Origin of the sequence: Mesorhizobium sp. M1396 (assembly GCF_040317725.1) — a bacterium.
Taxonomy (GTDB): domain Bacteria; phylum Pseudomonadota; class Alphaproteobacteria; order Rhizobiales; family Rhizobiaceae; genus Mesorhizobium.
This window is the reverse complement of record NZ_JAMYLA010000011.1, coordinates 1-54,827: the sequence shown is the minus strand read 5'-3', so window position 1 is coordinate 54,827 and position 54,827 is coordinate 1. Positions and strand designations below refer to the sequence as shown.

Sequence of the window (54,827 nt, the reverse complement as noted above, 5' to 3'; positions counted from 1 at the left end):
AGCCTCCGGATCGCCGCGCTCGACGAAGCCGGAGGTCAGCAGGTTGGAAGGGCGGTTCTGATGGATCGGCGCGGCACCCTCGGCCTGGGCCTCGCAAGGCTGCAGGACATGCGGCAGTTCGGTCCAGCGGACAGGGAAATCCGACAAATCGAGATCGAGCATCGCCTCGCGCTCGCCGGCGACCAGCGCCACCGCCTCGCCGCGAAACCGCGCAAACCCTTCGGCGAGCGCCGGCTGGTCGGCGAACGGCCCGATGACGCCGAAACAATTCTTGCCGGGAATGTCGGCGGCGGTGAAAACAGCGACGATGCCGGGATGTGCCTTCGCCCAGCCGTCGAGGTGACCGAAGGCGAAGCCGGCGTGATAATGCGGCGAGCGGACCACCAGCACGGCCAGCGCGTCGGCAGGGAAAGAATCGCCGCCGAATTTTTCACCGCCGGTGACTTTTGGCACGCCGTCGAGCCTGACAGGGGAGGAGCCAATCGCTTGGCCGGATCGAGGCAAGCGGAAATCGAGATTTGCTGGTTGCAGCGACGCATCCATCACCGCCGCGATGATCTTCCGGTAGCCGGTGCAGCGGCACAGAATTCCGCCCAGCGCATCCTGCACCTCGGCTTCGGTCGGGCTGGGCTGCTTGTCAAGCAATGCGGTTGCCGCGACCAGCAGCGCCGGCGTGCAGATGCCGCACTGCGCCGCGCCATGGGCAAGGAACGAGGCTTGCAGCGCCGACAGCCGGCCATTGGCGAGGCCTTCAATGGTTGTAACCGACGTTCCGGCAGCGGAGGCAGCCGACATCAGGCAGGCGCAGACGGGATCGCCGTCGACCAGCACCGTGCAGGCGCCGCAGTCGCCGGCGTCGCAGCCGACCTTGGTGCCGGTCAGCAGCAGTTCGTCGCGCAATACCGAGGACAGCCGGCGCAGCGGCGGTACGTTGACCGAAATGGCGTCGCCATTGACCTCGAAGGCGATATCGGACCGTGCAGCGCCGAAGCCAGGCAGGACGTTGCCCGGAACGGGCAGGGCTTCATTCATTTCAGGTCGAATCTGGCTCATGCCGCCACCTCGTCGCCGGTCGTCCGCCCCACAGCCGCAAGCACGGCGCGGGCAACGATCTCGCGCACCGCATCGAGCCGATACTCGGCACTGCCGCGCACATCGGCTATCGGCGACAGTTCGCCCATCGGCGCGGACAGGACCGCATCGGCGAGCGCTTGGCCGGCGGGCAGCCCGCGCAGAGCAGCCTCGACGCCGGCAAGCCGCTCGGCCACCACCGAGCAGGAGCCGGCGGCGACCGCCGCTTCCGCAACAATGCCATTCTCGACAACCAGACGCGCCGCCACCATGGCAATGGAGATCACAAGGTAGCGCCGCGCGCCGAGCTTGACGAAAGCCGATGTGCCAGTGGCGGATCGTTTCGGCACGCGGATGGCCGTCACCATCTCGCCGGGCAGCAGAGCCGTGCGGCGGTTGCCGAGGATGAAGTCCTGTAGTGGCAGATGACGTGTCGCCGCCACGGACCGCAGCTCGACCTCGGCATCGAGGACGAGCAAGGCAGGCACGCCGTCAGCGGCAGGCGAGGCGTTGCAGAGGTTGCCGGCGACCGAGGCGACGTTCTGGATCTGCGCCGAGCCGACCTCGCGCGCCGCCTGCTTCAGCGCGTCGAAGGATGGCGGCAAGGAATGGCGGACGATGTCGGTCCAGGTCGTGCGCGCGCCGATGACGAAGTGGCCGCCCGTCTCGGCAATGCCGCGCAGCGCCGCCAGGCCATTGATGTCGAGAACATTGTCGCGGAAGGGTTTGCTGCCCTGTGCCGGATAGAAATCGGTGCCGCCGGCAAGGATGCGCCAGGCGCCCTCGCCAAGCAAAGCGAGCGCTTCGTCGACCGAGGTGGGTTTCGCGTAACGGATCACGCTTTGCCTTCCAGAAAAGAGGTCTTCCAGAAACCGGTATTTCGAAAGACCCCGCCGGCATCGGCGGCCGGGTAAATTCATTCGTATGCAAATGATATCAAGCCGGCAGGATTTGTCAAAGCCGGAGTTTGCGGCGGCTCGGCCGGCACGCATTTGTTATGCGGCCAGAGGTTGACGCGGCCGGCCATCTGGTCAAGTTTCTGCCTCGGGTCGCGACAGCGGCATCGAGGCAGAGAGAAGGAAGCCGCATGGCCGACGAAGCGCTTGTCGTCATCGACCTGCAGAACGACTTTTGCCCGGGCGGCGCGCTGGCGGTCGCTGGTGGCGACGAGATCGTGCCGCTGGTCAACGACCTGATTCGGCACGCCGATCACGTCGTGCTGACGCAGGACTGGCACCCCGCCGGCCATTCCAGCTTTGCTTCCAGCCATCCCGGCGCGCAGCCTTTCACAATGATCGAAATGCCCTATGGCCAGCAGACGCTGTGGCCGGACCATTGCATCCAGGGCAGCCTGGGCTCTGACTTCCATTCCGGCCTTGCCTGGACCAAGGCCGAACTCGTCATCCGCAAGGGATTTCGGCCCGATATCGACAGCTATTCGGCCTTTTTCGAGAATGATCGCAAGACGCAGACCGGCCTTGCCGGCTATCTCCGGGAACGCGGCATCGACACGCTGACCCTGGTCGGGCTGGCGACCGATTTCTGCGTTGCCTTCTCGGCGCTGGACGCCGTCAGCCAGGGCTTCAAGACGACCGTCAGGCTTGATGCCTGCCGTGGCATCGATCTCAACGGTTCGCTCGATACAATGCTGCACCGCATGCGCGACGCCGGAGTGACACTCGAAGATCCCTTGTCGGATTGATCGGACCGTGGGGCGCAGGAGGGGCTTTTTACCGACCGCGGCGGGTGTGATGGCGGGTGCCGCAATCGCTGCCGCGATGCTCTTCCCGGCGCAGGCCTTGGCGGCGGAGGAACACGGTCTGCCCGGCGCCGTGATGTCGCTGTGGTGGGCGCTGCCCTTTGCCGGGCTGCTGTTGTCGATCGCCACTGGTCCTCTGCTCTTCCACCATGTCTGGGAGCATCACTACGGCAAGATCGCAGCCCTGTGGGCCGCTCTGGTGATCGTGCCGCTGGCGCTTGCCTTCGGCGTCCCCTCGGCGACCGAGGCGGTGTTGCATGCGGTGCTCACCGAATACATGTCGTTCATCATCCTGCTGTTTGCGCTGTTCACCATTTCGGGCGGCATTCTCGTCGCCGGCAACATTCACGGCACGCCGCTGGTCAATGCCGGGCTGTTGCTGGTCGGCGCACTACTCGCCTCAGTCATCGGCACGACCGGCGCCTCGATGATCCTGATCCGGCCGATCCTGCGCGCCAACGACAACCGCCCGTTCAACGCCCATGTCGTGATCTTCTTCATCTTCCTGGTCTCCAACATCGGCGGCTCGCTGACCCCTTTGGGCGATCCGCCACTGTTCGTCGGTTTTCTCAGAGGCATCGACTTCTTCTGGACGACCGCCAACCTCTATCGCGAGACGCTGTTCGTCGGCGGTGTCGTGCTGGCCGTCTTCCTAGGCATCGACATCGTCCTGCACCGGCGCGAGGCTGGCGCGCCGAAGATCAAGGATCCGACACCGGATACGAAGGTGCGCCTGCGCGGCCTAGCCAACGTTCCACTGCTGGCCGGCGTGATCGGTGCCATCCTGCTGTCGGCGGCCTGGAAGCCGGGCGTGAGCTTTTCCATTCTCGGCGTGAATTTCGAGCTGCAGAACCTGGCGCGTGACGCCATCATCCTGGCGCTGGCCTTGCTGTCGCTTCCCCTCTCGTACAAGAGCCACCGCGAGGCGAACGGCTTCAATTGGGGACCGATCGCGGAAGTCGCAAAGCTGTTCGCCAGCATCTTCATCTGCATCGTGCCGGTCGTCGCCATCTTGAGAGCCGGACATGACGGCGCGCTGGCGACCTTGGTCGCCCTCGTCACCTCGCCCTCGGGCGCGCCCAGCGACATCGCCTATTTCTGGCTGACCGGGGCGCTGTCGTCCTTCCTCGACAATGCGCCGACCTATCTGGTGTTCTTCGAGCTTGCCGGCGGCGACCCACGGCACCTGATGACGGAATTCGCCTCGACCTTGGCGGCGATCTCGGCCGGCGCGGTGTTCATGGGCGCCAACACCTATATCGGCAATGCGCCGAACTTCATGGTCTACGCCATAGCCCGCCATCGCGGCGTCAGGATGCCGGGCTTTTTCGGCTATATGGCATGGTCCGGCCTTGTGCTGATCCCGACATTCCTGATCGCGGGTTTTCTGTTTTTCGGCTGATCAACCGACACCAACGTAGCGGCGCACCGCCGACGGATCGGCGCGCAGCTCCTCGACATCGACGGTTTCGCGGTTGCGGCCGTTTTCGATGAACGCAACGCGGTCGGCGACGGACAGCACGGCATCGACCCGTTGCTCGACCAAAATGGTCGAAACGTCCATGTCACGCAGCTTCGACACCGTCTCGCGGATCTTGGCGATCATCGACGGCATCAGGCCCTCGGTCGGCTCGTCGAGCAGCAGCACCCGCGGCTCCAGGCAAAGCGCGCGCGCCATTGCCAGCATCTGCTGTTCACCGCCGGACAGCGTGCCGGAGCGTTGCCGCAGCCGCTGGCGCAGCAGCGGGAACAGGTCGAGCACGTTTTCGCGCGTCGCCTTGCCCTTGCCGCGCGCCATCAGCCCGATCTCGATGTTTTCGGCCACCGTCATCTCGGCGAACAGCCGCCTTCCCTGCGGTACATAGGCGACCCCGGCCTTGGGCACCTCATGCGCCGGCAGTCCTGTCAATTCCTGGCCGTCGAGCCTTATCGAGCCGGCGCTTGAGGGGACCAGCCCCATGATGGCCTTGAGCGTCGTCGTCTTGCCGGCGCCATTGCGGCCGAACAGGCACAGCACCTCGCCTTTGTTCAGCGTGAGGTCGAGGCCATAGAGCACCTGCACTTCGCCATAGAAGCAGTCGAGCCCCGAGATGCTGAGTGCTTTAGACTTAGGTTCAGCCTTGTTTGTTTCGGTCATGGGGCGGTCCCCAGATAGGCTTCCTGCACCGCGGCATTCTCGCGGATCGCCTCGGGCGTGCCTTCGGCCAGGATCTTGCCGGCATTGAAGACGGTGATGCGGTCGGCCAGTTGCATGACGACAGGCATGTTGTGCTCGATCAGAAGCACGGTGGCGTTTTTAGCGATCTCGCGCACCAGAGTGATGAAATTGTCGATCTCGCTGTCAGCAAGGCCTTGCGTTGGCTCATCGAGAATCAGCAGGCGCGGCTTCAGCGCCAGGCCCATCGCCACTTCCAGCAGGCGCTGATGGCCGTAGGACAATTGCCCGGCCGGCATGTGGGCGCGATCGGCCAGCCCCGTGCGTTCGAGCGCCGCCATGACGCCGACCCTGACCGCACCCTTCGAGCGGCCGTCGCTCAAAGTCCGCTGCACCGGCAGCGCGACATTGTCGTAGGCGGAAAGGTTGGCAAAGACGCTGGTGATCTGGAACGTGTAGGCGATGCCCTTGCGGACCCTGATATAGGCCGGCTGGCTGGTGATGTCGGTGCCATCGAAGACGATCATGCCGGAAGACGGCTGGATGCGGCCGCTGACCAGGCTCACAAAGGTGGTCTTCCCAGCCCCGTTGGGGCCGATGACGGCGCGGATTTCGCCCGGCATCAGCTCGAAATCGACGCCGTCGACGGCACGCAGGCCGCCGAAGTTGCGCGACAGACCCTTGGTGGTCAGAAGCGGCATCATGGCAGCCATCCGAGCCAACGCTGGCGGATGCTGCCCAGAATGCCTTTCGGGAAAAACAGCACCAGCAGGATCAGCGCGATGCCGACGATCAGCAGATAGGCCGAGGTGTAGCCGCTGGTGATGTCGATGACATAATACATGAACAGCGTGCCGACCAGCGGCCCGAGCGTCGTGGCCGCACCCCCGAGCAGCACCCACAGCAGCGGCAGGATCGAATACTGCACAGAGGCGAAGCTCGATCCGACATAGCCGAACAGCAGCGCATAGGCGGCGCCCGAGGCAGCGCAGATGGTGCCGGAGATGACGACGGCGGCAAGCTTGTTCGAAAACGTATCGTAGCCGAGCATCTTCGTCCGCTCCTCGTTTTCGCGGATGGCGACCAGCACGCGCCCATATCGGGAGCGGACGATGGCGAGAGTGACGAGCAGCACGAGCGAGAACAGCGCCAGCGCCGTCATGTAGCGCACGGTCGGATTGGTGAGATCGAGCGACGTCGCGCCGAAGCTGAGCACCCGCGCCGGCTGCGGCACGACCATGCCCTGGTCGCCGCCGGTCCATGCCGCGAAATAGAGGATGAGGAGATAAAAGACCTGGGCGAACATCATGGTGACGATCATGAAGGCGACACCCGTGGTGCGCAGTGCCAGCAGGCCGATCGCCAGTGCCAGGATAGCACCGCTGGCAATTCCGCCTAGGAAAGCCAATGGTACGCTCCAGCCGAGCTGGATGACGGCAAGGCCGGCGCCATAGAGCCCGGCGGCAAAGAACATGGCGTGGCCGAGGCTGAGCAGGCCGACATAGCCGAACAGCATGTTGTAGCCCATGGTGAAGACCGCCAGCACCATGATGCGGGCGAGCAGGCCGTGATAATAGTCCGGTAAAAGGAAGCTCAGCACGAAGAGCAGCGCGATGACGCCGAGATGCAGTGCGTAGGCTTTTGCCGGCGAGGCTTCGCTCATCGCGATGCCGTCCCGAACAGGCCTTGCGGCCGGAACACCAGCACCATGGCCACCAGCAGCGTGGCGATGATCTTGGCCAGCGTCGGCGAGAAGAACATCGAGATGATGCCGTCGGACAGGCCGATCAGCACGGCGGCGACGACGGTGCCGCGCAGCGAACCGAGGCCACCGATGATGACGACGATGAAGGACAGCAGCAGCGGGTCCTGCCCCATCAGATAATGCGCCTGGCTGATCGGCACGATCAGCACCGCGGCGATAGCCGCTAGCATGGCTCCAAGCGCGAAGACGCCGCCATAGACGCGGCCGACGGGAATGCCGAAGGCCTGCGCCGTCTCGCTGTCATACTGCGTGGCGCGCATGACGAGGCCGATCTTGGTGCGCGTCAGCACCAGCCATGTCGCGAGCAGCAGCAGCGCCGAAGCGGCGATGATCGATAGCTTGTAGCCGGAGTAGCCGAACCAGGGCAAAAGGATGCGGTAGCTGAACGGCGGCTCCACCGGCCGCGCCTCCGGCCCGTAGAAGGTCAGCGCCAGCTGCTGGATGATATAGAGCATGCCGATGGTGGCGACGATGGTGGCTTCCGGATTGTAGTTGAGCCGGCGCAGCACCAGCCGTTCGGCGACCAGCGCTATGGCGCCGACGATCAGCGGCGCAATCACCAGTGCCGCCAGGAAGCCGAGCGCCGGATGGCCCCCGATCGCCGTGGTGATCGCCCAGGCGAGCACGGCGCCGAGCATGAAAAACTCGCCATGCGCGACATTGACCACCCGCATGACGCCGAACACCAGCGACAGCCCAAGCGCGGTCAGCGCCAGCACCGCCGACGTGACGAGGCCTTCGAGGGCGGCGAGGAGGAGATGAGGACCAAAGTGCATCGGCTATGCACCGGCGGATGCGCCAGGCACCCCCCTCTGTCCTGCCGGACATCTCCCCCGCAGGGGGGGAGATTGGATTTCATCATGGATTTCGCCAACTACTGACGTTGGCCAGTAGCTGCCGCCGTGCGAACTGCCGATCTCCCCCCTTGCGGGGGAGATGTCCGGCAGGACAGAGGGGGGTGACTTGGCTCCCACGCTTACAGACGAAGCTCTGTCTAAAGCGCCTGCGTCGTATAATCCCCCTCGGCCTCGTAGAGCCCGTCCTCGATCTTGGTCTTGTGCACGACCTTCAGCTTGCCGCCTTCGACCTTGGAGATGTTTTGGATGCCAAAGCACTGGTGGATCTTGCCGTTGAAGGTCTTTGGCCCCTGCGGATGCTCGGGGCCTTCGGCGAATTCGGTCAGGGCCTCGGTGGCCTCGACCAGCTTGGCGCGGTCTTCCGGTCCCTTGTAGCCGGCATCTTCCATCGCCTTCTTGACGGCGTAGAGCGTTTCCCAGCAGCCGAACATGTGCGCGGCAGTCGAGACGTCCTTTGGGTCGTCGACGGCGGCACCATTGTCGTCGATGCCGACGGCGGCGCGATAGGCTTTCTGCGCCTCGGAATCGTCTGGCTGCGCATAGCGCGGCGAGCCTTCCCAGAAATGGCTGCCGTCGAGGAATTCGAGGCCGGGGCTGTTGATGTCGGTGGCTTCGAGCGAATCGATGAAGCCGAACAGTTGCGGCCGGTTGGAGCCGTAGAACTCGCCGAGCTCCTTGACGAAGGTGAGCACGGCCGGGCCGACCATGACGTGGTAGATCACCTCGGTCTCGGCCGGGATCTGCGGAAAGTACTTGGTGAAGGACGATTCCGTCGGCGGAATGGCGATCTGCGCGATGACCTCGGCGCCTTGCGCCTTCAGCGCCGGCGGCAGGTAGTCGCGATGGTCGTAGCCGAAGGCGAAATCGGGGAAGATCTGCGTCACCTTCTTGCCGGCATTGGCCGCGATCCACGGCGCCATTGACTGGATCTGGCTCTTCACATCGGTGATGCCGGGCTGGAAGACGTAACGGTTCAGCTTGGTCGAGGCGACGTGGTGGCCTTCGCTGACGACGAAATAGGGCATCTTGTTTTCGCCGGCGGCGGGCGCCGAGCCGATGACGACATGCGAGAACAGCGTGCCGAAGACGATGTCGGTCTTGTGCTGGGTGGCGAACTTGCCGACCACCTCGGCGCCACGGCCGGGATCGGTGCCGTCATCCTCGATAATCACCTCGACCTGACGGCCATTGATGCCGCCGGCGGCGTTGATCGCCTTGACCGCGGCGGCGGTGGTCTTCTCGTACCAGCGGCCATAGGCGGCGCCGATGCCGGTGCGGTGCGACTGGAAGCCGATCTTGATCGGCGCCGAACTCTGCGCCTGGGAATAGCGGACGAAGCCCGGTGCGACGGCGAGGCCGGCGCCCGCGGCCAGACCCTTCAGCGCCGTGCGGCGGTTGAGGGCAGTCTTGGAGAGGTCGAAAAATCCATTCTTGTCAGCCATGTTCGTTCCCCTGTTTTTTCAGTGTTGACCAACGATTAAGGCGCTTCGGCATCCTCGCTCAGAGGACGTAAAAAATTGCATGTGTACAAACTAAATCACCAAAGCCTTGATGTGGCAAGCGAGCTTCCCCAGCGATATTCGAGGCCGCCTTTTTCTCATCCGACGGTCGGCGTGGCAAGCAACCAGAGGCCGAAGACGGTATAGGCGATCATCAGCAGGGTAATCGGGAACTGGCTGAGTGCCGCAAGGGAGGGCTGCGGGTGCAGGCGCCAGGCGAAGCCGTGGGCGACGAGGACGGCGAGCACATGGCCTGATATGATGGTGCCGGCCTGGACATTCCACAGCCACCATGCCGAGTCCGCCCCGGCAACGATGCCGGCCTCGATCCGCATGTCGGCGGTGCCGAACAGGTTCCAGCCCTGCGCGAACGGGTCGGAAAGTGCCGCAAGCGCATATTGGCTGTCGACGAGCAGCGCCGTCAGATAGTGCGCGACATGATAGGCAAGCGCGATCGGCACGATCGACCACACCAGCAGGCCAGCCGCCTGTCCAAGAGTTTGATCGCTGCCGGCGAGACGCTGGCCGAGCCAGACGGCAAGCAGGAACACCGCCGCCAGCAGCACGAATGTCAGGACGAGCCCGAGAGTGCCGCTGCCGATAACCGCTGTGCGGCCAGGAAATTCGAGCGGATTGATGCCGAACAGGCCGAGCCAAAAGAAGGTTTTCGACAGGCCGTCGAAGGAAACGGATGACAGGGCCAGCAGCAGGAAGGCGATGCCGCTGGTCGGCAACGGCTCGGCGGCGAGCAGTTTGGCGCCCGGCCAGCATAGTGCAAGCCGGCCGGCTTCGTTGCGCTCGACGATAGCGAAGCGTGCCACTAGCGAAAAGAAGACCGTCAGGAATTCGCCGCCGCGGCTCCAGGCGCGATAGCCGAATGCCAGCATCGCAAGGAAAGAGAACAGCCAGTAAAGGCCCACGATCCAAGCCAGCCGCGCCGGATCGTCAGGCGCCGGATCGATGAGTTCGAACCAGGCAAAGGCGACAAACAGTATCACTGCCGGCCAGTAGCCAAGCCATCGCGGGAGTCGCCACCTTCCCACGTCGTCCCCGCCCAACAGGCGCGAGACGAGGCGCCACGGACCGTACCACGGGTTAAGCCATGACCAGAGATCGCCGAAGACGCCCTGCAGCAGCGCGACGCCAGCCCATAGAAGGGTCCAGATCACCAGTGGCAGCGGGTTGGAGAGCGGGTCGCGGCTGCCGAACAAGCCGGCGGTGATGAGGATTGCAAAGCCGGCAAAGGATATCAGGCTGGTGACGGTTCGGGGGGTGTCGCCAAAGGTGAATAGCGGCAGGCGCCGACACCAGAAACGTTCAAGCGAATCCGCCGACAGCAGTGCCAGGACGAGGAAGCTGACGGCAACGGCAAAGGCGCCGCCGGCCAGGTAGTAGCCGGTTGGCAGGAGCAGGACGTGGCCGCGATCGGAGGCGTGGGCGAAGGCCGGGGTGGGTGAGATGAACCACAGGGCCGCAAGCAACAAGGCAAACGACCGACGATGGCGTTCGGTGGCGAAGGAACTCATCCTATCCAAGACTGCCATCTTGGCTGCCGCGGCCACCCCTCACACCTTGACCAGTTGCTCCACGCGGTCCTTTTCACCGAAGATGCGCAAATACCGCTCGATCTCGTCCTCGTCGCCGGTTGCCTTGGCCGGATTGTCGGAAAGCTTGACCGCCGGCCTTCCATTGGCCTCGGTGACCTTGCAGACCAGCGAGATGGCGTCGAGCCTGTTGGTTTCGGTCGGCGCGCAGCCTTCGAAATCATTGGTCAAATTGGTGCCCCAGCCGAAGGACATGCGCACCTTGCCCTTGAAGTGGCGGTAGGTCTCTTCGATTGTCTCGACCTCAAGCCCGTCGGAGAAGATCAGCAGCTTCTGGCGGGGATCCTTGCCCTTGTCGCGCCACCACGACAGGATCTTCTCGCCGCCCTCGATAGGCGGCGCGCTGTCGGGGCGGAAGCCGGTCCAGTCGGCCACCCAGTCCGGCGCGTCGCGCAGGAACGACGCGGTGCCGAAGGCATCGGGCAGCACGATCAGCAGATTGCCGCCATAATAACGCTGCCAGTCCTGCAGCACCTTGTAGGGCGACTGTTTCAGCTCTTTTTCCGAATTGGCCAGCGCCGCGAACACCATCGGCAGTTCATGCGCGTTGGTGCCGAGCGCTTCGAGGTCGTTGTCCATCGCCAGAAGCACGTTGGAGGTGCCGGTGAACGCCTCGCCGATGCCTTCCTTCAGCGCTTCGACGCACCAGCGCTGCCACAGGAAGGAATGGCGCCGGCGCGTGCCGAAGTCTGAGATGCGGATGCCGGGCAGCGCTTTCAGCCGCTCGGTCTTGGCCCACATCTTGGCCTTGGCACGGGCATAGAGCACATCGAGCGCGAACGGCCCGAACGCCCGCATGGCCGCGCGAGATCGGAGTTCGTTGATGATCGCCAGCGCCGGGATCTCCCACAGCGTGGTGTACATCCACGGCCCGCTGAAGGTCAGTTCATATTGCCTGTCCCGCTTCGACAGCTCGTATTCGGGCAGCCGGAAGCCTTCCAGCCAGGCGAGAAACTCCGGCTCGAAGATTTGCTTGCGGCCGTAGAAATTGTTGCCGGCGAGCCAGATCATCTCCTTCTTGGAGAAGCGCAAGGTGCGGGCATGATCGAGCTGTTCGCGCAATTCGCCCTCATCGATTTCCTCGGCGAGGCGAACCGAAGTGGTGCGGTTGATCAGCGAGAAGGTGGTCTCGACCTTGGGGTACATGCCCCAGATCATCTGCAGCATCAAAAGCTTGTAGAAATCCGTGTCGAGCAGGCTGCGCACGATCGGATCGAGCTTCCAGGTGTGGTTGTAGACCCGCCGCGCAATATCGGTCTTAGCCATGTTTCAACACCGCCTTTGCTGCCTGCAATCCACAACCGCGACAGGCCTCATAGCATCGAATTGGCAAAAACGCTGCCCGGTTTCAGGCTGGCCCGACAAAAAGAGAACCCTGCGGAGACGGAACATCACCGACGGCCACCGCAAGCCGTTGTCAGGTCCCGGTTTTGGCACCGATGACCCTGAGCGCCGGACGCTTGCGGCGGCTGACGATGCGGCCCGCCACCGGTGCGTCGGCGCGGCCGTCATCTTGCGCCTTCTCGGCGAACAGCCAATCGATGAACAGCTGAACGATCGGCGTCGCCCTCATCTCGTTGCGGCAGACGACATAGAAATCGTCGACCGCCGGCACCGACAGACTGAACGGCGCAACCAGCATACCCCTGGCCAGCAACGCACTTGCCGTCACCGAATCGCCCAACGCCACGCCATGGCCATGCACCGCCGCCTCGGTCGCCACGCGTGCATCGCCAAGATGATGGCGGCGGCCCCGCTCCAGGTCGAGCGCATCGGCGGCCGCCAGCCATGTGTGCCATTCGCGGCCATCGTCGCCATGCAGGAAGACATGGTCGGCGAGATCCCTGACGCCGCGGATCGGACGGTTGTTGATCAAGGTCGGGCTGACCACGGGAAACAGTTCGAGGCCCGACCATTTACGCATCCAGCAGTCGGCCCAGCTGCCGTCGCCATAATGCACGCAGACGTCGATATTCGGCGCCCGCAGATCCTTAGGGTCGTTGGAGGGGATAAGCGTCAGCCTTATGTCGGGATATTGCGCCATGAAACCACCGAGCCGCGGTGTCATCCACAGCAACAGCAGCGCCGGCACGCAGGAGACTGAAAGTGTGCCGCTGCTCGCCGGCCTTGTCATGCGCTGGGTGGCGGCCGCGATGCTGTCGAAGGCCGTCGAGACCGCAGGCAAGAGTTCGGCGCCGTGTGGAGTCAGTTTGACCCGCTGACCGACACGCTCGAACAGCTTGACGCCGAGCGACTGCTCGAGTGCCTTGATCTGGTGGCTGATGGCGCCATGCGTGACGTTCAGTTCACTCGCCGCCTTGGTCAGCGAGCCATGGCGAGCCGTTGCCTCGAAGGCACGCAGTGGATTGAGAGGCGGCAGCCGGTTGGCCATGAGCATCCATTGCAGCACGGTCCCGAAAATGGAGGCCGGTTTTCGGGTGAGATCGTGCTCAGAGTTGATTGTGAGATTTTCTCACAGAGAGCACCCTAACATTATCATTTGATTTTTCAATGCGGCTGCCAGACACTTGAGCTCAGAACAGCTTCAAGACGTGAAATCTGCAGGCAGCCAGCGCGACAGCGACCCGGCCGGATGATGGTCGGCTCGCCAGGCATCGCCAACGGTCGCACTGCATCAGCCCGGCAGGAGGAGCGGATATGGGATACGATCGCGGCAAGCTCGACGCGTTGCGTCGCAAATATGGCGAAAGCCATGGCGGCGAAATGTTCGACCCGAAATTCCGCAAGGTCGCCGACAAGATCTTTTCCAAGAGCGGTACACGGCTGGCGCCCTATTCCGGCATCCCGACCTTCCTCGCCGCGCCCTACCGCGAAATAGCGGCCGACAATCCGGATTTCGGCGATTTGCAGGTGGCCATGATCGGCGTGCCGATGGATCTCGGCGTCACCAACCGGCCGGGCTCGCGCTTCGGGCCAAGGGCGCTGCGCGCCATCGAGCGCATCGGCCCCTACAATCACGTGCTGGAATGCGCGCCTACGCATGAGCTCAGGGTCGCCGACATCGGCGATACGCCGTTCCGCAGCCGCTATCGGCTGGAGGTCAGCCATGAGGATATCGAGCGCCGCACCAACCAGATCGTCGATGCCGGCGTCATTCCATTGTCTGTGGGCGGCGACCATTCGATCAGCCATCCGATCCTGAAGGCCGTCGGCAAGAAGGCTCCGGTCGGGCTGATCCACATCGATGCCCATTGTGACACCAGTGGCCTGTTCGACATGACCAAATTCCACCATGGCGGGCCGTTCCGCAACGCCGTGCTCGACGGCGTGCTCGATCCGACGCGCACGATCCAGATCGGCATTCGCGGCTCGGCCGAATATCTGTGGGAGTTCACCTACGAGTCCGGCATGACCGTCGTCCATGCCGAGGAGGTGACCGGTCTCGGCATTCCCGGCATCATCGAGAAGGCGCGCAAGATCGTCGGCGACGGGCCGACCTACGTTTCCTTCGATATAGATAGCGTCGATCCTGCCTTCGCGCCCGGCACCGGCACGCCGGAAGTCGGCGGGCTGACGACACGCGAAGTGCTCGAACTGCTGCGCGGCCTGAAAGGTCTCAACATCGTCGGCGGCGACGTCGTCGAGGTGGCGCCGCAATACGACGCCACCACCAACACGGCGCATGCCGCCGCACAGGTGCTGTTCGAGATCCTGAGCCTGATGGTGTTCAGCCCAGCGATAACAGGCAAGGCAGCCTGACGTTCAGAAAAAGCAAAGGCGGCCGCCGTGCTGGAGCCGGCGGCCGTATCAAACAAACAAAGCGTCCAGACAGGGGAATGACAATGACGATCCGAAAGACATTTACCTCAATCGCCGCCGTGCTGATGCTTGGCACGACCGGTTTCGGCCTTGCAATTCAGGCGGCCAACGCCGATGCGCTGGCGGATATCACCAAGGCCGGCAGCATCAATGTCGGCGTCTTCGCCGATTTCCCGCCCTTCTCCTCGGCCAGCGCCGATATGAGTCTCAAGGGCTATGACATGGACGTCGCGCAATACATCGCCGACACGCTCAAGGTGAAGCTCAACCCCGTCGCCGTCACCGGCCAGAACCGCATTCCTTATTTGAACGACCATCGCGTCGACCTCTTGATGAGCGTCGGCTATTCGAAGGAACGCGAGCAGGTCATCGACTTCGCAGTCGCCTACGCGCCCTACTATATCGCCGTGATCGGTCCGGCGGCACTTTCGGTCAAGGGCAAGGAAGACCTCGCCGACAAGTCGATCGCCGTCAACCGAGGTACGCTGGAAGACACCTCGCTCACCGAGGCGGCGCCGGCGTCCGCCGACATCAAGCGCTTCGACAACTATAATTCGGTGATCCAGGCCTTCATCTCCGGCCAGACCCAGCTGATGGTCGTCGGCAACGATGTCGGCGCGCAGGTGCTGGCCAAGCAGGACGCGCTGAAGCCGGAGCAGAAGTTCCAGCTCCTGACCTCGCCCTCGCATATCGGCCTCAACAAGAATGAGGACAGCCTGAAAAAGGCGGTCAACGACGCCGTCGTCAAGATGCTGGCGGACGGCAAGCTGGACGAAAGCTCGAAAGCCTGGCTGAAGACGTCGCTCAATCCCGACAATCTCAAGGATTGAGTTTCCGTGGCCTTCGCCTGGCTTCCAGGTGCTGTCGGCGATATCGCGCGCGGCGCAGCCACGACGATCCTGTTGATCGCCGTAACCACGCTGGCGGGAACGTTCCTCAGCATCCTGGGTGCCGCGGGACGCCGCAACGGCCCGGTGCTGCTCAAGCGGGCTATCGCCTGGTATGTCGAGATCATCCGCAACACGCCGTTCCTGGTGCAGCTGTTCTTCATCTTCTTCGGCTTGCCCAGCCTCGGCATCAGGCTCGATCCGGTGCTTGCCGCCATGTTGGCGATGACGCTCAACATGGCGGCCTACACCATCGAGATCGTCGGCGCCGGGCTTGACGCCGTGCCCGGCGGACAGACGGAAGCAGCGCTCGCGCTGGGCTTGAGGCCACGCCAGGTCTTCATCAAGATCGTGCTGCCGCAGGCGCTCAAGGTGATCTTCCCGGCGCTGACCAGCCAGATCGTCATCATGATGCTGGAGTCCGCCGTGGTGTCGCAGATCGCGGTGCGTGAACTGACCTACGAAGCCGACATGCTGCAGGCGCGCACCTTCCGCTCCTTCGAGACCTATCTTGTCGTGACGATGGTCTATCTCTTGATGTCGATGGCCCTGCGCCGGCTGCTGGTCACGGGCGGACGCCGCGTCCTGGGGGCCGGCGTGTCATGATCGAATTTACCTTCTGGGACATCGTGCGCAACCTGCTGCTCGCCGCCCGCTGGACGGTGCTGCTGTCGCTGGGTGCCTTCATCGGCGGCGGCATCGTCGGTCTGATCGTGCTGTTCTTCAGGATCGCCAAGAACCAGTGGAGCCGGCGTCTCGCCTCCGGCTACATCGCCCTGTTCCAGGGAACGCCGCTTTTGATGCAATTGTTCCTGATGTTCTTCGGCCTGCCGATGCTCGGCCTGCGCATCGAGCCATGGACGGCGGCGGTGCTCGGCCTCACCTTCTTCGCCAGCGCCTATCTCGCCGAAATCTGGCGCTCCGGCGTCGCCGCGCTGCCACTAGGCCAGTGGGACGCCGGCGCCAGCCTCGGCCTGCACTACCTCCAGGAGCTCAGGCTGATCATCCTGCCGCAGGCGTTTTCGATCACCCGCGCGCCGACTGTGGGCTTCCTGGTGCAGCTGATCAAATCGACCGCGCTTACCTCGATCATCGGCTTCGAGGAGCTGGTGCGAACCTCCAACGCCATCAACAACGCCACCTTCGAACCGTTCAAGGTCTACGGGCTGGTGGCGCTGATCTTTTTCGTCATGTGCTTTCCGCTGACACAATACGCGCGCAAGCTCGAGAAGCGGGCGGCATTGCACTGAGCGGAAGGCATGTTGTGTTGACCACCACCTAGGGGACGACAGGATTCGTCAGCTTTTGACCAAAGTGGTCTCTCACAAGTGAAGGCGCACACGATATGGACGAGGCGACCTTCGCGAACGGCGACATCTACAAAGTGCCGCGTAGCCAATGGTGACCTTGGCCTCAAATCCCAGCTTGACTAGAGTTGGCAGTATGCTGAACGCCATTCACCACGTCGCGTTGATCTGCACCGACTACGACCGGTCGCGACGGTTCTACGTCGAACTCCTCGGCCTCGATCTGATCCGGGAGGTCTATCGGGAGGAGCGGCGGTCATGGAAGGCGGATCTGCGGATCGGGTCGGTCCAACTGGAATTGTTCTCCTTCCCCGCACCAGCGATGCGGCCGTCCCATCCAGAGGCGACAGGCCTGAGACATCTGGCATTTGCCGTGGCGAGCCTTGATCCCGTAATTATGCGCCTGGAAGCCGCGGGCGTTGCCGTTGAGCCAATCCGGATCGACCCATATACAGACCAACGGTTTACCTTTTTCAGGGACCCGGATGGATTGCCGCTGGAACTCTACGAAGCCCCATAAGGAACGGTTCGCCTTCGCGACGGGCGCCGTGTACTGACGGTCTCATCGGTATCGGCGGAGCCGCGAATCTGTGCTAAGCCGCCGCCCAAACCAACCAAAGGACGACACCAGTGAGCGAACCAACCGTGGCCGAGGCGACCGAGAGCATCTATGCCTCGCTCCGGGCGGACAATGCCAACATCGACGCACATATCGCGACGCTCAAGGCGGCGCTGGCACGAGAGGGGATAAAACAGGCGGTGTTCGATCCGACCAAGTTGGCGCAGAACAACCGTTCGGGCCGCAAGCTGATGCAGGCCTATTTTCGGCAGCGCGGCGTGAGCGTGAGGTTTTCGGACCAGTAGAACCGCGCGCATGTCGGACGTTCGAGGCGGCGATAGATATTCTCGGAAGCCGACGTTCGTTTCGTTCAGCTTCGCCAGGAGTATCCGTTACGAATCGTACACTGAAGGTCGGTATCGCGCGTGGATGACCGAGGCTGGATTCCGGGATATCTCCGACGCTTCGGGCCTTCACATTTGACCGGCTCAATAACAGCTTTCTGCCGCCGCAAGTGCTTCGGCACGGTGAGCTTCGTCCAGTGCGCCAATCCGTCGGACCGACGCATAGAACCTGATATAGTCGCCCGAACACAAGTCGAACAGGCGGAGAAACGCCGGAACCTGTTCCCCGTACACGGCAGTCGCGGCGAGCTTCGCGTTGTTGATTGGGGAAGCGAACCAGGCATCGTATCCCCGGTATCGGCCCCAGCGCCTGTCGCGCATGTATCGGTAGCGCATCCGCAGCCGTTCAATCGCGGCCGTCTTTGCGGCCAGCTTTTGCTCCGAGGTGCCGGAGTTGGAATAGACTTGCGTTAACTCGTCCCGGGTCTGCGAGACAAGCGCAAGAAATCCGGTCTTGCGCCTCCGGGCAGCTTCGTAACGGCGCAATGCGGCGGTATCACCAGTTGCGCGCAGCCATTTTTTCACGCCGGTTGTCTCGACGGCGACAGCGAACGCCTCGTTGAATGCGGAATCGTCGTGCACGTAGACGCGCTGGTGGGCCAGTTCATGGAAAACCAGCCCTGCAAGATAGGTTTCATCCTCGCTGAACATCGTGCTTAGCAGCGGGTCACTTGACCAGCCAAGCGTGGAATATGCAGTGATGCCCGTCACATAGACGTCCATGCCCTGTCCTCGAAGTTCGACTGCGGTTTCAGTTGCGGACTTCTTGGAAAAATATCCTCGGTAGGGCACGCAGCCGAAAACGGGAAAACACCATGTTCGCGGCGTCAGCGAGAATTCCGGCGCGGCGAAGACAGCCCATGTCACCGAGTCCCGACCGATATCAACATAGCTGCGGTAGCTATTGTTGTCGGGCAGCGCCAGTTGATCTGTTGCAAACTGTCGTATCGCGCTCGCCGATGCCATTCGGACGCGCAATGCCTTCGGCGTCGAAGGGTCCTCGATCAATCTCCCGACATCCTTGCGTGCCGTCATGATCCGCAGATGACCCTTCACGGATTGCGCATAGTAGGAAATGCCGGTGCAGCCGGTTACGACGGACACCAGGATCATCGAAGCAACCAATCGAAAAAATGCGCGCTTCACGGCTTGCCCCTAGCACTGGTCACACGTTCCTAGAGCAGATGTCGCGCTTGCCGCCTGTTTCACGCAGTCACACCAGTCCATCCATGTCCGAGATGACGGGTGTAGGTTAGACCTTCGTCCTCGGCAAGATTGGCATGATGCGTCATTGGCCACTGAAGGAGGGAACCGCCCATATCCCCGGGGGTAGCAGAACGCCAGCTTTCTGCTCCCCGATGTTAGGACGGACCAAAGGCGAGCGGCGGTGCCAGGCGATCCCGGCGCAGCCAGCGCGCCAGAAGCAGCGCCGCCACCACGGCCAGCCCCGACGACAGGCCGATCCAGATGCCGACGCCGTGGAAGCCGAAATGGAAGGCGAGCAGCACGCCGAGCGGCAGCCCGACGCCCCAATACCCGATCGCGGCGTAGATCATCGGCACCTTGGTGTCGTGCAGGCCGCGCAGCATGCCGGCGGCCACCGCCTGCGCGCCGTCGAAGACCTGGAACAGTGCTGCGAAGGCGAGAAACGACACGGCGAGCCCGATCACCCTGGCATTCGCCGGGTTGCTCAGGTCGATGAAGGCGCTGATCAGCGGATGCGGCCACAGGATCATCACCAGCCCCATCAGCGCCATGAACGAGACGCCGATGACGAAGGCGGTCCAGCCGGCGCGCGAAACGCCCTCCGGATTGCCGGCGCCGTGCGCCAGCCCGACGCGCACCGTTACCGCCTGGTTGAGGCCAAGCGGCACCATGAAGCTGATCGAGGCGATCTGGATGGCGATGGCGTGCGCGGCTAGCGAATCCGCATCGATCAGGCCCATCAGCAGCGCTGCCGCATTGAAGATCGTCACCTCGAAGGCGAGGAGGCCGGCAATCGGCAGGCCGAGCCGCAGAAGGCCCCTGAAGCGCGGCCAGTCGGCGCGCCAGAAGCGCCCGAACAGACGGTAGCGCCGGAACTTCTTCTCCAGCATCACGACGACAGCCATGCCGACGAACATCAGCGTGCTGGACAGCGAGGTGGCAAGGCCCGAGCCGGCAATGCCCATCGAAAGCACACCGAGATTGCCGAACATGAACACCCAGTTGAAGAAGACGTTGCAGGCGACGGCGACGAAGACGATGACCAGCGCCCAGCCCGGCCGTTCCAGCGCCGAGATGAACGAGCGCAGCACGATATAGCCATAGAAGGGCAGCACCGCCCATTCGAGCCAGCGCAGATAGACACCCGCCTCATGGGCGAGCGCCGGATCCTGGCCCATCGCCAGCAGAATGGCCTCACCGTGCCAAAGCACGAGCCAGATCGGGATCGAGATCAAAATCGCCAGCCACAGGCCCTGGCGCACCGTGCGGCGCAGGTCGCGCACCGAATGGCCACGGCGGCCGAGCTCGGTCGCGATCATCGGTGAGGTCGCCAGCATCAGGCCAAGCCCGAAGATCAGCGGCATGAAATAAAGGTTGGCGCCAAGCGCGCCGCTGGCCAGCGTATCCGACCCCAGGCGACCCATCATCATGACGTCGGTGGCCGTCATCGCGGTCTGGCCGAGATTGGTCAGCACCATCGGCCAGGCCAGTGCCAGCGTCGCCTTGATTTCCTGACGCCAAAGATTTTCCGGCGCGCGAGCACCGGCTTCGATCGCAGACATTTCCTGCTCTTTCCAGTCGCGGCACGTCGGCAAAGAACCGGAAGCCGCATTTCAAACGGCAAAACCTTCGGTTTCGCGGCGTTTGCGCCAGCTTCTGGACGAAACGCGACATGAAGGCAAGAGAGGAGGGGTGGGAACAGATTGAGCCAGCCGGACCACCAACCTTGCCGCTGAGGTGCATTTCACATGCGGGCAATCGGCTGCTACGGATTGCATGGACGGTGCGACGACAGATTCCCGGATTTTTCAGGAGGCAGGATGCAGTTCAGGCGCAGGAAGAACACGGCCGCGATCCCGCGGACGGCGCCGTCCTTCGAGCACATCGTCACCGAGGCGAGCGAAAGTTTCCTGTGGCGGCTCGACGACTATCCCTGGGAGCGCAATGTCTGGAACTTCCATCCGGAATACGAGATCCATCTGCTGCGAAAATCCTCCGGCGTGGTTCTGGTCGGCGATCATATCGGCGAATTCGGGCCGGGCTACCTGACCATCGTCGGTGGCGGGCTGCCGCATGATTGGGTGACCGCGGTGCAGCCGGGAGAACTGATCGAAGGCCGCGACATCGTCCTGCAGTTCGATGCGCAGAGATTGCGCGGGTCGGCAGGCCTGTTGCCGGAGTTGCGCGAACTGGAACCGTTCCTCGAACGCTCGCTGCGCGGCATGGTTTTTCACGGCCGCACCGCGCTGGACGGTGCCGACATCATGGAGCGGATGGGTGAGGTTAGCGGGCTGAACAGGTTCTGTCTTTTCCTGAATCTCGTCGATCTTCTCGCTCGCACCGACGAATACGAATTGCTGTCGTCGCCGGATTTCTCGCCGGTTCTCGATGCCGCCTCGCTGGACATCATCCAGCGCACGTTGACCTATCTGTTCCAGCATTTCGCCGAGGATCTGAAGCTGCCTGAGGTTGCGGAACTGGCCGGAATGACGGAGAGCACGTTTTCGCGGTTCTTCCAGAAGAACACCGGCAACAGCTTCAGCGACCACCTTGCCAAGCTCAGGCTCTGGCAGGCCTGCAAGCTTTTGGCGGACACCGATATTGCGATCACCGACATCTGTTTTCAGGTCGGTTACATGAACATCTCGAACTTCAACCGCGCCTTCATGCGCAAGCACAAGATGACGCCGTCATCTTATCGCCGGCTGTCGAGGCAGCGGCTGACAATGCGCGCATAAGCGCGTCCTGAAATATCCTTTCAGACCAAATCGATACTCATGTGACAGGCTTCGTATCGCGGCGCCGGTTTTTGCATCGCACAATGCATAAAAGTACAGGTCTGCTGCAACGAGGCTTCTAGCAAGCCTCCTCGCAACTCCGCATTTTAGCGACGGGTGGCATTGTCACTCGGGCGATGGTGAGGATCGCGTAGCCCGAGGACTTCCGCTTCCTGCGAATTGTTCCTGGAGGAGAAAAGATCATGAAATCAGTTCGGCTTGCTGCCAGCCTTGGCGCAGCTTTTATGCTTTCCACTACCGTTTCCACCATCGCCCTGGCGCAGGCGCCGGTCTGCTCGGCGCCGGTCAAGGTGCTGGCGCAGCCACGTGACGGCCTGACGCTTCTGGAGGACTCCAAGGACGAGTTCCAGAAGTTGAGCGGCGCCAGCTTCCAGATCGATTATCTGAACGAGAACGACCGCCGGGCGAAATCGCGCGCCGATGCGTCCACCGTCGGCAATTACAACGTCTACTATGTCGACGAAGCCAACGTCGCCTTGTTCGCTTCGTCGAAATGGATCGTGCCGCTCACCGACTATTATCCGGCGGACTACGACTACGCCGATTTCGATCCGGGCCGCCAGAAGGTCGCCACCTATGACGGCAAGGCCTGGTTCGCGCCGCTGACCGGCGGCGGCGACCTGATGGTTTACCGCAAGGACATTCTGGAGGCGGCCGGCATCCAGCCGCCGAAGACGCTGGACGAACTGATCGCCGACGTGCCGAAGCTGACCAATCCGGACAAGGGCATATATGGCATCGCATTGCGGGGCGCACGCGGTTCGGGCGCCAATGTCTGGCGCTGGATGCCGTTCTTCAAGGCCTATGGCGGCCAGTGGTTCGACGGCGACAAGCCAGCCTTCAACTCGGATGCCGCCGTGAAGGCAACCGAAACCTACCTGAAGCTGTTCAAGGATTCGGCGCCCGGCACGCAGACCGGCAGCTGGGATGAATCGACCGGCGCGTTCCTGTCTGGCCAGGTTGCCATTCTCGTCGAATCGACGCCGCTGTCGGGCATGGCTGTCGATCCCAAGACCTCGCAAGTGGTCGGCAAGATCGGCTTCCTGCCGCCGCCGTCGCCGCTCACCGGTGGTGGCTACGGCCATGGCCTCGCCATCGCGGCAAAAGCCAATGCCGATGATGCGTCGAAGAAATGCGCGGGCCTGTTCATCGCCTGGGCGACGTCGAAGGAAAACGAGAAGCGCCGGCTCGACGCGCACCAGTTCGGTGAACTGAACCGCACCAGCGTCCTGTCCAGCAAGGAATTCGCCCACATCTACGGCGCCGATCTCGGTCAGGCGCTGGCCGAGACAGGCAAGGTCACGGCGGTCAACTTCTGGCAGGATCCGCGCTGGCCGGATCTTGGCGATCGCTGGGGCATCATCCTCGAGGAACTGGTCACCGGCACCCGTACCGACGTCAAGGGCGGCCTCAGCGAGCTTGAAGCCTATGCCAACGAGCTGGTGAAGAAATAAGCTATCCTCCCCCCGCGGCGCGCGGTCCGCGGCATTCAAGCGAATGTCGGGACCTGTGCGCCGCGGGTCCTCCCTTCTCACCACCGCCGTTTGAGCCGGACATCGCGCGAAAAGGCCCAGCCATGTTCAATCGCCCGAGACGCAGCCAGGGATAGACAGATGCCTCGACGCTCTTCCTTGCCGGTCACCTTCGTCGTCCCGACGCTCGTCATTCTTCTGGTCCTGTCGATGGTGCCGACGCTCTACGCGATCGTCATCGCCCTGCAGGACCGCGAGCTCTCCTCGACGGCCTATTCCTATGTCTGGTTCTCGAATTTCTATGACCTGTTTTTCGACCGCCGCTTTCTCAATGCCGTCTGGGTGTCGGTGAAGTGGGAGGTCGTCACCGTTGTCGCGACCATGACCGTGGCGATCGGACTGGGCGTGCTGATGTTCGAGGTCGCGTCGCCGCGCCTGCGCAACATCTATTGCCTGCTGTTCATCATCCCGGTCCTGTTGCCGCGTGTCTCGGCTGCTTTCGTCTGGAAGTTCGCCTACCATCCGCTCTACGGTATCGCCACCTACCCGTACCGGCTGCTGACCGGTGGGCTGATCTTCGACCCGCTGTCCAAGCCGGCGACGGCATTGTTCGCCGTCGCCTCGGTCGATGTCTGGCAATGGGGCCTGTTCTTCGCCGTCATCGTGCTGAAGCTGCTGGAGACCTTGCCGCCGCAGCCGATCGAGGCGGCACGGCTCGATCACGCCAGGCGCTGGCAGATCCACGCCTATGTGACCTTGCCGATGCTGAAGGCGCCGCTGATCAGCCTGATGTTCGTCAAGATGATCGAGTCGCTGCGCTCCTTCGACCTGATCTATGTGATGACCCGCGGCGGACCGGGCGTGGCGACCGAAACGCTCGACATGTACGCGTTCTCGCAAGGCTTCATTGAGTCCGGCAAGGTGTCCTATGCCTCGGCGATGGCCGTGCTGATGATGATCGCCACCGTCATCACCTTCACCATGCTGTGGAAGCGGGTGCAGGCATGAGACCACATCGCATGAGACCGGGCCGCCTTATCGGTAAGGCCGTGCTGGCCTTCGCCGGCTTCATGGCCGTGTTTCCGCTGCTGTGGACGGCCCTCAATTCGCTTAAAAACAATGTCGATATCATCACCCGCGTTCCGCGCGTGGTGTTCACGCCGACGCTGGCCAACATCAGCTACATCATCGGCCGCGACAGCGTCATGACCGGCCTCTACAACTCGGTGATCGCCTGCGGCGTCGCGGTGCTGGTCGGCGTGGTGCTTGGCCTGCCTGCCGCCTATTCGGTGGCGCGCTATCCCAACCGCTGGGCCGGCGACATCCAGTTCTTCGTGCTGTCGCTGCGCTTCCTGCCGCCGGTTGCGGTGGCCATCCCGCTGATGGTGATCTGGCTGCAGCTCGGCCTCTACGACACGCTCGCCGCGCTGATCGTCACCTATTCGCTGCTCACCATCTCGGTGATCATGTGGCTGGCCATTCCTGCCTTCCAGAGCGTGCCGAAGGAGGTCGAGGAAGCCGCCTTCGTCGATGGCTACGGCGCCTATTCGGTGTTCTGGCGGATCGCGCTGCCGGTCGCGGCGCGCTCGCTGATCGGTGCGGTGGCGTTTAGCTTCGTGCTGGTCTGGAACGAGTTCCTGATCGCGCTGATGCTATCCAGCTCCAATGCCAAGACCTTGCCGATCGTCGCCTCGGAACTGTCCCAGCAAGGCATGAACGTGCCGTGGGGCATCCTCAACGCCTCGGTCGTGCTTTTGTCGCTGCCGCCGCTTTTGTTTCTCGGCGTGCTCAGCGGCTTCCTGAATTCCGTTTTCCGGCAAAAAAAGACTTGAAGCGAGGACGAGACATGCGGGCTTTGGTGCTTGAGAAGAAGGGCGAGCTGGCCCTGCGCGAGATTGCGTTGCCGCTCGATGTCGGGCCGGACGACGTCAGGATCGCCATCCACACGGTCGGTGTCTGCGGCAGCGACGTGCACTACTACACCCATGGCGCCATCGGCAGCTACGTCGTGCGCGCGCCCATGGTGCTTGGCCACGAAGCGTCCGGAACGATCGTCGAAATTGGCGCCAATGTCAGGACGCTGAAGGTCGGGGATCGCGTCTGCATGGAACCGGGCGTGCCGAACCTGTCATCGCGGGCAACAAAACTCGGCATCTACAATGTCGACCCCGACGTAAGCTTCTGGGCGACGCCGCCGGTGCATGGCATTCTTGCGCCGCAAGCCGTCCATCCGGCCGCGTTCACCTACCGGCTGCCGGACAACGTCTCCTTCGCCGAAGGCGCGATGGTCGAGCCCTTTGCGATCGGCATGCAGGCGGCTTCCCGCGCGCGCATCGTTCCGGGCGACGTGGCGGTTGTCGTCGGCTGTGGCCCGATCGGCATCATGATCGCGCTGGCAGCCCTTGCCGGCGGCTGTTCGAAGGTGCTGATTTCCGACTTCTCCGCCCCCAAGCTCGAAATCGCGGCGCGCTATCCGGGCATCGTCCCGGTCAATATCGGCGAGCAATCGCTGGTCGATGCGGTGGCTGAGGCGACCGACCATTGGGGCGCCGATATCGTGTTCGAGGCCAGCGGCAGCCCGAAGGCGTTCGCCAATTTGTTCGAGGTCGTACGCCCTGGCGGCGCAGTGGTCCTCGTCGGGCTGCCGGTGGAACCGGTGGCGCTCAACGTGCCGGCGGCCATATCGAAGGAAGTGCGCATCGAGACGGTGTTCCGCTACGCCAACATCTTCGACCGTGCCTTGCAGCTCATCGCCTCGGGGAAGGTCGACCTCAATCCGCTGATCACCGGCACCTATCCTTTCGACGACAGCATCGAGGCCTTCGAGCGCGCGGCCGCGGCGCATCCGGAAGACGTCAAGCTGCAGATCCTGATTTCGAGCGAGAAGGACTGACCGAAACATGTCCGCGATTACCTGCTCCAATATCGAGAAATCCTATGGCGCCACGACCGTCATCCGCGACCTGAACCTCGCCATCGAGGAACACGAATTCGTCGTCTTCCTCGGCCCTTCCGGTTGCGGCAAGTCGACCTTGCTGCGCATGCTGGCGGGGCTGGAGGACATAAGCGGCGGCGAGGTCTCGATCGGTGGCAAGGTGGTCAACGACCTCGACCCTGGCGACCGCGGCATTGCCATGGTGTTCCAGAACTACGCGCTCTATCCGCACATGACGATCTTCGACAACATCGCCTTCGGCCTGAAGCTGCAGAAGGTGGCGAAGGCGGAAATCCAGCAGCGCGTCGAGGCGGTCTCGAAGACACTGGGGCTGGATCCCTATCTCGGCCGCAAGCCGGCCGAACTGTCCGGCGGCCAGCAGCAGCGCGTGGCGATTGCCCGCGCCATGATCAAGACGCCGAAGGTCTTCCTGTTCGACGAGCCACTGTCCAATCTGGATGCCAAGCTGCGCAACCACATGCGCATCGAGATCGCCCGGCTGCACCAGTCGCTGAAGACGACCACCGTCTACGTTACCCACGACCAGTTGGAGGCGATGACGCTCGCCGATCGCATCGTTCTTTTGCGCGACGGCCGGATCGAGCAGATCGGCTCACCGGCCGAAATTTACGAGCGGCCTGGCAATCTGTTCGTCGCAGGGTTCATCGGGACGCCGAACATGAATTTCATCGACGTAGCCTTGGGGCGCAAGGACAACCGCTGGACCCTGACGAGCGCCGGTGCGGTTTTTTCGATCGAAGGCTCGCGCTTCAATCTGCAAGGCGTTGAGCGTGCGGTGCTTGGTATCAGGCCTCCGGATCTGAAGACCGCCGGCGCTGATGCCGGCAACCTTCTCGAAGGCACGGCCGATCTCATCGAGTTTCATGGCAACGACGCGCTGGTGATCTTTGGCTCCGGCGGCAAGGAAATCAGCGCGCTGGTGCCGACCCGCGAATGCCCCGCCGTCAACAGCCATGTCCGCTATGCGGTCGACGAAACGAGCATTCACCTGTTCGATGCGAAGTCCGGCATGTCCCTGCTGAGACAGTAGTCCGACTTACCTACCGGATCGCGTCCAGCATCTGCCGCTGGCGGTGCATCTCGAGGAAAACCTTGTAATCGCGGTCGAAGCGCCCTGCTGATTTCGGGTTCGAGGCACGCGTCCTGCCGCCTTGCTGCATGGCCAAACAGGCCGCATTGAGGTCGGGGAACAGCCCGGCCGCGGTTGCCGCGACCATGCCGGTGCCGAGCAGCACCGCCTCGTCGGCCAGCGGCTCGATGACCGCGCAGCCGGTGGCGTCGGCATAGAGCTCCATCAACAGCGGATTCTTGGTATGGCCGCCGGTAACATGCAGCGTGTCGATCAGGTAGCCGTTCTCGTTCAGCGCCTCCAGCACGTGGCGCACGCCGAGCGCGATGCCGACGGCGGTGCGCCAGTAGAGCTTGCACAGGCTGTCGAAGGAGGAGTCCAGCGTCAGCCCGCTGACGACGCCGACGGCATGCGGATCGGCGAGCGGCGAACGGTTGCCGTGGAAGTCGGGCAGCACATGCAGCCTTGCGGCAATGTTTTCACCCTCGGTGGCGCGCAGCTCGGCGACGCGCCTGGCGATCTTTGCATGCATGGCGGCATCCGGCTCGCCGCCGGCTCCGTGCCAGCGAATGATGTGGTCGAGCAGGGCGCCGGTTGCCGACTGGCCGCCTTCCGACAGCCACAGCTTAGGCAGCGCCGCGCCGTAATACGGCCCCCAGACGCCGGCGAAGGGCTGCGGATCGGGCGACATCGCCATGACGCAGCTCGACGTGCCGGCAATCAGAGCTAGGTGCCGGCCGATATTCTGTTCGTCGCCGGCAAAGCCGCCGAGCACGCCAAGCGCGCCGGCATAGGCATCTATGACGCCGGCGCCGACCCGGCATTTTTCGCTCAGGCCAAGCTCCGCCGCCGCCTGCGCCGTCAGCTGGCCGATATCGCTGCCGACCGGGCTGGCCCTCTCGGGCAAATTGCCATGTTCGAAAAGATCGTCGAGGCCGATGAGCTCGAAGAAATCACGGCGCCAACCCATCTCCTCATGCGCCAGATAGGTCCATTTGGCGGTCAGCGTGCATTGCGAGCGGGCCACCGAGCCTGTCGCTTGCCAGGTCAGGAAATCGGTGAGGTCGAATAGATAGCCGGCTTCATTCCAGGTCTTGGGCAGGTTCCGCTTCAGCCACATCAGCTTCGGCGTCTCCATTTCCGGTGACATGACGCCGCCGACATAGTCGAGCACGGCATGGCCGCTTGCCGTGCATTCGTCGGCCTCGGCAATGGCCCGGTGGTCGAGCCAGACGATGGTGTCCCAGCGCCTGTCGCCGGTGGTCGAGACGCTCAGCTGGCCGCCTTGCCGATCTCGCACCACCAGCGAACAGGTGGCGTCGAAGGAAATACCGACGACATCCTCGGCGGCGACGCCGGCCTTTTCGCGGGCAGCGCGCACGGCGGCGCAGACCGCCGACCAGATATCGCGCGAATCATGCTCGGCGTGATCGGGCTTCGGCTGGTTCATGACGATCGGCCGTTCGGCGCGGCCGAGCAAGGTGCCACTGGCGTCGAGAATGCCCGCGCGAGCGCTCCCGGTGCCGACATCGACCGCGCAAACGAATTGTTTCGTCAAGATGCTCTAACTCTCGCTCCCAGGCCTGCAATCAGATCGGGCAATTGCAGCATGTCAGCGAATATAAAGTCCGGTTCACTCGACGCAAGCCGCGCTTTCAATGTCGGGTTGCCGGCATGCGAGCCGCCGGTGAAGGCAAACACGCGCATACCCGCCGCCCGCGCGGCGGTGATGCCGGCCGGGCTGTCCTCGACGACGAGGCATTTGCGAGGTTGCGCCCGCATGCTGGCGGCGGCATGCAGGAACAGGTCAGGCGCCGGTTTTCCCTTGGCCACCATGGCGGCGCTGAACAGATGCGGCTCCATCAGCCCAAGCAATCCCGTGACGTCGAGCGCGTAACGGATGCGGTCGAGCGTACCCGAGGACGCGACACAGAACGGCAGCCCAAGCTTGGGCAGCATCTCCTTGACGCCGGCGATCGGCTTCAGCTCCTCGCGGAATTTGCGCATCAGTTCGACGCGCATCTCGGTCAGGTGGCTGTCGGTGACGTCAAGCCCGAAGTCGCGGCCGAGGATTTCGCGCACGCTCTTCATGCTCTTGCCGAGGAAATGCTCGTAGGCGGCATCCTCACTGACGTTGCCGCCGGCCAGCTTGATCACGCCGAGCAGCGCCGAGACGGAGAGTGCCTCGCTGTCGACCAGCACGCCATCGCAGTCGAAGATGACCAGTTCAGGCGTCATGACGTCGAATAGTCTCAGAGCTCGCCGGCGAGGTAGCGTGTCAGCGTCGCGCGCGCGCCATTCGACCACAGCACGTTGAGCGCATGGGCGAAGGTCTCGACGAACGCCGTCGCGCGGCCGACATCGCCATAGATGTCCTCCATGGCAAGCCAGGCGGCAGGCGCGTCCTTTGCCGCTTTTGCCGTCGTCCGCAACCGGTCCCAACTCGGGTCGTTGGGCTCGATGACGGCGCCGCTGTCCGTCGTGCCGAAGCAGTAACGGCACCAGAGCGCCGATTCCAGCGCCAGACCGGCAACGCTTTTCCCAGCCTTCAGGCGATCGGCGATTGTCGGGATGATGAATTTCGGCTGGCGGTTGGAGCCGTCGAGGCAGAGCCGGCGCACCGTGTCGCCGATCTTGGGATTGGAGAAGCGGCTCTCGATGAGCTGGTAATATTCTTCCAAAACCGTGTCCGGCACCGGCGGCACGGTCGGGATGATTTCGTTCCGTTCGAGCTTGGCCAGAAAACCGCTCACCAGCGGCTCCTGCATCGCCTCGTGGACGAAATGGATGTCCATCAGGCCGGCCGGATAGGCGATGGTCGCGTGACCGCCATTGAGGATGCGGATCTTCATCAGCTCGTAAGGGGCAACATCCCTCACGAACTGCACGCCGACCTTTTCCAGCGGCGGGCGGCCGTCGGTGAAATGGTCTTCCAGCACCCATTGCCGGAACGGTTCGCAGAACACCGGCCAGTTGTCCTCGAGGCCGAAATCCTTGGCCAGGATGCCGCGTTCGCGGTCCGTGGTGGCCGGTGTGATGCGATCGACCATGCCGTTCGGAAAGGCGACCTTTTCGCCGACCCAGTTCGCCAGATCCTCGTCGATCAGACGGGCCAGACCAATGACGCCGTCGGAGGTGACATGGCCATTGTGGGGAATGTTGTCGCAAGACATCACCGTGAACGGCACCGTCCCCTCGTCGCGGCGGCGCACCAGCCCGGCAAGGATGATACCGAACACCGTCTTCGGCGTGGCGCCTGGCTGGGCGTCGGCAACGATGTCGGGATGGGTCGGATTGAACACGCCCGAGGCCGGGTCGATGAAATAACCGCCTTCGGTGATGGTCAGCGAAACGATCTTGATCGCCGGGTCGGCAAGCCGTTCGATGATGCCGGCCGCGTCGCCCGGCATCAGGAAGTCGATCATGGCGCCGGTCACGCGGGCGCTCATATGGCCAGAGTCCTGCTCGACCACCGTGGTCAGCCAATCCTGCTCTTCCAGCTTGGAGCGGCCGATCTTCTCGCCCTCGAACACTCCGGCGCCGACCAGCGCCCAGTCATGGCCGATGCCCGAATTGAACAAATCGTCGAGATAGACGGCCTGGTGCGAGCGATGGAAATTGCCGACGCCGAAATGCACGATGCCGGCCTTGAGCGTCGAGCGGTCATAGTTCGGACCGGCGACCTTGGCGGGCAGCTTGGAGAGGTTTGAGGACGAGAGTTTTACGGTCATCTGTTTTACCCTTTGGCCGGGCTGCGGCCTTCGTTACTCCCTCTCCCCGTTTCTCACGTGGAGAGGATAAGGGGCGGCACGTATTCCACGTCGATGCGCCCTCCGATGTCGGCCTCTGCTCCCCGCGGAGGTACGAGGAGCAGAGGCCGTCCCCGCCTCAACTCATCCACTGGCCGCCATCGACATTGTAGGTCTGGGCGACGATGTATTCGGCGTCGGCGCTGGCGAGAAAGACCGCCATGCCGGTGAGGTCCTGCGCCGTGCCCATGCGGCCATACGGCACCGCCTCGCCGACCAGTTTCTTCTTCTCGCCCTTCGGCCGGTTTTCATACTTGGCGAACAGCGCATCGACGTGGTCCCAGTGCTCGCCATCGACGACGCCAGGGGCAATCGCGTTGACGTTGATGCGGTGCTTGATCAGGTCGAGCCCCGCCGATTGGGTCAGCGAGATGACGGCGGCCTTGGTGGCGCAATAGACACCGACCAGCGCCTCGCCGCGTCGACCGGCCTGGCTCGCCATGTTGATGATCCTGCCGCCCCGGCCAGCGGCGATCATCGAGCGGGCGGCCGCCTGCAACATGAACAGCGTGCCGGCGACGTTGACCGAAAACAATCTGTCGTAGCTGGCCTTGGTGATCTCGACGATCGGTGCCAGATCGAACAGGGCGGCGTTGTTGATTAGGATATCGAGCCCGCCGGTCTTCGCCTCGACGGCTTTCACCGCCGCTTCGATCGAGACGAGGTCGGTGACGTCGAGCTCTAGCGCATAGGCCTTGCCGCCGATCTCGGCGGCCGTCTTCCGCGCAGCCTCGAGATTGATGTCAGCAATGGCGACGGTGGCGCCTTCGCCGACATAGGCTTCGGCGAAGGCTCTGCCGATGCCGCGTGCCGAGCCCGTGATCAACGCGGATTTGCCGGCAAGTCGCATGCTTAGATTGCCTTCCCGTCGGCGCCGAAGCGATGCAGCTTGGTCTTGTCGGGCGTCAGGTAGATGGTGTCGCCGTGATGCACGGCCAATTCGCCGTCGGCACGCACCGTCAGCGGCCCGACGCCATCAGCCTGGACGTGCAAGAACGTGTCGGAACCGAGATGTTCGGCAACGCCGACGGTGGCTTTCCAGTCGCCCGCCGTGGTCGAGATTTCCAGATGCTCGGGGCGGATGCCGATGGTCTTGGCGCTGTATTTGGCAGCCGGCGCGCCTTCGATCAGGTTCATCTTCGGCGAGCCGATGAAGCCGGCTACGAACAGGTTCTTCGGCGTCTTGTAGAGCTCCATCGGCGAGCCGACCTGCTCGATGTTGCCGGCGTTCAGCACGACGATCTTGTCGGCCATGGTCATGGCTTCGACCTGGTCGTGGGTGACATAGATCATGGTCGTCTTGAGCTGATGGTGCAGCTCGCTGATCTCCAGCCGCATCGTGCCGCGAAGTGCTGCATCGAGGTTGGACAGGGGTTCATCGAACAGGAACGCGGTCGGCTGACGCACGATGGCACGGCCGATGGCGACGCGCTGGCGCTGGCCGCCGGAAAGCTGGCCGGGCCGGCGTTCGAGGTAGTTGGTCAGGTTGAGCACGCGCGCCGCGTCTCCCACCTTCTTTTCGATGGTCGCCTTGTCTTCGCCGGCCATCTTCAGCGGGAAGCCGATGTTCTTGGCCACCGTCATGTGCGGATAGAGCGCGTAGGATTGGAACACCATGGCCAGCTTGCGCTTGGCCGGTGCCTCGCCGGTGACGTCGCGGCCGTCGATGTTGATGGAGCCGCCGCTGGTGTCTTCCAGGCCGGCGATCAGTCGCAGCAGCGTTGACTTGCCGCAACCGGACGGGCCGACGAAAACGACGAACTCGCCATTTTCGATCACCAGGTCGAGGCCGGGGATGATGGACGTCGCTCCGAAGGATTTGGAGACGTTCTTGAGCGTGATGTTTCCCATGGTTTCCTCCCCGAGGGGTTATTGTCCGGCGTCTGTTGCTTGCGGCGATCTTACTTCACGGCGCCAAAGGTCAGGCCGCGCACCAGTTGCTTCTGGCTGAACCAGCCCATGATCAGGATCGGCGCGATGGCCAGTGTCGAGGCCGCCGAAAGCTTGGCCCAGAACAGGCCTTGCGGGCTTGAGAACGAGCTGATGAAGGCGGTCAAGGGTGCTGCTTCCGTGGTCGTCAGCCGGATCGTCCAGAACGCCTCGTTCCAGGCCAGGATGATATTGAGCAGCATGGTCGAGGCGATGCCAGGCACAGCCATCGGTGTGAGTACATAAATGATCTCGTTCCACAGCGATGCGCCGTCCATGCGCGCCGCTTCCAGGATCTCGCCCGGGATTTCGCGGAAGTAGGTGTAGAGCATCCACACCACGATCGGCAGGTTGATCAGCATCAGCATGACCATCAGGCCGATGCGGCTGTCGAGCAGTCCCGTGTCGCGGAAGATCAGGTAGATCGGAAACAGCACGGCAACCGCGGGCATCATCTTCGTGGACAGCATCCACATCAGGATGTCCTTGGTTCGCTTGGTCGGCGAGAAGGCCATCGACCATGCCGCCGGTATGGCGACCAGCAGGGCCAGGATGGTCGAGCCGACCGAGAGCAGCACCGAGTTGAAGAAGAACTTGAAGTAGCCGTTCTGCGCCTGAACCTCGGAATAACTCTCGAACGTCCCCGATGGGATGATGCTGAAACCCTGGATGGCTTCCTGCTCCGACTTGAACGAGGTGATGATCGTATAGAGGATCGGGAAGAAGATCAGCAGCGCGACGATCCAGGCGGCAACTGTCGCGATCGTCTTGTGCCGGGTGGTGACTGAGCGTGCCATCGTATCCTCCCTTACTTGTCCAGGTTCTTGCCGACCGCACGCATGGCGAAGAAGGCGACGATGTTGGCGAGAATGACGGCGATCACACCGCCGGCGGAGGCCTGGCCGATTTTGAACTCCAGCAGCGCCTTCTGGTAGACGAGGAAGGGCAGGTTGGTGGAGGCGTATCCCGGGCCGCCATTGGTGGTGACGAGGATCTCGGCATAGACGGAGAGGAGGAAGATCGTCTGGATCAGGATGACGACCGTGATGGCGCGCGACATGTGCGGCAGCGTCAGATAGATGAAGCGGCTGATGAAGCCGGCGCCGTCCATTTCGGCGGCTTCCTTCTGCTCACCGTCGAGCGACTGCAGCGCGGTCAAGAGAATGAGCGTCGCGAAGGGCAGCCATTGCCAGGCGACGATGATGATGATGGCCAGCATCGGATGCTGCCCGAACCAGTCGATCGGCTGAGCCCCGAAGAAGCGCGCTATGTCGGCGAACACTCCGTATTGCGGGTGCATGATCATGTTCTTCCAGACCAATGCGGCCACCGGCGGCATGACGAAGAACGGCGAGATGACGAGGATGCGCACGATCCCCTGGCCCCACATCGGCTGGTCGATCAGAAGCGCCAGCAGGATGCCGCCGATCACCGTGATCAGAAGCACGCTGACCACCAGGGTGAGCGTGTTGAGGATCGATTGTAGGAAGGCCGGGTTGGAATAGAACAACGCGTAGTTCGAGAAGCCGACGAAGCCGTCGCGGATCGGATTGAGCGGATTGTACTGCTGGAAGGAGAACCAGATGGTGATGACCAACGGCACGATCATCCAGACGAACAGCAGCACCACGGATGGCGCCATCATGAAACGGGCAAGCGAACGGGTCTGCTGAGTAGCCATGACGGTCACCCTTCACTGGTCAGGCTGAATTTTCAAAAGGCGTTAAAGGCGGCCGCCCGAACTGGGAACTCGGGCGGCCGTTGCCGGTCAAGAAAGCGACCGGCACCGGGAGGAGCCTTACTTGATGTATCCGCCTTCGGTCATTGTCGCGGTGGCAGCGTCCTGGGCCTGCTTCAGGGCATCGTCGACGCTCGACTGGCCGGCAAGAGCCGCCGAGAAGAGCTGACCGACGGTGGTGCCAAGGCCCTGGAACTCCGGGATGGCGACGAACTGGACGCCGACATAGGGCACCGGCTTGACGGTGGGATGCGTCGGATCGGCCGCGTTTATGGAGTCGAGCGTCATCTTGGCGAACGGAGCCGCCTTCTGGTACTCGGCATTGGCATAGAGCGAGGAGCGCGTGCCCGGAGGAACGTTGGCCCAGCCCTCCTTCGAAGCGACCAGTTCGGCATAGTGCTTGCTGGTCGCCCAGGAGACGAACTTCTGGGCGGCATCAGCTTTCTGCGTGCCGGCTGGGATGGCCAGCGACCAGGCCCACAGCCAGTTGCCGCGCTTGCCCAGACCATTGTCGGGCGCCAGCGCATAGCCGACCTTGTCGGCGACCTGGGATGCCTTCGGGTCGGAGACGAAAGATGCGGCGACGGTGGCGTCGATCCACATGCCGCATTTGCCCTGCTGGAACAGCGCCAGGTTCTCGTTGAAGCCGTTGGAGGACGCGCCCTCGGGGCCGTCGGCCTTCATCAGGTCGACATAGAACTGCAGCGTGTTCTTCCATTCCGGCTGGTCGAACTGGGGCTTCCAGTTCTCGTCGAACCAGCGTGCGCCGAAGGAGTTCGACATTGCTGTCAGGAACGCCATGTTCTCGCCCCAGCCGGCCTTGCCGCGCAGGCACACGCCGTTCACGCCATTGGCGCGGTCGGTCATCTTGTCGGCGGCCTGCTTGATGAAGTCCCAGGTCGGCGCATCGGGCATCTTCAGCCCAGCCTTGTCCATCAGGTCCTTGCGGTACATGACGAAGGAGCTTTCGCCGTAGAAGGGCGCGGCGTAGAGCTTGCCGTCGACCGAAAGGCCGCCGGCGATGGCCGGGATGATGTCCTTGACGTCATAGTCGTCGCCGAGCTTGTCGAGCGGCAACAGCCAGTTCTGCTTGGCCCAGATCGGAACTTCATAGGTGCCGATGGTCATCACGTCATATTGTCCACCCTTGGTGGCGATGTCGGTGGTGACGCGCTCGCGCAGCACGTTCTCTTCAAGCGTAACCCAGTTGAGCTGGATGTCGGGGTTCGCCTTGGTGAAGTCATCGGTCAGCTTTTGCATGCGGACCATATCGCCATTGTTGACGGTGGCGATGGTGATGGATTCGGCGTGCGCGGCGAACGCGAGCGCGCTGGCCGACAACAAGCCCAGGGTGAGCGTGCGAAGTTTCATCAAATTCCTCCCTTGAACCAAGATGAGCATTTGCCTTGGCTTTGGGCAATTACTCACTTGGCGTTAAATATGTCAAGCCGGATTCGATGCTGCAGCGCAGCACTCGGCGCGGCTGACGGATAATGCGTAGGTGGAAATTGCGAAGACAAACCGCGCCCCGCCGGGCGTCAGACGACCCGACAGAACGGCGTGCGATGTTGAATGCGGTTGCTGGAGGCTTGCCTGTCAGCAGGCGATCTCGGCCAGCAGCCAGTCGCGGAAGGCACGGATCTTCGGCACGTTGCGGCGTGCCTCCGGATAGACCAGCCAATAGGCATGACCGTCGTCGCCGACCAGGTCGAAGGGCTGGATCAGGCGGCCGTCCGCCAATTCCGCCTTGAACAGCGCCCTGGTCAGGATCGCCACGCCATGGCCGGCGATTGCCGCATTGGCCTCATAGGCCTGCGCACCCATGCTGCTGCCGGGTCGTCGGGCAAGATCGTGCGAGTGCACGCCGGCGGCCGAAAACCACTCGTCCCACCAGATGTCGCCAGGGTCGAGGATCGGCAGCCGCAAGAGATCGGCCGGTTCCTTGACGCCGCCGATGCTTGCCGCGAGCTTGGGGCTCAGCATCGGCGTGAAATCGGCATCGAACAGCTTGTGCACTTCGAGGCCCGGCCATTTGCCGGCGCCCGAGCGGATGGCGATATCGGCTTCCTCGCGGGTAAAGTCCGTCAGGCGGCTCGACGTCTCAAGCCGGACGGCAAGCGCCGGATGGGCGATCTGGAACGACCCCAGCCGGTGCGCCAGCCAGTTCGAGGCGAAGGTCAGCACGGTGGTGACGCACAGCAATCCGTCGGCCCCGCCGCGCACCGCGGCATAGGCCTGGCCAAGAATGGCGAAGGCCTCGCCGACGGCGGGCGCCAGGCGCTGCCCGGCCTCGGTCAATACGATCTGGCGCGGCCGGCGCAGGAACAGCGGCGCGCCGATGCGTTCCTCCAGCACCTTGATCTGATAGCTGACCGCCGCCTGCGTCATGGCGAGTTCACCGGCGGCCTTGGTGAAGGAAAGATGGCGCGCCACCGCGTCGAATACCCTGATCGCCTGCAGCGGCGGGAGTTGCGAAACCTGTCGCGAGCCGAGGTCCGGCATAAGGCCTCCTTATGGATCATGATCGACGTTCGATTGGCAAAGGCGGGCGGCAAGACCGACATTCATCGCCAACCCGTCATTCGGGTTCAGGATAGCGAAGGATGACGATCATGACCATGGCGCAGCAAAAATGCACTCCCGCTCCGGATCACCGCTGGATTTCGTGGCTCGCGGACGGATTTGGCTGGTTCGCGTTAAAAAAGAAGGCACATCTCGACATCAGGGACCTGTCGCCGCATCTGCGGCGCGACCTCGGTTTCCTCGATGGCAACGACCCTTTCGGGCGGCACCGGTAGCGTGCCTGTTTTATTGCAAATCAGGCGACGTTGCCTCCGGTCAGATGCTGGCCAGCAGCGCGGCAGCGGTCCGTTCATCGGTGATGAGGCCGTTGATCAGCCGTCGGTTGGCGGCCGCCAGGATGCCCGGCAGCTTTCGTTCGCCCATGGCCAATGCGATGACCAGCGATTTTTCGCGCGACGGCAGTGAAGCCGATGACACACGGTCGTTGGTGATGCCCTCGATCATGCGGCCTTCGCGATCGAACACCCAGCCGACGATCTCGGCGATACCGCCGGCCTTCTGCAGCGCCTTCAACTCGCTTTCCGAGATGAAGCCGTCCACGTAGAGCGGCGCCTTGGGACCGAGGTCGCCAATGCCGATGAAGGTGACGTCGGCTTCGGCCGCCAGCGCCAGCGTCGGCTGGATCATCGGCTGGTTGAGCAGCATCTCGCGCTCCTCCGGCGAAGAGGCGATGACCGGCAGCGGCATCGGGAAGGATCGCGCCTTCACCCTGTCGGCCATGGTGAAGATGACGTTGTAGAAAGCGGCCGAGCCGTCAGGCGAGATGTTGCCCGTCAGCGACACCACCTTGTGCTGCGGGCATTCCATCGGCGGCAACTGCTCGATCGCCGCCTTCAGCGTGCGGCCGGTGCCGATCGCCATGACGATCGGCGTCGGAGACCGCAGCCGCCGCTCGATCTCGGCGGCAGCCGCCTCGGCGATGCCGATCGTGGTGGAGGATGAATTGGGATCGCTCGGCACCACTTCGACAAGATCGAGCGCGAAGCGGGATCTCAGCCGTGACGCGAGATCGAGGCAGTTGGCGATCGGATGGTCGACGCGTACCTTGATCAATCCCCCCGACACGGCCAGCGATACCAGCCGCTGCGCCGTCTGCCGCGAAATGCCGAGCGTGGCGGCGATCTGGTCCTGCGTGTTGCCGGCAACATAATAGAGCCAGCCGGCGCGCGCCGCGTCGTCCAGCCTGTTGCTGCCACTATCCTGCCGGGTATTCACGTCCTGCCTCCCACGACCGCCGGTTTCAGAGCGGTCCACGCCTACTTTCGCAGGGAACGGCCTGCTGCGCAATTGTCAATCTCTAGGGCATTTGCTTGCCAACTGTCGGCGCAAACAGGCAGAATTTCCGCTTCCGGCAATGCCTGCATCAGGCAAAGAAGCGCATTTGCCGTCCCGACGGGCGGCACGTTCTTCGGTCCCGAAGGTTTATCTCCCTGCGCAAACGCTTTAATGGATCGCAAAAAGGAGCGCTGCATGACACCGAAAGCGGTTTTCTGGGATATGGACGGCACGCTGGTCGACAGCGAGCCGCTGCACGAAGCAGCCCTTGTGGCCGCGATGCGCAATGTCGGCCTCGTGCCGCCTGATAATCTGCATGAGCGCGTGCTCGGCGTCGCGGCCTGGCCGGTCTACGAGATGATGCGCGACGAGTTCGGCCTGGACCTGCCCTTCGACGATTGGATCGTGCGCAAATACGACCACTATCTGCCGCTGGTCGAAGGCTTGAAGCCGCGCCCCGGCGCGATTGAGATCTTCACCGAATTGCGCGAAAGGGGCGTGGCGCAGGCCGTGGTGTCGAATTCGGACCGGATGATCGTCGACGCCAATCTGAGCATGGTCGGCCTTATGTACCCCGGCATGAAGACGGTCAGCCGCAACGATGTGCGCGAAGGCAAGCCGCATGCCGAACCCTTCCTGCGCGCCGCGTATCTGGCCGATGTCGACCCCGCGCACGCCGTCGCTATCGACGACAGCTGGCCGGGCGCCATGGCGGGGCTGGCGGCGGGCATGAAGACGATCTTCTGGCCGGAGAAGCCGATGGAAGGCCCGCCCGGCGCCGTGGTCATCAACAGCGCCGAGGAATTGCGCGCCCAGTTGGGACTCTGAGCGCGCCCGCAGGCGAAACGGGCGCTAGATCCAGCCCAGAACCAGCCCTCAATTCCGGTAGGCCGGTTCCTGCTCGTCGAGGATCGCTTTCAACTCGCTGAGATGGCGTTCGGCCTGGCCGGGATAGTCGTCCATCTCGCTTGCCGCCTTCTCGGCGATCGCATCGGATAGCGTGCGCAGCGGACGGCCGGTCCACAGCGCCTTGATGTAGGTCTCGGCGGCACGTTCGAAATAGAACATGCGGTTGAAGGCATCGGCGACCGTATCGCCGATAACCAGCACGCCGTGATTGCCCATCACCATCACCTTGACCTTGGGATCGACGAGAAGCTGCGAACAGCGCTCGCCCTCCTCCTCGAAGGCCAGCCCGCCATAATGCGCGTCGACGACATGGCGATTGAAGAACATCGCCGAATTCTGGTCGATCGGCTGCAGGCGAGAATCGGCGAGCGACGCCAGCACCGTGGCGTGGATGGAATGCACATGCATGACGCAGCGCGCGTGGCGCACATTGCGATGGATGGCGCCATGCAGGCCCCACGCCGTCGGGTCCGGCGCATTGGGACCGGAGAGCGTTTCTGGATCGTTGGCGTCGATCATCAGCAGATCGCTCGCCTTGATGCGCGAGAAATGCACCTGGTTGGGGTTCATCAGGAACTGCGTGCCGTCATCATTGACGGCCAGCGAGAAATGATTGGCCACCGCCTCGTGCATGTTGAGCCGCGCCGTCCAGCGAAAGGCGCAGGCGAGATCGACGCGCTCCTCATGGAAGGGCAGATTGGTCAGCGGTTCCTTCTGCAGTCGGGCGATGCTCATCGAAAAATCCTCCGGTTTTGGCAAGAATGCCGTGACCAGCCCATGCCCGCAACCGGTTTTGGTTGGTGCAGGGACGGCTATCTCACGCTGCCGTGCTGGCCGCGACGCCGGCCCGCAGCCCGCCATGCTCGACGATGAAATCGATCACCGCCTGCAGACCCTTGCCGCGCGACAGGTCGGTGAAGCCGAACGGCCGTTTGCCGCGCATGCGGCCGGCGTCGCTCTCCATGACATCGAGGTTGACGTTCACGTAAGGCGCCAGATCGCTCTTGTTGATCACCAGGAAATCGGAGCGGGTGATCGCCGGCCCGCCCTTGCGCGGGATTTCTTCGCCCTGGCAGACCGAGATGACATAGAGCGTCAGGTCGGCGAGGTCAGGCGAGAAGGTGGCGGCAAGATTGTCGCCGCCGGATTCGATGAAGACGATGTCGAGATCCGGGAATTTCCTGTTCATCTCGGCGATCGCCTGCAGATTGATCGAGGCATCCTCGCGGATCGCGGTATGCGGGCAGCCGCCGGTCTCGACGCCCATGATGCGATCCTCGGGCAGCGCCTGCAGCCGCGCCAGCATCATGGCGTCTTCCTTGGTGTAGATGTCGTTGGTGACGACGGCGATCGAGAATTCGTCGCGCAGCGCCTTGCACAGCTTTTCGGTCAGCGTCGTCTTGCCCGAACCGACCGGGCCGCCAATGCCGACGCGCAGCGGGCCATTTGTCTGTGTCATGCGGGAAACTCCGTGATGGCAAGGATGGCAAAGCCGAGCCCGATCAGCAGGCACAGCGGCGAATAATAACGGACATCGAGCCGCGCGAAAGGCTGTTCCGGTGTCAGGCGCCGCCACCATGGCATAAAGCCGGCAATGCCGCGCCCCAGGAACACCAGCCCGATGAGCAGCGACGTGGCGGCGAGGCCTTCCTTGGGAAAGGGCGAGGCAAAGACGCCTTCAAGCGCCAGCGGCCACAGCGTCGCCAGGCACAGGCACGCGGCAACGGCGAAACTGGCGAACGGCGTCGGCATCTCGTCGACGCCGCGAAAGCCGACGACGGCACGGGCGCAGGAGGCCGCATCCTTGCCCGGCCAGATGCCGCCAAGGCCCCAATAGACGTGCAGCGCGGTGATCAGCAGCAGAACGGTCGAAAGCGCGAAGGCGAGGATGATCATGAGCGGAACAATCGCGAATACTGGGTTTCGTGCTTCATCGCCATGACGTCGGAGACGAAGGCGCAGCCGCCGAGATCATCCAGCGTCGAGCGCGCGGCGCGGGCCGCGGTCGCAACGGCCAGCGGCTCGAAGCCGGCAAGCAGGGTGGTTGCCCTGTTTTGGCCTACGACGCCGAGCCGGATCGCGGCCTGGACGAGGTTGGAGAAGAAGGTCTGCAGGAAGGCGGACAGCGCATCCCGAAGTGCAATTGAATTGCCGCCGGCAATGGCGCCGACGGCGACGCAATAGGCGCATTCAGCCGGCAAGCGCTGCAGCACCGGATTTGGCCAGGCCGCCGCCGCTTTCAGGAAGGCGGCACCCTGCAGCATGGTCTCGGTGTGGCGTTCGCGCGAGCCGGCCAGCGCCTCGGCGAGCGCGGCTACTTCATCGAGATCACCGGTGCCGCGTGCCCGGCGCCAGCTCTCGGCGAACAGCACCGCGTCGTTCCAGCCGGAGCCCATCTCGACCAGCGTTCCCAGCCAGCAGGCGAGGCTGTCGGCATCGGCAACCAGTCCGCCATGCACCGCGCGCTCGAGGCCGTGGCTGTAGGAGAAGCCGCCGACCGGAAAGGCCGGCGAAAACCACGCCATCAGCCGCAAGAGCGCAATGTTCGAAGGCTGGTCAGTCATGGTCGTGGTGGTGGCCGGCGTGAGAATGCGAATGGGAATGCGATTCGCTGTGCGCGTGAGAATGCGTCTCGGCATGGCTATGGGCATGCGCATGGCCGTGGTCGTGGCTTTGCCCACCATGGCCGGAATAGGCGCCGCGCACCGGCTCGAACGGCTCGGAAACATCGGTCACCGTGGCGCCGAGCCCTTCCAGCATCGCCTTGATGACATGGTCGCGCAGGATGAGGATGCGCCCGGCCTCGATGCTGGCCGCGAGATGACGGTTGCCGATATGCCAGGCGAGTTCGGCCAGGTGCACGGTGTCACGAGCCCGGATGTCATAGACCTCTTCCGGCGCCGCGATGATCTCGATATGGCCGCCATCCTCCAGCACCAGCCGGTCGCCATCGTTCAGGGCGACGGGCTCGGGCAGGTCGACCAGCACCTTGCTGCCGTCGGCAAGTTCGATGGCTCGACGGCGCAGATGCCGCTCGTCATGGGCGAGCACGGCCTGCCCGGACGGCGTGATGGTTCCGGCGTTGTCGGCGGACAGCACGGAAACGGCACGCGGGAATTTGGTGAAGTCGGTGTTGAGGTTGAGCTTCATTTCATGGATCCCCGTGTTTGTCCGAAAGATAGACGCAGATCGCCGCCGAGTCCGTCACGGTCAGCTCGCCATCGATCAGGATCGGCACCTTGCCCGACGGGTTGAGCGCATAGGCTTCCGGCGAGCGCAGCTTGACCTCGACGAATTCATAGGGCTGCCCGAGTTCCTCGAGCATCCAGAGAACGCGGCTGACCCGGGATCCACGCGATCCGACGGCCTTGTACATAGGTGAACCCTGCCTTTCCCGAGCAATCTAGACCATCGCGCCCGCTCAGACGATGGTGTCGAAGAGCCGCAGGATGAACGATATCTGATAGATAAGCGCCGCCGCGACAAAGGTGATGTGGAAGCGGCGATCGCGCACCAGGATAGCGACAATGCAGAGCGCGACGAAGACCGGCGTGCGGAACAGGTATTCGCTGCCGAAGCGGGCGAAATGCTCCGGCCCTTTCAGCAGCGTGTCGACCACGTCGAGTAGATAGGTCGCCGCCAGCAGGCCGAAGAACCAGGCACGGCGTGAATAGAAGAAATCCTCGTAGCTGGTGTAGTCCAGCATCGAATCCGGAAACAGCAGCGCGCAGAGCAGGAACAGCGTGATCGCATAGAAGATGATGAACAGGTACTTGCCGAAGGTCCAGTTCTCGATGGCGTAGAGACCGAACTCCCACCACCAGAAGTGCACCAGCATCAAAAGCACCGAGGCGACCCAGGCCAGATGCACGGGATAGAGCCGGTACTGGCCTGGATGCTGGACGATGCGCGCCACCCCCGACAGCAGGCGGGCGACGCCCAGCCCGATCACCATGCCCATGACGATGCGGATGTGCGGAAAGATGTCGTGGGCGGAAGCGATTTCGGTGGCCATGGGCCTCAACGAGCTAAGTGGTGATGGCGCGCTTGGCGTTCTGGGCTAGTCTCGCAGAAAAACATCCATTGAAAGCGGGCCACCAGGCCAAAATCGTCCATCGAGCGCCTGCTTGGATGTAAAGGGAGGTTCATTTGGAAAGTGTGATTTCCTTAGACCTGTCTCCCTTACAGCGACAGGCAAAGCGTCTTTGTACGCCTCGTCGAAAATCTGCGCGGGATAGCGGCGGAGGCTCGGGCTGTCCTTGATGATATTTCCGATCCAAACGCGCTGTTCGGAGATTGACGCCTGCCAGCTATGGCATCTGTGGCCCGGCTGGAACTCCCATTTCAGGAGATGTGCGATCAGCACTTCCATCCGGCTGCGGATCTCTCGCCTATCGCTCCTCCCCAAGCTCTCGATCTCCTCGGCCACGTTCTCCCGATCAAGCTCGGCAAGACGCCCCTCGCGCAACAGCGCTGCCTGTTCGGCGCTCCACTGCGCAAAGTCCGTTTCGTAGGGCGTAAGGGCCCTGAGGCGATCGATCCTGTTCATGGGGTGTATATTGCCCTAAACCGCGTCGCGTTCAAACGGCTTCGTGCGATGCGCTTTAGGGTGCAAGGTCAAAACAGAAAATACCTCTGCGCCATCGGCAGCACCGTTGCCGGCTCGCAGGTCAAAAGCTCGCCGTCGGCACGGACCTCGTAGGTTTCCGGATCGACCTCGATATGCGGCGTTGCGTCGTTGAGCACCATCGAATGCTTGCCGATGCCGCCGCGGGTGTTTTCGACGGCGACGAACTGCTTGTCGACGCCCAGCCTGCCATGCAGGCCCGATTCCAGCGCTGCCTTCGAGACGAAGGTCACCGACGAGTTGGTCCTGGCCTTGCCATAGGCGCCGAACATCGGCCGGTAGTGCATCGGCTGCGGCGTCGGGATCGAGGCGTTTGGGTCGCCCATCGGGGCGGCGGCAATCATGCCGCCGATCAGTACCATATCCGGTTTGACGCCGAAGAAGGCCGGGTTCCACAGCACCAGATCGGCGCGTTTGCCGACCGCGATCGAGCCGATATCCTTCGACAGCCCATGCGCGATGGCCGGATTGATCGTGTATTTGGCGATGTAGCGGCGGACGCGGAAATTGTCGTTGTTGCCGGTCTCCTGCGGCAGCGAGCCGCGCTGGCGCTTCATCTTGTCGGCGGTCTGCCAGGTGCGGATCGCCACTTCGCCGACACGGCCCATGGCCTGCGAGTCCGACGAGATGATCGAGAAGGCGCCGATGTCGTGCAAAATGTCTTCCGCCGCGATGGTCTCCTTGCGGATGCGGCTTTCGGCAAAGGCGATGTCTTCGGGGATCGCCGGCGACAGATGATGGCAAACCATCAGCATGTCGAGATGCTCGGCCAGCGTGTTGACGGTGTAGGGCCGCGTTGGATTGGTCGAGGACGGGATCACGTTGGGCAAGCCGCAGACCTTGATGATGTCGGGCGCGTGGCCGCCGCCGGCACCCTCGGTGTGGAAGGCGTGGATGGTGCGGCCCTTGATCGCCGCCACCGTATTTTCGACAAAGCCGGATTCGTTCAGCGTGTCGGTGTGGATCATCACCTGCACGTCGTACTCGTCGGCGACCGAAAGGCAGCAGTCGATGGCCGCCGGCGTCGTGCCCCAGTCCTCGTGCAGCTTCAGCGAGCACGCGCCGCCCAGCACCATTTCCTCGAGCGCTGCGGGCAAGGACGCATTGCCCTTGCCCGACAGGCCGATGTTCATCGGGAAGGCATCGAAGGACTGGATCATGCGGGCCATGTGCCATGGGCCCGGCGTGCAGGTGGTGGCGAGCGTGCCATGCGCCGGGCCGGTGCCGCCGCCGAGCATGGTGGTGATGCCGCTCATCAGCGCTTCCTCGATCTGCTGCGGGCAGATGAAGTGGATATGCGCGTCGAAGCCGCCGGCGGTCAGGATCTTGCCTTCGCCGGCGATGATCTCGGTGCCGGGGCCGATGATGATGGTGACGCCATCTTGCGTGTCTGGATTGCCCGCCTTGCCTATTGCCGCGATCCGCCCGTCCCTGAGACCGATATCGGCCTTGAAGATGCCGGCGCCGGCATCGAGCACCAGTGCGTTGGTGATGACGGTGTCGACCGCGCCTTGCGCCCGCGAAACCTGGCTCTGGCCCATGCCGTCGCGGATCACCTTGCCGCCGCCGAATTTCACCTCTTCGCCATGGATGGTGAGATCCTTCTCGACCTCGATGAACAGTTCGGTGTCGGCAAGCCGCACCTTGTCGCCGACCGTCGGGCCGTACATTTGCGCATAGGCGGCGCGGGTAATTCTGGCCATCAGCGATTGCTCCCAAAATGCGGTTTGCCGAAACGCGGTTTGCCGAAATGCAGCTTGATTGAATTCCGGCACATTGCTGCCATCCAATGGTCACGCAATGACCCACTGGGCGACACCTTCTGATCCCATTTGGCGTTTGAGGTTAGGGGGTCACCCCAAAACGACCGTTTGCCAATCGATGGAAAGGAAAATCCATGCGCAAAACCATAGTTCTTGCCGCTGTCGCCACCCTGATGCTGGCGGGCGCCGCCAGTGCCCAGCAGCAACCCGCGCAGCAGCCCGCTCCGGCGCCGACCACGCCCGCTCCGGCCACCCCCCAGGCGCAGCCGGCCGTACCGACGATCCAGAGCGTCAACATCGTCGACATCACGGAACTGCCAAAGGACACCCAGACGCAGGTCAACCAGGTGATCGCCCAGCGTGGCGACGACGGCTTGAAGAAACTGCGCAGCTCGATCGACGCCACGCCCAAGGTGAAGTCCGCGCTTGAGGCCAAGGGACTCAGCTCGGCGCAGGTCATCGCGGCCAGCATGGAACCCAATGGCGCGCTGACCCTGATCACCAAAAAAGCCAGCTGACAGACGGGTTGGGCGGGCCGGTATCCGGTCCGCCTGCCGCATCGGGACGGGAACCTTCGCGGGGCGGGATTCGTTTTGTTGTATTCGCGCTAAACCGCGCCCCGAAACGAATTCCCTCAGGAGCGAGCGATGGCGATCACTCCTTTTTCGGCCCAAAGACGGTCGCAGGCCGTCGCCGCAATGGCGTTCCTGGCGGCGGCCGGTCCCGTTGCCGGCCTGAAGGCGCAGGGTCTTGAAAGCACGGAGACCGTCAACCGCATTGTCGGCTCGGAGGTCAAGCAGGAAGAGGCCAAGACCACGGCCGAAGCCGGAAACGTCAACACGGCAATCGACCGGACGCGTGAAAACATCGGCACGGTGCGCAAGACATCCAAGCTCGACAAGGTCGATATCGTGTTCCTGACCGACGCCGCGCGCACCGAAGGCGGCCCGCCGGCGGTAATCGAAAGCAAGATCAAGCAGCATCAGGACGATATTGCGGAACTGCGCAAGGAGATCGAGGCCAACGCGCTCTTGTTCAACGCCATCGAGTCGCGGCGCGTGCTTGTGCAGGATGTCCTCGCCGTCGAATTCGACGATCCCGGAAAGGTCGTCATCTACGCCGCGGCCAAGCCGTCGAACTGAGCCGAGCGCGCTGGAAGATCTCACAACTTGCCCATCACCTTCTGCTGAAATCCGTAGACCTCGCGCTTGCCGCCAAGCGGCACCAGCGTGACGTCGCGCTCCTGTCCCGGCTCGAAGCGCATGGCCGTGCCCGCGGCGATGTCGAGGCGCATTCCTCTGGCACGCTCGCGGTCGAACTTCAGACCCTCATTGGTCTCGAAGAAATGATAGTGGCTGCCGACCTGGATCGGCCGGTCGCCGCTATTGGCCACTTTCAAGGTGACGGTCGGCAGGCCCTTGTTCAGCTCGATGTCGCCGCCCGCCGTGATGATTTCGCCCGGGATCATCTTCACACCACACCGAAGACGAGGCCGACACCGATCGCAGCGCATGCGGCACCGGCGGCGCGGGCCAGGCGACGGAACCGGATGCCGAAACCGAGCCCGGCGGCGATGCCGGTGGCGTGCAGCAGCGCGGTAGCGACGGCAAAGCCGGCCATGTATTCGAGCCCGCTCGCATTCTCCGGCACTTCGGTGCCATGCGCGTGGCCGTGGAACAGCGCGAACAGGCCGATGATGGCAACGCCGGCCGAGACCGGCAGATCGACCGCCAGGGCCACCAGCAGCCCGAGCACCACGACCGATGCCAGAATGCCCGGTTCGACGAAGGGCAGGGGCATATGCAGCATGCCGAGCGCGCCGCCGGCCAGCATGACGCCGACAAAGGCCGCCGGCCAGGCAAGAACCGCCTTGCCGCCTTTGAGCGCCGCCCACAGTCCGACCGCGATCATCACCGTCATGTGATCGAGACCGGAGAGCGGGTGCATGAAGCCGGCCGCGAAGGAAGAGGTGGTGCCGATGCCGACATGGGCATAGGCCGGCATGGAAGCCGCCAGAAGTAGAATTGCGGAAAGCGAAGCGCGTTTCATCGGAGCGGAGATCATCGAAATGCCTTCTGGTTAAGGGGTCGCGGTGTTCACGCGGCCTTGCGAGGGCCGCAGCCTTCGGCCTTGAGAACGCGTTTGGCCGAGGCGGGGTATTTCTTCAGCATCGCCGCAGGGCGGATCGGCCGTGCCGAAAAATTGCCGCCGCAATTGGGGCAGATGCCGCCCAGCACATGCTCCACGCAGTCGGCGCAAAAGGTGCACTCGAAGGTGCAGATCAACGCATCCGCTGCCTCGGGCGGCAAGTCCTTGTCGCAGCATTCGCAATTGGGGCGCAGCTCAAGCATCTTCTCGTCCTCACCGTATCGGTTCGTGCACGGTCACCAGCTTGGTGCCGTCGGGAAATGTCGCCTCGACCTGCACGTCGTGGATCATCTCGGCGATGCCTTCCATGACTTGCGCGCGGGTAACGACATGGGCGCCGGCTTCCATCAGGTCGGCGACCGGGCGGCCGTCGCGGGCACCCTCGACGACGAAGTCGGTGATCAGCGCGATCGCCTCCGGATGGTTGAGCTTGACGCCGCGTTCGAGCCGCTTGCGCGCCACGATCGCCGCCATGGCGATCAGCAGCTTGTCCTTTTCCCTCGGCGTCAGGTTCATGCGTTTTCCCAGGCTGGTAGCGACAGGCCTACAGTGACCATAATTTGGGCAACCCCGCCCTTCCGTTGAGCAATTCGACGAGTGGAACCAGCCGCTGGCGCAGCCGGTAGCCATCCCCGGCGTAGAGCCTCGCAAGAAGCTTGCCAGATTTCTTGACGTTCCAGACGCTGGCGCTGCCGTGGTCGCCGACGATCTCCAGAACTGGTTCGAGCAGCGCTTCGGCCCGTGGCGACACCAAAAGCAGCGTCGCCATCGCGATCGCGCCACCGATAACCGCCGGGCGATCGAGCGTTGCGGCGATATCGGGTCCGATGCGGAAATCCTCCGCGTGAATGAGGGAGCCCTCCTGGCGGACGCGCCAGCGGTCGTGGAAATGGCCCTGCGCGGCGCGTTCGCCCATCGCCAGGCGGCCGAAGACGGCGGCTTCCAGCACCAGCGCCTCGGCGCCGGCGGCAAGCTCGACGTCGAGCGTGCGGGCAAACGCCGCTCGGTCGAAGACGATGGTCTCCTGCGGCAGCCAGGCGATGCGGCCGTTTTCACCGACCGACAAATTGACCCGCACTTCGGCACGGTCGGATGCCGCCCGATAGATCTTCTCGCAGGCCTGGGTCGTGATCGATGCCGATCCGGCCGCGCCGACATCCACGTCCCAGGCGATACGGTCGCCGCCGGTCATTCCGCCGGCGGTGTTGATCAGCACCGCTTCGAGCGGATCGGCCGAGACTGCCGGCATCCTTATCTTGGCGGCACCGTCCTGATAAAGGCGCCGCAGGCGCGTGCGACCCTCGCCTACGGCGCAGGAAAGCCGCGCCACGCCCGCAACGCGCTGCGTCGAAATCCCGCCATGTTCAGCCGTATCCATGCCTACACGTTAAGCACTCCGCCGGCTTTGTCGATATGGAGTTCGATATAGCTTGTTGCTTGACAACGTTTCGGTTTCTATAGAGGGAACCACCTTGGTACGGCCACGCCGCGCTTGGCGGGGGTATAAAACGACGACGGCGGCTTGATACCAGGAGAAAAGGGGCGCTGCGCAGTTGGCGTCGGGAAACGCGACATAGTGGGGAAGAAACCGAATGGCCGACCAGCTGGCAACGGATATCATCGCGAAGATCAAGGCTCATGCCGAGCCGGGCGGCGAGGAAATCACCACCACCACCGAATTGACCTCGCTTGGTATCCATTCGCTTGAGCTGACCGAGATCATCTTCGATCTTGAGGAAGAGTATGGCATCGAGATCGAGATGAACACGGTCGACGCCTGGAGCAATCTGAAGAATGTCGGCGATATGGTCGAAGCTGTCCGCGCGCTGATCGCGAAAAAAGCCTGAACTGAATGCGGCAGCGCGTCGTCATCACCGGCATGGGCGGCATTTGCGGGCTCGGCACCAGCGCGCCCGCGATCTGGAACGAGATGCGCGCCGGCCGCTCGGCCATAGGCCAGATCACAAGTCCGCAGCTGCATGATTTGAAGGTCAAGGTCGGCTGCGAAATCAAGGCTCTTCCAGATCACGGCATCGACCGCAAGCAGACCGTATCGATGGACCGCTTCAGCCTGCTGGCGACGATCGCGGCCAGGGAAGCCATGCAGCAGGCCGGCCTGGTTTCGAATGAGGCAACCACCTATCGGATGGGCACCGTCGTCGGTGTCGGCGTCTGCGGCTGGGAAGCGATCGAGGAGAACTATCGCGCCATCCTGATCGAGGGCAAGAACCGCGCCGGCATCTTCACCGTGCCAAAGGTGATGCCAAGCGCGGCCTCCGGCCACGTCAGCATGAATCTCGGCCTGCGCGGGCCGGTCTTCGGCGTCACCTCGGCCTGCTCGTCGTCCAATCACGCCATCACATCGGCCGTCGACCAGATCAGGCTCGGCCGCGCCGACGTGATGGTTGCCGGCGGCACCGATGCGCCGCTGGTCTGGGGTATCCTGAAGGGCTGGGAAGCGCTGCGGGTGCTGGCACCGGACACCTGCCGGCCATTTTCGGCCGATCGCCAGGGCCTGTCGCTTGGCGAAGGTGCCGGCATGGCGGTGCTGGAGAGCTACGAGCACGCCATGGCACGCGGCGCCACCATCCTTGCCGAAATTGCCGGCGCCGGCCTTTCCGCCGACGCGTCCGACATTGTCGCGCCGACCATCGAAGGACCGACGGCCGCCATGCGCGCCTGCCTGGCCGACGCCGGGTTCAATCCCGAGGATGTCGACTATCTCAATGCCCACGGCACCGGCACCAAGGCCAACGACCAGATCGAGACGGCGGCGATCAAGCGCGTCTTCGGCGACCATGCCTACAAGCTTTCGATGTCGTCGACCAAGTCGATGCATGCCCATTGCCTCGGCGCATCGGGCGCGCTCGAGATGATCGCCTGCGTGATGGCGATCCGCGAAGGCATCGTGCCGCCGACGGCCAATTTTCGCGAGGCCGATCCCGATTGCGATCTCGACGTCACGCCGAATGTGGCGCGCGAGCGCAAGGTGCGCACCGCGATCAGCAACGGCTTCGCGTTCGGCGGCACTAATGCGGTGCTGGCCTTCAAGGCCGTCTGATCCTGCATCGGCAATTACACCTGCCCCGGGCGATCCTGATCGTCCCAGAGTCGACCGTCCGTGCACGACGAAACGTTAACCGCCATATTGATCGTGCCGTGTGGCGCGTCTAATTCTTGGCCGCCCCCGCCAAACCGTGCCGCTCGGCGCGAATCCCCATTCAGGAGTTTCCCATGGCCGACCTGTCCGCCTTTCCGATCGCAACGCGCTGGCCAGCCAAACACCCGGACCGGATCCAGCTCTATTCGGCGACAACGCCGAACGGCGTGAAGATATCGATCGCCCTGGAAGAACTCGGCCTGCCCTACGAGCCGCATCTGGTCAATATCAGCAAGAATGAAAGCTCGACGCCGGAATTCCTGTCGCTCAATCCCAATGGCAAGATCCCGGCGATCATCGATCCGAACGGTCCGGACGGCAAGCCGATCGGCCTGTTCGAATCCGGCGCCATCCTGCTCTACCTCGCCGAAAAGACCGGCCTGCTCATGCCCGTGGACGCGGCACGCCGCTACGAGACCATTCAGTGGGTGTTCTTCCAGATGGCCTCGGTCGGGCCGATGTTCGGCCAGGTCGGCTTCTTCCACAAATTCGCCGGCCGCGAGATCGCCGACAAGCGCCCGCTGGAGCGCTATCGCGATGAATCGCGGCGGCTGCTCGGCGTGCTCGATGGCAGGCTGAAGGGCCGCAGATGGATCATGAGCAATGACTACACCATCGCCGATATTTCGCTGCTCGGCTGGGTGCGCAACCTGATCGGCTTCTACGAAGCGCGCGACCTCGTCGGCTTCGATGATTTCGCCAATGTGGCGGCATGGCTGGAACGCGGTCTTGCGCGACCAGCGGTACAGAAGGGCCTGACCATCCCGGCCAGAGCCTGACGCAAACCGGCGAGCTTCGAGAGCGCTACTTTGCCTTCGCCTTCGAGCCGCCCTTGCCCACCATGGATGCCGCAAGCGATGCAGTGCCCCTGGCGGCGATGGCGACGGCGCCCACAGCCACATTGGCCGCGGCCTTGACCGTGCGCATGGCGCTGCCCGAAATAGACCCATCGGCGTTTGCCGGCTTTTTGGGCTTTGCGGCTTTCGGCGCGGCTTTCGCGGCGGCCGGGACCACTTTCTTCGGTGCCGCCTTGCCGAAGGCCGGCTTGGTATCCTTCGAACGCGCCGCGACTGCCGGGCCGGCGCCTGCCTTGGATTGGGTTGCCTTGCCCTTGGAGGGCGCGGGCTTTCTTGCCTTCTGTGCCATCGGACGGACTCCCTCTTTGGCAGAATTGCCTTATCGGCGATAACGGCCTGAATGTCTTAAGGTTCCCCTTGCGCGATTCGTAGACTCAAGCGGAAAGGCCGATCACCAGATCGGCGGCCCGGCGGCGGGCAATAACCCGGTCGATATTGGGCATGTCGTTGGAAGCAATCCAGGCGCGCGCATCCTCATCGGAGCGGCCGTGCTCGTGCCAGCGCTCCAGCAGGCGGCGCTCGAGCTCGTCGCGCGGCAAGTCGACGAAGATCGAGAAATCGAACAGCGGCGCCAGCCGCGACCACGGCTCCTCGTCGAGCAGCAGGTAATTGCCCTCGACCAGGATGAACTTGGTCTCGGTGGGGATGATCGCGGCGGCGGCGCGCGACAGTTCCATGCCGCGGTCGAAGACCGGGATGGCGATGTCGGGTTCGCCGGCCCGGATGCGTTTCAGCAGGGCCTCGAAGCCGGCAAAGTCAAAGGTTTCCGGCGCGCCCTTGCGTGCGCGCAAGCCGCGCTGCTCGAGCACGGCGTCGTCATAGTGGAAGCCGTCCATCGGCACGACTTCCGCCGCACCCTCGGGCAGCAGATCATGCAGCCGCGCCGACAGCGTCGACTTGCCGGCGCCAGGCGGCCCGGCAATGGCGACGATGAAGCGGCTTGCCTTGCCGGCGCGCTTGAAGATGGTGGCGGCGAGATGGGCGATTTCGGACATTGGAGCCTCTCTCTGGCCTTGATCACGGTCACGATAATTCCGCTGCATCTTGTCGCCAGTCGGTGGAAATTTCAAACCGGGATTTATGCAAGCGAAATTGTCAAAGTGAGTGCTGCCCCTCATCGCCCTGCCGGGCACTTCTCCCCGTATAGTGACGGGGAGAAGGGGGCTGGCCGCAACGCCGGCATCCATTTTTGCAACGCTGGTGGTTGGCGAAACCATCGATGAGAGCGCCCCTCTCCCCGTCATTATACCTATGGCATTCACACATCATACCTATGGCATTCACACATCTCTTTCCGCTCATGGACGGTAGGTCAAAAATGCCAGCATTTTCAACGCCTGCATCCTAGCGCCGCCAAGGGATCATGACGACATCGCCCTCACTTAAGTCTTTGATTTCGCGTTTCTTTAGCCGCCGCAGAAAGATGTGTGAATCCGATAGGTCATTATACGGGGAGAGGATGCCGGCAGGCAGGTGAGGGGCGGCGCCAACGTTCCTTGAGAACAAACAGGGAAGCCATCCGATCAAGCTGCCGCCGTTCGCCCAATACGCAGGAAATCGCTGTCAAAGGGGATCTCTCGCGTCGAGCCGCCGCCGGCTGCCAGCCGCATGCGGCCATCCGCAGTCGTGACCTGCTGCGGCGGCTCGCCGCCGGACAGCGGCACGGCGCCGATGATATGGCGAAAGGAAACGCTGCGGCCTTCGCCCAGCGCAAAGGCGGTCGCGACCCCTTCGCGCTTCAGCCAGTTGTCGCCGATCGAGGCGGCATGGCCTATCGCCGTGCGGCCATCCTCGATACCGAGCACGCCGCGGTGACGGCCGCTCCAGGGCGCGTAGTCGCGGCCGCCATTGCTGAGCCACAGCATGGTGACCGGCAGCTCGGCCGGGTTCTTCAGCACCAGCACCAGGTCCTCTTCGGCCTGCCGGGCCAGGGCGGTCCAGCCCGGCCCGCCATGATCGGCCTCGACCAGCGTGAGGAAATCCTCGCGGCGGTCGCCCATACGGTATTCCGTCAGGTCGAGCGTGCCGCCGCCGGCGGCGGGGAAATGGCTGAGATCGGTGGAGCGCGCCGGATAGGCCAGTATGAAGCGGCCGCGGGCGGGATCGGGCTCCAGCGGATCGTCCAGCGTCGCGGCGAACCGCTTTGGCGAAAAAGCCAGCCTGCCGCCGCCCTTCATCGCCGTCATCGGGTGATGCGCGACCGAGATCGCGCCATGGCCGCCAGAGAACACATGCTCCTGATAGAGGAAGGGATGGTCGTCGCGCAGCGTCAGGATCTTGTCGACGCTCGCGCCCATCACCTTGTGCCGCAGGCGGTAGACCGCGCGCCAGCCATCTTCTGTCGCCGCGCTCTCGACGACATCCCAGGCGCTGTTGGCCGGCCAGCCATGCAGCGGCGCCTCCTCGACATCGCTGCGTGAAAACGGCGCGCAGAGAAAATCGCCGGACAGCCGGACCGTGCCTTCCGGCAAATCATCCGGCAGCGTCTCGCCCGCGTCGACCCAGGGCGCGCGGTGCAGCGGCTTCAGCTGGCGCCCGCCACTTTCGACGACCATGTCGGCGATGTGGCCGACCGTGAGATCGAGCGAAACCGAAATATTTCTGGCCTTGATGGTGCTGACAGTCATTACGCTCTCACCGATTCTGAAGGCGCAAACAGAACCCGTTCGACGCGGCTTGCGCAAGCGGCGCGACATGCGATTTTGCATCAGGATCTCCTTCACCCTCCCCCTTGTGGGGAGGGTCGGCGAGCGGTCGGAGCGAAGCGGAGATCGTTCGACGGGGTGGGGGGCGCCTACGAGCAGCCCCCCCCCCCCACGCCGGGGGGGGGGGCGCCCCCCCCCAGGGGGGGGGGGTGGGCGAGGGGACCCCCGGGTGGTGA

General features: G+C 63.4%; 60 protein-coding genes (1 of these 60 running past the window's edge). 21 read left to right on the top strand and 39 right to left on the bottom strand.

What is annotated here, in order from left to right:
• Window positions 1–1,032, bottom strand: partial view of a molybdopterin-dependent oxidoreductase gene (locus tag NKH02_RS09350; RefSeq protein WP_502913798.1) — the start only. Its footprint begins 1,764 nt before the window's first position; 1,032 of the gene's 2,796 nt are visible here — the first part of the coding sequence; its start codon is at window positions 1,030–1,032; its stop codon lies beyond the left edge, outside the window.
• A 17-nt stretch (window positions 1,033–1,049) separates the two neighbouring features.
• On the bottom strand, window positions 1,050–1,910 hold the full coding sequence (locus NKH02_RS09345; protein WP_352870083.1) for an FAD binding domain-containing protein: 861 nt from the start codon (window positions 1,908–1,910) through the stop codon (window positions 1,050–1,052).
• Between the two features lie 248 nt (window positions 1,911–2,158).
• Here NKH02_RS09345 and pncA point away from each other — a divergent pair, with 248 nt between their 5' ends.
• Together pncA and NKH02_RS09335 are read left to right on the top strand one after the other, a co-directional pair.
• Entirely contained in the window at window positions 2,159–2,773 is a 615-nt protein-coding gene (pncA, locus tag NKH02_RS09340) for a bifunctional nicotinamidase/pyrazinamidase (RefSeq protein ID WP_352870082.1), read from the top strand.
• A 49-nt stretch (window positions 2,774–2,822) separates the two neighbouring features.
• Window positions 2,823–4,232 (top strand): sodium:proton antiporter, encoded by a 1,410-nt coding sequence (locus tag NKH02_RS09335; protein ID WP_352878129.1) that lies wholly within the window; start codon window positions 2,823–2,825, stop codon window positions 4,230–4,232.
• Here the strand turns inward: NKH02_RS09335 and NKH02_RS09330 are convergent, their stop codons facing one another.
• The 8 genes from NKH02_RS09330 to gcvA (NKH02_RS09295) all read right to left on the bottom strand — a co-directional run bounded on the left by NKH02_RS09330 (window position 4,233) and on the right by gcvA (NKH02_RS09295) (window position 13,102).
• Window positions 4,233–4,967 carry an ABC transporter ATP-binding protein gene (locus NKH02_RS09330; RefSeq protein ID WP_352878126.1) on the bottom strand — a complete coding sequence of 245 codons (735 nt, stop codon included), beginning with the start codon at window positions 4,965–4,967 and terminating at the stop codon, window positions 4,233–4,235.
• On the bottom strand, window positions 4,964–5,689 hold the full coding sequence (locus NKH02_RS09325) for an ABC transporter ATP-binding protein (RefSeq protein WP_352878123.1): 726 nt from the start codon (window positions 5,687–5,689) through the stop codon (window positions 4,964–4,966). The genes NKH02_RS09330 and NKH02_RS09325 overlap by 4 nt, the downstream gene beginning before the upstream one ends.
• The gene (locus NKH02_RS09320; RefSeq protein ID WP_352878122.1) at window positions 5,686–6,648 is read right to left on the bottom strand and encodes a branched-chain amino acid ABC transporter permease; all 963 of its coding nucleotides are present in this window, start codon (window positions 6,646–6,648) and stop codon (window positions 5,686–5,688) included. Before NKH02_RS09320 ends, NKH02_RS09325 begins: the two co-directional genes overlap by 4 nt.
• Entirely contained in the window at window positions 6,645–7,526 is an 882-nt protein-coding gene (locus tag NKH02_RS09315; RefSeq protein ID WP_352878119.1) for a branched-chain amino acid ABC transporter permease, read from the bottom strand. The genes NKH02_RS09320 and NKH02_RS09315 overlap by 4 nt, the downstream gene beginning before the upstream one ends.
• Before the next feature lie 218 nt (window positions 7,527–7,744).
• Window positions 7,745–9,049, bottom strand: a complete 1,305-nt coding sequence (locus NKH02_RS09310; RefSeq protein WP_352878117.1) for an ABC transporter substrate-binding protein — start codon at window positions 9,047–9,049, stop codon at window positions 7,745–7,747.
• A 155-nt stretch (window positions 9,050–9,204) separates the two neighbouring features.
• A complete protein-coding gene (locus NKH02_RS09305) occupies window positions 9,205–10,632 on the bottom strand; it encodes a hypothetical protein (RefSeq protein WP_352878115.1) in 1,428 nt (475 codons plus the stop codon).
• Between the two features lie 39 nt (window positions 10,633–10,671).
• Complete coding sequence (pncB, locus tag NKH02_RS09300; protein ID WP_352878113.1) at window positions 10,672–11,976, bottom strand: nicotinate phosphoribosyltransferase; 1,305 nt, start codon at window positions 11,974–11,976, stop codon at window positions 10,672–10,674.
• A 151-nt stretch (window positions 11,977–12,127) separates the two neighbouring features.
• Window positions 12,128–13,102: a transcriptional regulator GcvA gene (gene gcvA, locus NKH02_RS09295; RefSeq protein WP_352878112.1), complete on the bottom strand. Its 975-nt coding sequence runs from the start codon at window positions 13,100–13,102 to the stop codon at window positions 12,128–12,130.
• Between the two features lie 266 nt (window positions 13,103–13,368).
• Here gcvA (NKH02_RS09295) and speB point away from each other — a divergent pair, with 266 nt between their 5' ends.
• From speB to NKH02_RS09265, 6 genes are all read left to right on the top strand, one after another.
• Window positions 13,369–14,430, top strand: coding sequence for an agmatinase (gene speB / locus NKH02_RS09290; protein WP_352878110.1), 1,062 nt, complete (start codon window positions 13,369–13,371; stop codon window positions 14,428–14,430).
• Window positions 14,431–14,513: 83 nt separating this feature from the next.
• A complete protein-coding gene (locus NKH02_RS09285; RefSeq protein ID WP_352870071.1) occupies window positions 14,514–15,320 on the top strand; it encodes a transporter substrate-binding domain-containing protein in 807 nt (268 codons plus the stop codon).
• 6 nt (window positions 15,321–15,326) lie between these two features.
• Window positions 15,327–15,983, top strand: coding sequence for an amino acid ABC transporter permease (locus NKH02_RS09280; protein ID WP_352870070.1), 657 nt, complete (start codon window positions 15,327–15,329; stop codon window positions 15,981–15,983).
• Window positions 15,980–16,627 carry an amino acid ABC transporter permease gene (locus tag NKH02_RS09275; RefSeq protein WP_352878108.1) on the top strand — a complete coding sequence of 216 codons (648 nt, stop codon included), beginning with the start codon at window positions 15,980–15,982 and terminating at the stop codon, window positions 16,625–16,627. The genes NKH02_RS09280 and NKH02_RS09275 overlap by 4 nt, the downstream gene beginning before the upstream one ends.
• A 193-nt stretch (window positions 16,628–16,820) precedes the next feature.
• Window positions 16,821–17,204, top strand: coding sequence for an SMU1112c/YaeR family gloxylase I-like metalloprotein (gene gloA2 / locus NKH02_RS09270; RefSeq protein ID WP_352870068.1), 384 nt, complete (start codon window positions 16,821–16,823; stop codon window positions 17,202–17,204).
• Between the two features lie 110 nt (window positions 17,205–17,314).
• A complete protein-coding gene (locus NKH02_RS09265; protein ID WP_352878106.1) occupies window positions 17,315–17,548 on the top strand; it encodes a hypothetical protein in 234 nt (77 codons plus the stop codon).
• A gap of 183 nt (window positions 17,549–17,731) precedes the next feature.
• On the opposite strand, the gene NKH02_RS09260 is transcribed toward NKH02_RS09265, so the two are convergent.
• Both NKH02_RS09260 and NKH02_RS09255 read right to left on the bottom strand, forming a co-directional pair.
• The gene (locus NKH02_RS09260) at window positions 17,732–18,760 is read right to left on the bottom strand and encodes an aminopeptidase (RefSeq protein ID WP_352878265.1); all 1,029 of its coding nucleotides are present in this window, start codon (window positions 18,758–18,760) and stop codon (window positions 17,732–17,734) included.
• A gap of 248 nt (window positions 18,761–19,008) precedes the next feature.
• A complete protein-coding gene (locus tag NKH02_RS09255; protein ID WP_352878104.1) occupies window positions 19,009–20,415 on the bottom strand; it encodes an MATE family efflux transporter in 1,407 nt (468 codons plus the stop codon).
• Between the two features lie 258 nt (window positions 20,416–20,673).
• Here NKH02_RS09255 and NKH02_RS09250 point away from each other — a divergent pair, with 258 nt between their 5' ends.
• The 6 genes from NKH02_RS09250 to NKH02_RS09225 all read left to right on the top strand — a co-directional run bounded on the left by NKH02_RS09250 (window position 20,674) and on the right by NKH02_RS09225 (window position 27,109).
• The gene (locus tag NKH02_RS09250; RefSeq protein WP_352870065.1) at window positions 20,674–21,591 is read left to right on the top strand and encodes an AraC family transcriptional regulator; all 918 of its coding nucleotides are present in this window, start codon (window positions 20,674–20,676) and stop codon (window positions 21,589–21,591) included.
• Between the two features lie 242 nt (window positions 21,592–21,833).
• Entirely contained in the window at window positions 21,834–23,105 is a 1,272-nt protein-coding gene (locus tag NKH02_RS09245; RefSeq protein ID WP_502913795.1) for an ABC transporter substrate-binding protein, read from the top strand.
• 159 nt (window positions 23,106–23,264) lie between these two features.
• Window positions 23,265–24,131 carry a carbohydrate ABC transporter permease gene (locus tag NKH02_RS09240; protein WP_352870063.1) on the top strand — a complete coding sequence of 289 codons (867 nt, stop codon included), beginning with the start codon at window positions 23,265–23,267 and terminating at the stop codon, window positions 24,129–24,131.
• An 11-nt stretch (window positions 24,132–24,142) separates the two neighbouring features.
• Window positions 24,143–24,955: a carbohydrate ABC transporter permease gene (locus NKH02_RS09235; RefSeq protein ID WP_352870062.1), complete on the top strand. Its 813-nt coding sequence runs from the start codon at window positions 24,143–24,145 to the stop codon at window positions 24,953–24,955.
• A 14-nt stretch (window positions 24,956–24,969) separates the two neighbouring features.
• Entirely contained in the window at window positions 24,970–26,016 is a 1,047-nt protein-coding gene (locus NKH02_RS09230; protein ID WP_352870061.1) for an NAD(P)-dependent alcohol dehydrogenase, read from the top strand.
• Window positions 26,017–26,023: 7 nt separating this feature from the next.
• Window positions 26,024–27,109: an ABC transporter ATP-binding protein gene (locus tag NKH02_RS09225; protein ID WP_352878101.1), complete on the top strand. Its 1,086-nt coding sequence runs from the start codon at window positions 26,024–26,026 to the stop codon at window positions 27,107–27,109.
• Window positions 27,110–27,119: 10 nt separating this feature from the next.
• Here NKH02_RS09225 and NKH02_RS09220 read toward each other — a convergent pair whose 3' ends face one another.
• The 9 genes from NKH02_RS09220 to gcvA (NKH02_RS09180) all read right to left on the bottom strand — a co-directional run bounded on the left by NKH02_RS09220 (window position 27,120) and on the right by gcvA (NKH02_RS09180) (window position 37,126).
• Entirely contained in the window at window positions 27,120–28,706 is a 1,587-nt protein-coding gene (locus NKH02_RS09220) for an FGGY-family carbohydrate kinase (protein WP_352870059.1), read from the bottom strand.
• Window positions 28,703–29,386 (bottom strand): HAD family hydrolase, encoded by a 684-nt coding sequence (locus tag NKH02_RS09215; RefSeq protein WP_352870058.1) that lies wholly within the window; start codon window positions 29,384–29,386, stop codon window positions 28,703–28,705. The genes NKH02_RS09220 and NKH02_RS09215 overlap by 4 nt, the downstream gene beginning before the upstream one ends.
• Window positions 29,387–29,400: 14 nt before the next feature.
• Entirely contained in the window at window positions 29,401–30,879 is a 1,479-nt protein-coding gene (locus tag NKH02_RS09210) for a mannitol dehydrogenase family protein (protein ID WP_352878098.1), read from the bottom strand.
• A 157-nt stretch (window positions 30,880–31,036) separates the two neighbouring features.
• On the bottom strand, window positions 31,037–31,807 hold the full coding sequence (locus NKH02_RS09205) for an L-iditol 2-dehydrogenase (protein ID WP_352878096.1): 771 nt from the start codon (window positions 31,805–31,807) through the stop codon (window positions 31,037–31,039).
• 2 nt (window positions 31,808–31,809) lie between these two features.
• Window positions 31,810–32,808 (bottom strand): ABC transporter ATP-binding protein, encoded by a 999-nt coding sequence (locus tag NKH02_RS09200; RefSeq protein ID WP_352878093.1) that lies wholly within the window; start codon window positions 32,806–32,808, stop codon window positions 31,810–31,812.
• A 50-nt stretch (window positions 32,809–32,858) separates the two neighbouring features.
• Complete coding sequence (locus NKH02_RS09195) at window positions 32,859–33,683, bottom strand: carbohydrate ABC transporter permease (protein ID WP_352870054.1); 825 nt, start codon at window positions 33,681–33,683, stop codon at window positions 32,859–32,861.
• Between the two features lie 11 nt (window positions 33,684–33,694).
• Window positions 33,695–34,567, bottom strand: a complete 873-nt coding sequence (locus NKH02_RS09190) for a carbohydrate ABC transporter permease (protein WP_013528414.1) — start codon at window positions 34,565–34,567, stop codon at window positions 33,695–33,697.
• A 117-nt stretch (window positions 34,568–34,684) separates the two neighbouring features.
• Window positions 34,685–35,995 carry an ABC transporter substrate-binding protein gene (locus NKH02_RS09185; protein WP_352878090.1) on the bottom strand — a complete coding sequence of 437 codons (1,311 nt, stop codon included), beginning with the start codon at window positions 35,993–35,995 and terminating at the stop codon, window positions 34,685–34,687.
• A gap of 225 nt (window positions 35,996–36,220) precedes the next feature.
• Window positions 36,221–37,126: a transcriptional regulator GcvA gene (gene gcvA, locus NKH02_RS09180; protein ID WP_352870052.1), complete on the bottom strand. Its 906-nt coding sequence runs from the start codon at window positions 37,124–37,126 to the stop codon at window positions 36,221–36,223.
• A 110-nt stretch (window positions 37,127–37,236) separates the two neighbouring features.
• Between gcvA (NKH02_RS09180) and NKH02_RS09175 the strand changes: the two genes are divergently transcribed.
• Window positions 37,237–37,422: a hypothetical protein gene (locus NKH02_RS09175; protein WP_352870133.1), complete on the top strand. Its 186-nt coding sequence runs from the start codon at window positions 37,237–37,239 to the stop codon at window positions 37,420–37,422.
• Between the two features lie 40 nt (window positions 37,423–37,462).
• Here NKH02_RS09175 and NKH02_RS09170 read toward each other — a convergent pair whose 3' ends face one another.
• The gene (locus NKH02_RS09170) at window positions 37,463–38,422 is read right to left on the bottom strand and encodes a sugar-binding transcriptional regulator (protein ID WP_352878087.1); all 960 of its coding nucleotides are present in this window, start codon (window positions 38,420–38,422) and stop codon (window positions 37,463–37,465) included.
• Between the two features lie 255 nt (window positions 38,423–38,677).
• Here NKH02_RS09170 and NKH02_RS09165 point away from each other — a divergent pair, with 255 nt between their 5' ends.
• Complete coding sequence (locus NKH02_RS09165) at window positions 38,678–39,310, top strand: HAD family hydrolase (RefSeq protein WP_352878084.1); 633 nt, start codon at window positions 38,678–38,680, stop codon at window positions 39,308–39,310.
• 48 nt (window positions 39,311–39,358) lie between these two features.
• On the opposite strand, the gene NKH02_RS09160 is transcribed toward NKH02_RS09165, so the two are convergent.
• The 9 genes from NKH02_RS09160 to ureC form a co-directional block, all read right to left on the bottom strand.
• Window positions 39,359–40,126: a class II aldolase and adducin N-terminal domain-containing protein gene (locus NKH02_RS09160; RefSeq protein WP_352878081.1), complete on the bottom strand. Its 768-nt coding sequence runs from the start codon at window positions 40,124–40,126 to the stop codon at window positions 39,359–39,361.
• Window positions 40,127–40,208: 82 nt separating this feature from the next.
• Window positions 40,209–40,850 carry an urease accessory protein UreG gene (gene ureG, locus NKH02_RS09155; RefSeq protein ID WP_352878079.1) on the bottom strand — a complete coding sequence of 214 codons (642 nt, stop codon included), beginning with the start codon at window positions 40,848–40,850 and terminating at the stop codon, window positions 40,209–40,211.
• Window positions 40,847–41,287, bottom strand: a complete 441-nt coding sequence (locus NKH02_RS09150; protein WP_352878076.1) for a DUF3995 domain-containing protein — start codon at window positions 41,285–41,287, stop codon at window positions 40,847–40,849. Before NKH02_RS09150 ends, ureG begins: the two co-directional genes overlap by 4 nt.
• A complete protein-coding gene (locus NKH02_RS09145) occupies window positions 41,284–41,955 on the bottom strand; it encodes an urease accessory protein UreF (RefSeq protein WP_352878073.1) in 672 nt (223 codons plus the stop codon). The genes NKH02_RS09150 and NKH02_RS09145 overlap by 4 nt, the downstream gene beginning before the upstream one ends.
• Complete coding sequence (gene ureE, locus NKH02_RS09140) at window positions 41,948–42,541, bottom strand: urease accessory protein UreE (protein WP_352878070.1); 594 nt, start codon at window positions 42,539–42,541, stop codon at window positions 41,948–41,950. Before ureE ends, NKH02_RS09145 begins: the two co-directional genes overlap by 8 nt.
• A 1-nt stretch (window position 42,542) precedes the next feature.
• Complete coding sequence (locus tag NKH02_RS09135; protein WP_352872891.1) at window positions 42,543–42,767, bottom strand: glutathione S-transferase N-terminal domain-containing protein; 225 nt, start codon at window positions 42,765–42,767, stop codon at window positions 42,543–42,545.
• Window positions 42,768–42,812: 45 nt separating this feature from the next.
• On the bottom strand, window positions 42,813–43,406 hold the full coding sequence (locus NKH02_RS09130) for a hypothetical protein (protein ID WP_352878067.1): 594 nt from the start codon (window positions 43,404–43,406) through the stop codon (window positions 42,813–42,815).
• 45 nt (window positions 43,407–43,451) lie between these two features.
• Window positions 43,452–43,940, bottom strand: a complete 489-nt coding sequence (locus NKH02_RS09125; RefSeq protein ID WP_352878064.1) for a DUF29 domain-containing protein — start codon at window positions 43,938–43,940, stop codon at window positions 43,452–43,454.
• Between the two features lie 68 nt (window positions 43,941–44,008).
• On the bottom strand, window positions 44,009–45,721 hold the full coding sequence (gene ureC, locus NKH02_RS09120; protein WP_502913794.1) for an urease subunit alpha: 1,713 nt from the start codon (window positions 45,719–45,721) through the stop codon (window positions 44,009–44,011).
• A gap of 194 nt (window positions 45,722–45,915) precedes the next feature.
• Here ureC and NKH02_RS09115 point away from each other — a divergent pair, with 194 nt between their 5' ends.
• Both NKH02_RS09115 and NKH02_RS09110 read left to right on the top strand, forming a co-directional pair.
• Window positions 45,916–46,299 (top strand): hypothetical protein, encoded by a 384-nt coding sequence (locus NKH02_RS09115; protein ID WP_352878062.1) that lies wholly within the window; start codon window positions 45,916–45,918, stop codon window positions 46,297–46,299.
• A 129-nt stretch (window positions 46,300–46,428) separates the two neighbouring features.
• The gene (locus tag NKH02_RS09110; RefSeq protein WP_352878060.1) at window positions 46,429–46,923 is read left to right on the top strand and encodes a hypothetical protein; all 495 of its coding nucleotides are present in this window, start codon (window positions 46,429–46,431) and stop codon (window positions 46,921–46,923) included.
• A 20-nt stretch (window positions 46,924–46,943) separates the two neighbouring features.
• On the opposite strand, the gene NKH02_RS09105 is transcribed toward NKH02_RS09110, so the two are convergent.
• The 5 genes from NKH02_RS09105 to NKH02_RS09085 are packed head-to-tail and all read right to left on the bottom strand — an operon-like array spanning window position 46,944 to window position 49,307.
• Window positions 46,944–47,249: an urease subunit beta gene (locus NKH02_RS09105; protein WP_352872901.1), complete on the bottom strand. Its 306-nt coding sequence runs from the start codon at window positions 47,247–47,249 to the stop codon at window positions 46,944–46,946.
• A gap of 2 nt (window positions 47,250–47,251) precedes the next feature.
• On the bottom strand, window positions 47,252–47,845 hold the full coding sequence (locus tag NKH02_RS09100) for a HupE/UreJ family protein (RefSeq protein WP_352878058.1): 594 nt from the start codon (window positions 47,843–47,845) through the stop codon (window positions 47,252–47,254).
• 32 nt (window positions 47,846–47,877) lie between these two features.
• Complete coding sequence (locus tag NKH02_RS09095; protein WP_352878056.1) at window positions 47,878–48,132, bottom strand: DUF1272 domain-containing protein; 255 nt, start codon at window positions 48,130–48,132, stop codon at window positions 47,878–47,880.
• Between the two features lie 10 nt (window positions 48,133–48,142).
• Window positions 48,143–48,445: an urease subunit gamma gene (locus NKH02_RS09090; RefSeq protein WP_023760238.1), complete on the bottom strand. Its 303-nt coding sequence runs from the start codon at window positions 48,443–48,445 to the stop codon at window positions 48,143–48,145.
• Window positions 48,446–48,473: 28 nt separating this feature from the next.
• Window positions 48,474–49,307 carry an urease accessory protein UreD gene (locus NKH02_RS09085; protein WP_352872909.1) on the bottom strand — a complete coding sequence of 278 codons (834 nt, stop codon included), beginning with the start codon at window positions 49,305–49,307 and terminating at the stop codon, window positions 48,474–48,476.
• A gap of 214 nt (window positions 49,308–49,521) precedes the next feature.
• On the opposite strand from NKH02_RS09085, the gene NKH02_RS09080 reads away from it, so the two are divergent.
• The 3 genes from NKH02_RS09080 (at window position 49,522) to NKH02_RS09070 (ending at window position 51,868) form a co-directional block, all read left to right on the top strand.
• Entirely contained in the window at window positions 49,522–49,776 is a 255-nt protein-coding gene (locus tag NKH02_RS09080; protein ID WP_013528393.1) for an acyl carrier protein, read from the top strand.
• Window positions 49,777–49,781: 5 nt separating this feature from the next.
• Window positions 49,782–50,990: a beta-ketoacyl-[acyl-carrier-protein] synthase family protein gene (locus NKH02_RS09075; protein WP_352878054.1), complete on the top strand. Its 1,209-nt coding sequence runs from the start codon at window positions 49,782–49,784 to the stop codon at window positions 50,988–50,990.
• 173 nt (window positions 50,991–51,163) lie between these two features.
• On the top strand, window positions 51,164–51,868 hold the full coding sequence (locus tag NKH02_RS09070; RefSeq protein WP_352878052.1) for a glutathione S-transferase family protein: 705 nt from the start codon (window positions 51,164–51,166) through the stop codon (window positions 51,866–51,868).
• A 25-nt stretch (window positions 51,869–51,893) separates the two neighbouring features.
• Here the strand turns inward: NKH02_RS09070 and NKH02_RS09065 are convergent, their stop codons facing one another.
• From NKH02_RS09065 to NKH02_RS09055, 3 genes are all read right to left on the bottom strand, one after another.
• Entirely contained in the window at window positions 51,894–52,235 is a 342-nt protein-coding gene (locus NKH02_RS09065; RefSeq protein ID WP_352878050.1) for a hypothetical protein, read from the bottom strand.
• 85 nt (window positions 52,236–52,320) lie between these two features.
• Window positions 52,321–52,941, bottom strand: coding sequence for a nucleoside triphosphate hydrolase (locus NKH02_RS09060; protein WP_352878047.1), 621 nt, complete (start codon window positions 52,939–52,941; stop codon window positions 52,321–52,323).
• A gap of 528 nt (window positions 52,942–53,469) precedes the next feature.
• On the bottom strand, window positions 53,470–54,573 hold the full coding sequence (locus NKH02_RS09055) for a hypothetical protein (protein ID WP_352878044.1): 1,104 nt from the start codon (window positions 54,571–54,573) through the stop codon (window positions 53,470–53,472).
• Window positions 54,574–54,827 lie beyond the last annotated feature (254 nt).

Bases quoted from the DNA above. Each gene is read 5' to 3' on its own strand.
- pncA (WP_352870082.1), top strand. From the start codon at position 2,159: ATGGCCGACGAAGCGCTTGTCGTCATCGACCTGCAGAACGACTTTTGC.
- NKH02_RS09335 (WP_352878129.1), top strand. From the start codon at position 2,823: ATGGCGGGTGCCGCAATCGCTGCCGCGATGCTCTTCCCGGCGCAGGCC.
- NKH02_RS09330 (WP_352878126.1), bottom strand. From the start codon at position 4,967: ATGACCGAAACAAACAAGGCTGAACCTAAGTCTAAAGCACTCAGCATC.
- NKH02_RS09325 (WP_352878123.1), bottom strand. From the start codon at position 5,689: ATGATGCCGCTTCTGACCACCAAGGGTCTGTCGCGCAACTTCGGCGGC.
- NKH02_RS09320 (WP_352878122.1), bottom strand. From the start codon at position 6,648: ATGAGCGAAGCCTCGCCGGCAAAAGCCTACGCACTGCATCTCGGCGTC.
- NKH02_RS09315 (WP_352878119.1), bottom strand. From the start codon at position 7,526: ATGCACTTTGGTCCTCATCTCCTCCTCGCCGCCCTCGAAGGCCTCGTC.
- NKH02_RS09310 (WP_352878117.1), bottom strand. From the start codon at position 9,049: ATGGCTGACAAGAATGGATTTTTCGACCTCTCCAAGACTGCCCTCAAC.
- NKH02_RS09305 (WP_352878115.1), bottom strand. From the start codon at position 10,632: ATGAGTTCCTTCGCCACCGAACGCCATCGTCGGTCGTTTGCCTTGTTG.
- pncB (WP_352878113.1), bottom strand. From the start codon at position 11,976: ATGGCTAAGACCGATATTGCGCGGCGGGTCTACAACCACACCTGGAAG.
- gcvA (WP_352878112.1), bottom strand. From the start codon at position 13,102: ATGGCCAACCGGCTGCCGCCTCTCAATCCACTGCGTGCCTTCGAGGCA.
- speB (WP_352878110.1), top strand. From the start codon at position 13,369: ATGGGATACGATCGCGGCAAGCTCGACGCGTTGCGTCGCAAATATGGC.
- NKH02_RS09285 (WP_352870071.1), top strand. From the start codon at position 14,514: ATGACGATCCGAAAGACATTTACCTCAATCGCCGCCGTGCTGATGCTT.
- NKH02_RS09275 (WP_352878108.1), top strand. From the start codon at position 15,980: ATGATCGAATTTACCTTCTGGGACATCGTGCGCAACCTGCTGCTCGCC.
- gloA2 (WP_352870068.1), top strand. From the start codon at position 16,821: ATGCTGAACGCCATTCACCACGTCGCGTTGATCTGCACCGACTACGAC.
- NKH02_RS09260 (WP_352878265.1), bottom strand. From the start codon at position 18,760: ATGATCCTGGTGTCCGTCGTAACCGGCTGCACCGGCATTTCCTACTAT.
- NKH02_RS09255 (WP_352878104.1), bottom strand. From the start codon at position 20,415: ATGTCTGCGATCGAAGCCGGTGCTCGCGCGCCGGAAAATCTTTGGCGT.
- NKH02_RS09250 (WP_352870065.1), top strand. From the start codon at position 20,674: ATGCAGTTCAGGCGCAGGAAGAACACGGCCGCGATCCCGCGGACGGCG.
- NKH02_RS09245 (WP_502913795.1), top strand. From the start codon at position 21,834: ATGAAATCAGTTCGGCTTGCTGCCAGCCTTGGCGCAGCTTTTATGCTT.
- NKH02_RS09240 (WP_352870063.1), top strand. From the start codon at position 23,265: ATGCCTCGACGCTCTTCCTTGCCGGTCACCTTCGTCGTCCCGACGCTC.
- NKH02_RS09235 (WP_352870062.1), top strand. From the start codon at position 24,143: ATGAGACCGGGCCGCCTTATCGGTAAGGCCGTGCTGGCCTTCGCCGGC.
- NKH02_RS09230 (WP_352870061.1), top strand. From the start codon at position 24,970: ATGCGGGCTTTGGTGCTTGAGAAGAAGGGCGAGCTGGCCCTGCGCGAG.
- NKH02_RS09225 (WP_352878101.1), top strand. From the start codon at position 26,024: ATGTCCGCGATTACCTGCTCCAATATCGAGAAATCCTATGGCGCCACG.
- NKH02_RS09215 (WP_352870058.1), bottom strand. From the start codon at position 29,386: ATGACGCCTGAACTGGTCATCTTCGACTGCGATGGCGTGCTGGTCGAC.
- NKH02_RS09210 (WP_352878098.1), bottom strand. From the start codon at position 30,879: ATGACCGTAAAACTCTCGTCCTCAAACCTCTCCAAGCTGCCCGCCAAG.
- NKH02_RS09205 (WP_352878096.1), bottom strand. From the start codon at position 31,807: ATGCGACTTGCCGGCAAATCCGCGTTGATCACGGGCTCGGCACGCGGC.
- NKH02_RS09200 (WP_352878093.1), bottom strand. From the start codon at position 32,808: ATGGGAAACATCACGCTCAAGAACGTCTCCAAATCCTTCGGAGCGACG.
- NKH02_RS09195 (WP_352870054.1), bottom strand. From the start codon at position 33,683: ATGGCACGCTCAGTCACCACCCGGCACAAGACGATCGCGACAGTTGCC.
- NKH02_RS09190 (WP_013528414.1), bottom strand. From the start codon at position 34,567: ATGGCTACTCAGCAGACCCGTTCGCTTGCCCGTTTCATGATGGCGCCA.
- NKH02_RS09185 (WP_352878090.1), bottom strand. From the start codon at position 35,995: ATGAAACTTCGCACGCTCACCCTGGGCTTGTTGTCGGCCAGCGCGCTC.
- gcvA (WP_352870052.1), bottom strand. From the start codon at position 37,126: ATGCCGGACCTCGGCTCGCGACAGGTTTCGCAACTCCCGCCGCTGCAG.
- NKH02_RS09175 (WP_352870133.1), top strand. From the start codon at position 37,237: ATGACCATGGCGCAGCAAAAATGCACTCCCGCTCCGGATCACCGCTGG.
- NKH02_RS09165 (WP_352878084.1), top strand. From the start codon at position 38,678: ATGACACCGAAAGCGGTTTTCTGGGATATGGACGGCACGCTGGTCGAC.
- NKH02_RS09160 (WP_352878081.1), bottom strand. From the start codon at position 40,126: ATGAGCATCGCCCGACTGCAGAAGGAACCGCTGACCAATCTGCCCTTC.
- ureG (WP_352878079.1), bottom strand. From the start codon at position 40,850: ATGACACAGACAAATGGCCCGCTGCGCGTCGGCATTGGCGGCCCGGTC.
- NKH02_RS09150 (WP_352878076.1), bottom strand. From the start codon at position 41,287: ATGATCATCCTCGCCTTCGCGCTTTCGACCGTTCTGCTGCTGATCACC.
- NKH02_RS09145 (WP_352878073.1), bottom strand. From the start codon at position 41,955: ATGACTGACCAGCCTTCGAACATTGCGCTCTTGCGGCTGATGGCGTGG.
- ureE (WP_352878070.1), bottom strand. From the start codon at position 42,541: ATGAAGCTCAACCTCAACACCGACTTCACCAAATTCCCGCGTGCCGTT.
- NKH02_RS09135 (WP_352872891.1), bottom strand. From the start codon at position 42,767: ATGTACAAGGCCGTCGGATCGCGTGGATCCCGGGTCAGCCGCGTTCTC.
- NKH02_RS09130 (WP_352878067.1), bottom strand. From the start codon at position 43,406: ATGGCCACCGAAATCGCTTCCGCCCACGACATCTTTCCGCACATCCGC.
- NKH02_RS09125 (WP_352878064.1), bottom strand. From the start codon at position 43,940: ATGAACAGGATCGATCGCCTCAGGGCCCTTACGCCCTACGAAACGGAC.
- ureC (WP_502913794.1), bottom strand. From the start codon at position 45,721: ATGGCCAGAATTACCCGCGCCGCCTATGCGCAAATGTACGGCCCGACG.
- NKH02_RS09115 (WP_352878062.1), top strand. From the start codon at position 45,916: ATGCGCAAAACCATAGTTCTTGCCGCTGTCGCCACCCTGATGCTGGCG.
- NKH02_RS09110 (WP_352878060.1), top strand. From the start codon at position 46,429: ATGGCGATCACTCCTTTTTCGGCCCAAAGACGGTCGCAGGCCGTCGCC.
- NKH02_RS09105 (WP_352872901.1), bottom strand. From the start codon at position 47,249: ATGATCCCGGGCGAAATCATCACGGCGGGCGGCGACATCGAGCTGAAC.
- NKH02_RS09100 (WP_352878058.1), bottom strand. From the start codon at position 47,845: ATGATCTCCGCTCCGATGAAACGCGCTTCGCTTTCCGCAATTCTACTT.
- NKH02_RS09095 (WP_352878056.1), bottom strand. From the start codon at position 48,132: ATGCTTGAGCTGCGCCCCAATTGCGAATGCTGCGACAAGGACTTGCCG.
- NKH02_RS09090 (WP_023760238.1), bottom strand. From the start codon at position 48,445: ATGAACCTGACGCCGAGGGAAAAGGACAAGCTGCTGATCGCCATGGCG.
- NKH02_RS09085 (WP_352872909.1), bottom strand. From the start codon at position 49,307: ATGGATACGGCTGAACATGGCGGGATTTCGACGCAGCGCGTTGCGGGC.
- NKH02_RS09080 (WP_013528393.1), top strand. From the start codon at position 49,522: ATGGCCGACCAGCTGGCAACGGATATCATCGCGAAGATCAAGGCTCAT.
- NKH02_RS09075 (WP_352878054.1), top strand. From the start codon at position 49,782: ATGCGGCAGCGCGTCGTCATCACCGGCATGGGCGGCATTTGCGGGCTC.
- NKH02_RS09070 (WP_352878052.1), top strand. From the start codon at position 51,164: ATGGCCGACCTGTCCGCCTTTCCGATCGCAACGCGCTGGCCAGCCAAA.
- NKH02_RS09065 (WP_352878050.1), bottom strand. From the start codon at position 52,235: ATGGCACAGAAGGCAAGAAAGCCCGCGCCCTCCAAGGGCAAGGCAACC.
- NKH02_RS09060 (WP_352878047.1), bottom strand. From the start codon at position 52,941: ATGTCCGAAATCGCCCATCTCGCCGCCACCATCTTCAAGCGCGCCGGC.
- NKH02_RS09055 (WP_352878044.1), bottom strand. From the start codon at position 54,573: ATGACTGTCAGCACCATCAAGGCCAGAAATATTTCGGTTTCGCTCGAT.